The following is a 57,214-nucleotide window of genomic DNA, read 5'->3' on the forward strand; positions in this document are numbered from 1 at the left end:
AAACCGGGCCAGGCCGGTGACACACCGCCCGCCCGCGCCGGCCACGTCCGCCATGGCCGTGCCCAGGACCCGCCCGCCCTGGCCCAGCGCGTGCCGCAGATCCCGCAGCGGCTGCACCACGCCACCCTCCCAGTCGCTGGAAGCAGCGCCCGCAGCAGGGGCCAGTGTGGCCGGGGCCGCCGTCACACCGCTCCAGCGCAATGCCGCAGCATCGGCGTTGGCGCACGGCCCCCAGGCCTCCACCACGGCATGCTGACCGGCCGCGATGCACAGGCGCTCGCCCGCCTGGAGCACATGGTCGGCCACGGCGCCCGGCCGATCGCTCCAAGACCCGCGCAGGGTGAGCCAGACCCGGCCCTGGACCACCTCCAGCACCCCAGCGCAACGCGGGCGCAGCGACAGGGCCTGGCCGGCGGCCAGCACGGAGGGTTGCAATGGCAGAACATGGGGAGTGAACATGACAGGCTCCTTGACTCATGAAGAAGGGTTGCGCAGAAGGAATGGTGCGCCGCCCATGCCCCACAGTCCAATGAAAACGCGCTACGCTATTCATTCCATCCACGCATGAATCATCTGCCCATGGTTTCCGCCGAATACGCCCCCGCCGTGCTGCGCACCCGCCCCGTGGCCACGGGCCACTGGCGCGCCTTTCTGGCCGTGGCACGGCACCTGAACTTTCGCGCCGCCGCCGATGAGCTGGCGCTCACCCAGTCGGCCGTGAGTCGCCAGATCCAGGCGCTCGAAGACGAAGTGGGTGTTGCGCTGTTCCTGCGCCACACGCGGGCCGTGGAGCTGACCAGCGCGGGCGCCCAGCTGCAGCGCGCGGTGGCACCCGCGCTGGAGCGCATGGACGCCGCCGTGCGCCTGGTGCGCCAGACGGCGGGCCGGCGCAGCGTGGCCATCACCACCTGGGCGAGCTTTGCGTCGATGTGGCTGATCCCGCGCATGGAAGAATTTCAGCGCGACAACCCCGGCATCGACATCCGCATTGATGCCAGCGACGTGGCGGTGGACCTGGAAACCTCGGACGTGGACCTGGCCCTGCGCTGCAGCCTGCCGGGTGCGGGCACCCAGGGCGGGCAGCGCCTGTTTGGCGAGCAGCTGGCGGTGGTGGCCAGCCCCTGGCTGCTCAAAAGCGGCCAGCCCCTGCGCACCCCGGCCGATGTGGCCCGGTTCACCTTGATCGAGGCGAGCGACGCGCACCGCAGCCAGCACCTGGAATGGCTCAGCTGGCGCCGCTGGTTCGGTGCCCGCGACCTGGCCAAGCTGCAGCCCGAACGCTGGCTGTACTTCAACTACGCCCACCAGATCGTGCAGGCCGCCCTGGCCGGCCAGGGCCTGGCGCTGGCGCGCATGCCGCTGATTGCCGACGCGCTGGCTGCCGGCGACCTGGTGGAGGTGCTGCCCGGCCACCGCATCGATTCGCCCCTGGCTTACTGGCTGATGGTGGGGCCGCGCAGCAGCCAGCGGCCGGAAATCAAGGCCTTTTGCGCCTGGCTGCAGGTGCAAGCCGAGGCCACGCGCGCGGCGATTGGGGATGTGCCCGACCCGGACCTGAACGACACCCTGGACTGACCACCCAAAAAGTGCCGAGCCCCAGCGGACTCTGCACTTCCAAATTGAGAGCTTTCAGCGCTTATTGAACCAGTGCCTACAGCCATTTCCACCCACAATCAGGCCAGGGTCACCCGTGCAAACTTGCGCTTGCCCACCTGCACCACGTAGGTTCCTGCTTCGAGCTTGAGCCCCTTGTCGCTGACCACGCCGCCGTCGATGCGCACGCCGCCACCCTCGATCAGGCGGTTGGCCTCGCTGGTCGAGGGCGCCAGGTTGGCCTGCTTGAGCAGGGCGCCAATGCCCAGCGGGGCGCCCGACAGCGCCACCTCGGGAATCTCGTCGGGCACGCCGCCCTTGCTGCGGTGGATGAAGTCCTGCTCGGCCGCATCGGCCGCCGCCGCGCTGTGAAAGCGCGCGGTGATCTCCTTGGCCAGCGCCACCTTGGCGTCCTTGGGATTGCGGCCATTCGCCACCTCGGCCTTGAGGGCCTCGATCTGCGCAAGCGACTGGAATGACAGCAGCGTGTACCAGCGCCACATCAGCGTGTCGGAAATGCTCAGCACCTTGGCATACATGGTGTTGGCGTCTTCGCTGATGCCGATGTAGTTGTTCTTGGATTTGGACATCTTCTCGATGCCGTCCAGGCCTTCGAGCAGCGGCATGGTCAGGATGCACTGCGGCTCCTGGCCGTATTCCTGCTGCAGATGGCGCCCCATGAGCAGGTTGAACTTCTGGTCGGTGCCACCCAGCTCCAGGTCGCTCTTCAGGGCGACGGAGTCGTAGCCCTGCATCAGCGGGTAGAGAAACTCGTGCACCGCAATCGGGTTGCCCGCCTTGAAACGGTCGTGGAAATCGTTGCGCTCCATCATGCGCGCGACGGTGAACCGGGAGGCCAGCTGGATCATGCCCGTCGCGCCCAGCGGCTCGCTCCACTCGCTGTTGTAGCGGATCTCGGTGCGCGCCGGGTCCAGCACCATGCTGGCCTGGCGGTAGTACGTCTCGGCGTTGAACTGGATCTGCTCGGGCGTGAGCGGCGGGCGCGTGCTGTTGCGCCCCGAGGGGTCGCCGATCAGGCTGGTGAAATCGCCAATCAGGAAGATCACCTGGTGGCCCAGGTCCTGCAATTGCCGCATCTTGTTGAGCACCACGGTGTGGCCGATGTGGATGTCCGGCGCCGTCGGGTCCAGCCCCAGTTTGATGCGCAGCGGCTGGCCCGTGGTTTCGGAGCGCGCCAGCTTCTTGATCCACTCGTCCTGCGGCAGCAGCTCGTCCACGCCGCGCAACGAGATTTCAAGGGCCCGTCCTACACCATCGGATACCAGGTTCTTTGTAACAGCAGATTGATTCATAAGGGTTTTCTGGGATGTCTAGACAGCGTGCCCCGCTATACTTCAGCCCACATTGCAGTGGGCAGATTCTAGTGGTCTCGCCGTTTCGACACCTCGGCAGCCCTGTCGCATTCCTGCAACCTGACCGCCTGCACTCCCGGTTTTGCCCCGTTTTGCAGCGGGAACCATGCCGGCAGCACCTTCAACCTTGGGGACAGACCTTTGATCAACGGCTTCACCACCGCCACCACCGTATTGCTGGCCCGGCTGGTTCACTGTGTCCAGAAACACCCCCAACGCATCACCGCCGCCGTGGCAACCCTGCTGCTGACCGGCGGCGGCGGCGCATTTGCCGTGGCATCGTTGGCCCCCGATCCATCGGATCTTCCCGTGCGCCAGATCAGCTACGCCGTCGAGTCGCTGGCGGCCAACCCGGTGCTGGAGGCCCTGGAAGCACCCGGTTTCTCGCTGTACCGCTCGGAACAGACCCGCAGCAGCGACACCGCGGAGTCCTTGCTGCAGCGCATGGGCGTGGCCGATCCGGCCGCCTCGGCCTTCCTGCGCGACGACGCCCAGGTTCGCCAGAACCTGCTGGGCCGCGCAGGGCGCTCGGTCTCGGCCGAAACCACCGATGACCACCACCTTTTGCGCCTGACCGCCCGCTGGGCCCCGGACGACAGCGGCAACTTCCGCCGCCTGGTGGTCGAGCGTTCCGGCGAGCGGTTCACCTCGCGCATCGAGTCCGCCCCCCTCACCACGGGCAGCCGCCTGGCAGGCGGGGTGATACAGAGCTCGCTGTTTGCCGCCACCGACGCATCCAGCATCCCCGATGCCGTGGCCGTGCAGCTGGCCGAGGTGTTCTCGGGCAACATCGACTTTCACCGATCGCTGCGCAAGGGTGATCGCTTCTCGGTGGTCTATGAAACCCTGGAAGCCGACGGCGAACCGCTGCGCAGCGGTCGCGTGCTCAGCGCGGAGTTCCACAACAACGGCAAAACCCATGAGGCGGTGTGGTTTCAGGACCCTGGCACCGCCAAAGGCGCCTATTACACCCTGGATGGCGCCAGCATGCGCCGCGCCTACCTCACCTCGCCGGTGGAGTTTTCCCGCGTGAGCAGCACCTTCAAGATGCGTTTTCACCCCATCCTGCAGAAGTGGCGCGCCCATCTGGGCACCGACTATGCCGCGCCCACGGGCACGGCGGTGCGCACGGTGGGTGACGGTGTCATCGAATTTGCCGGCGTGCAGAACGGTTTCGGCAACGTGATCTACGTGAAGCACCGCAACCAGCACCAGACCGTGTACGCCCACCTGAGCCGGATGGACGTGAAAAAGGGCCAGACCGTCGAACAGGGCCAGACCATTGGCGCCGTGGGCGCGACGGGCTGGGCTACCGGCCCGCACCTGCATTTCGAATTCCGCGTGAACGGACAGCAGCAAGATCCACAAGCCATCGCCCAGCAAAGTGAATCCGCCGCCCCGGTGTCGGCCGCCGCCCGTCCCGCCTTCGACCGGTTGGCCGCGAACATGCGCGTGCAACTGTCGGCGGCCGCGCTGGTGCAGCAGGCCAGCGCCGAGTAAGCCGCAACCGGCACGCCGCTCGGGTTTGCAGGCGATGACCGGTTTGTACATCGGCCTCATGTCGGGCACCTCGCTCGACGGCGTGGATGGCGTTCTGGCCGATTTCTCACAAGAGAAAATGGCTGTTATCGGCCATGAATCAGCACCATTAGCTCCTGATTTAAGAGCAGAACTACTCGCACTCAACACCCCCGGCCCCAACGAACTGCACCGTGCGGCCCTGGCGGGCAATGCGCTGGCACGGGCCTACGCCGAGGTCGTGCGAAGGCTGCTGAAACACAGCGGCGTCCCCGCCAGCGCCGTACGGGCCATCGGCGCGCACGGACAGACCGTGCGCCACCGCCCTCAGGAATTCGACGGCACGGGCTATACCCTGCAACTGAACAATCCCTCCCTGCTAGCCGAGTGCACCGGCATCCCCGTGGTGGCGGATTTTCGCAGCCGGGATGTGGCTGCAGGCGGACAAGGCGCCCCGCTGGTCCCGGCCTTTCACCGGGGCGTGTTTGGCCGGACAGGCGAGACGGTGCTGGTGCTCAATATCGGCGGCATCTCCAACCTCAGCGTGCTGGGCGCCGACGGCAGCGTAGCGGGCTTCGACTGCGGGCCCGGCAACGCGCTCATGGACCACTGGTGCCAGTTGCACACCGGTCAGGCCTTTGACAAAAATGGAAACTGGGCCGCCCAGGGCCAGGTGCAACCCGACCTGCTTGCCACATTGCTGCAGGAGCCTTTTTTGCGGCAACCCCCGCCCAAAAGCACGGGGCGCGACCTGTTCAACCCGACCTGGCTGTCGGATGCGCTGGCGGCGCACTCCGGCGTCCGGCCCGTTGACGTGCAGGCTACCTTGACAGAATTGACCGCCAGCGCTTGCGCAATGAGCGCCATCGGCCATGGGAAAAATAGCAAAACACTGGCAGTGTGCGGTGGCGGCGCCTTGAACACCCAGCTGATGCGGCGCCTGCAGGCCTTGGCGCCCGGCATCTCGGTGGCGCCTACCGACACCCTGGGCCTGCCCGCGCTGCAAGTGGAGGCTGCTGCCTTTGCCTGGCTGGCCCGCCAGACGGCGCAGGGGCAAACCGGCAACCTCCAAAGCGTCACGGGCGCCCGAGGCGCCCGTGTGCTGGGGGCCGTCTACCCGGCCTGAAAAAAAGAGGGCTCCGCTCGACCCGTCAGGCCGAGAAGCTCGAACCGCAGCCGCAGGTGCTGGCGGCGTTCGGATTCTTGATCACGAACTGGGCGCCCTGCAGGTCTTCCTTGTAGTCGATCTCGGCACCCACCAGATACTGGTAGCTCATGGCATCGATCAGCAGCGAGACACCATTCTTGGTCATGGTGGTGTCGTCTTCATTGGTGATTTCGTCAAAGGTAAATCCGTACTGGAAGCCCGAACATCCGCCGCCCTGGACGAACACGCGCAGCTTCAGGTCGGGATTGCCCTCTTCGGCGATCAGGTCCGCCACCTTGGCCGCTGCGCTGTCGGTGAACAGGATGGGGGTGGGCATTTCGGTCTGGACGTTTTCGGCAACTGCGCTCATGGGGTACTCCAATTCAGGATCTGACTGGAATGCTACTGCAATCCAGTCGGGAATTCAGGCCACCGGCGTTTGACGCCAATTTCAGTGGGGGCATTGTGGCTGGCAACAAAAAACCGCCCGAAGGCGGCTTCTTGTTGCGACCCACCACCGCAAGGATGGCAGGCAGGCAGTACCAGCGCTTAACGCTTGGAGAACTGCTTGGCGCGGCGGGCGGAGTGCAGACCGACCTTCTTGCGTTCCACTTCGCGGGCGTCGCGCGTCACGAAGCCGGCTTGGCTCAGGACGGGCTTGAGCGTCGCGTCGTAGTCGATCAGGGCGCGGGTGATGCCGTGGCGGGCAGCGCCGGCCTGGCCGGATTCGCCACCACCGTGCACGTTGATCATCACGTCGAAGGTTTCGACATGGTTGGTCAGCGCCAGGGGTTGCTTGGCAATCATGATCGAGGTTTCGCGGCCGAAGTAGGACTGGATGTCCTTGCCGTTCACCGTGATCTTGCCGGAGCCTTTTTTCAGAAACACGCGGGCGACGCTGGATTTGCGACGGCCGGTGCCATTGTTCCATTCACCAATCATCTCAAGGCTCCTTAGATTTCCAGCGCTTTGGGCTGCTGGGCGGTGTGGGGATGCTCGGCACCACCGTACACCTTGAGTTTCTTGATCATCGCGTAGCCAAGGGGGCCCTTGGGCAGCATGCCCTTGACAGCCTTTTCCAGCGCGCGGCCGGGGTGCTTGGCTTGCATGTCGCGGAAGTTCGTGGCCGTGATACCGCCGGGATAACCCGAGTGGCGGTAGTACACCTTGTCCAGGGACTTGGTGCCGGTGACCTTGAGCTGGGCGGCATTGATGATGACGATGAAGTCACCGGTGTCGACGTGAGGCGTGTAAATGGCCTTGTGTTTGCCGCGCAAACGGAGAGCAACTTCGCTGGCTACTCGTCCGAGGACCTTGTCGGTCGCGTCAATCACAAACCACTCGTGCACGACCTCAGCGGGCTTTGCGCTGAAAGTAGTAGTCATGAGTTTTCTCTTGGAAAGAGGGTTTGGCGGGTCCTTTTCCACGGTCGGTGCTTCTCTGAAGGAAGCCTCTTAGGTGGGATGAAGCCTTCGCCGCGGGACCACAAAAGCGCTGCGAAGCCCGCCATTATACAAAGCAGCACCCTTTTCAGGCAAGGGCGGCCGCGAGAACGCACTGCAGCGTCAGTTTTGCATCTGCCGGCGCTGCTCGTCGGCCTCCTGCCGCCGGCGAACATCCACACACACCGGGTGTGTGGCCAGCCCCGGTTTTTTGCATTCATTGAAAATGCACAGGGGACGGGCCAGCATGCCGGCATCGGCACAAGCTTCCTCAGGCCCCATGGCGCGCGCCACCGGAGCCCTGGGCCTGGGCCCCACGACCGGCTCGGGCGCAGATATATCCTGCACCACCACCGCGGTGGTGGAAGAAGGCCCCGGCAGGGCGCGCCGCTGCGCCGGCATGCGCACGGCGGGGCCGGCAACGGCGGCTTCCGCGGCGGCGGGCGCTGCGGGCACTCCGCCCGGACCGCCCGCAACCGCAGCCGCACTCTGATCGCCCTCCCCCGCCAGGGGAATGTCGCTAATGGAATTCGCCGGCACCGCCAGTGGTTCCTTGAGCTCCGTGAGCATGTCGCCGGCCGGCCTCGGGGGGGTGGAGTGCCCCTGCGTCCACCACGATGCTCCGGCGGCGGCGCCCAGGGTCAGAAGGATGCCCGCCAGCCACACCGACGACGATGGCCACCGGGACCGGGTCCCTGCGGCGGCATGCCCCGTTCGTTGCGCTCCGCTACCTGGCGCTTTTGGCGTGCGTTTTTGCTTTTGCTCGGAGCGCTCCGCCCGCGAAGGCGGTTCTGCCGGCACCGTCCCCATCCTGGGTGAATCCTCGAAAACCGAGTCTCCCACATCGATGAAAACCGTGTCAGCCATGCCTGCCGCCACCGTGTCCGGCCCCGCGGCAGCAGGGTTGTCCCGCGCGCCCAGGCCAGCAGGCGGCAGTTCAGGCCGCGCCGAACGGTAGGTCAAGTCCTCCAGATCGGCCATTTGGGGGGGAGCAGAGACAGCGTCCACAATGGGCGCGGTCCCGCCAGGGCCTGGCCGATCTGCGGATTCGACCCAGATACCCCCCAGTTCGGCCCGGAAGTCGAAGTGCTCGACGCCCTCGGGCGGCGACGTCATTCCCATGGTTTGCAGGAATGCGTCGATGCTCCGGGGCCTGTCCTCGGGGCGCAGGGCCAGGGCCTGGGCGATGGCGGCCACAAATGGCGCCGAATACTGCACGCCGAACTGGCGCTGGACGGTCTTGGCCACGCGCGCGAACGGCACCATGCGGTCCCGGATCGAGCGCAGCGTGGCGGGCAGCGGGGTGTCGTTGCACAGGCAGCCATGCACCACGGCAGCCAGCGAATACAGGTCGCTCCAGGGGCCCTGGCGCAACTCGTCATCGCCCTCGGAATACTGCTCGATGGGCGCGTAATTCACCTTGAGCACGACCGTGTGCTTGTGGCCCTGGTCATTGATGGCATGGCGCGCGGCGCCCAGGTCGAGCAGCACCGGCGGCCCGTTGTCCTGCAGGAAGATGTTGTCGGGCGAGATGTCGCGGTGCAGCGTGTTGCCCTCGTGCAGCACACGCAGCGCACCCAGCACCGACCACAGCATCTTGCGCAGCCAGACCTCGGGCGGGGGCGTGCGCATCTGCGCGCGCGCCTGCTTGAAGGTCATGCCGGTGTACAGCGGCATGACCATGTAGGCGGTGTTGTTGGCCTCCCAGAAACGGAAAACCTTGACCAGGGACGGATGGTCGAACTGCGCCAGCAGGCGGGCCTCGCCCATGAAGGACGCCAGCCCGGTATGGTAGGTCTGCTGGTCGGATGACGATCGCACCCACAGCGATTGCCCCTGCGAACGGCCCGCAAGCGCCGAAGGCATGTACTCCTTGATGGCCACGGCGCGGTGCAGCGAATGGTCGAATGCCTTGTAGACCATGCCAAAACCGCCCACCCCGAGCAGTTGCAGTATTTCAAACTCGGCCAGACGCGTGCCCGGTGTCAGCGCGTCCACATGGTTCACACGGCTGACAGGGGTGGGGCTGGGGTTTTCGATCATCATGGGCGGGGGTAATGCGGGAACGCGTCCGGGGCAGCAACGGGAGAGATGCGCGGTGCCTCGACCATCACGGCTTCCATCATGCTGCATGCACCGTCGCCCCCGGAAACAAAAGGCATCCTGTCTGCCAAAAACGTCACCCGACGGCACGAACGCCGCCGATTGTGCCGTTTTTTCCAGTGCGCCAGCAGCGCGCCGGCCCCGCCCAACCATCACACCTGCCGAACAACCAGGAAAATAGCTTGAATTCCCCGCAGACAAAATACCAAAAGCTATTGCTTTTATAGCATTTCAAGACTCTATTCAGGCCCACGCTGTGCGTCCGATGCACGCTGCGCAGCAACGCACATCGGCCACCAGAGGCCGAATCGTTACCATTGCGCCATGTTCAGTTATCGCCACGCCTTCCATGCAGGCAACCACGCCGATGTGCTCAAGCACACCGTCCTGATTGCCGCCTTGCAACACCTCACCGAAAAAGACGCGGCCCTCACGGTTCTCGACACCCATGCGGGTGCGGGCCTGTACCGGCTCGATGGCGACTACGCCAGCACCAGCGGCGAGGCGGGGGACGGCATCTTGCGCCTCACCGCACCCGGCGTTGCCGCCCTCACACCCGCTCTGCAGGCTTATGTGGACCTGGTGAAAGCCTTCAACCAGGGCGCCACCACCAAGGTGTACCCCGGCTCGCCCTTCATCATCCAGCGGCTGCTGCGCGAGCACGACAAGCTCAAGCTGTTTGAGCTGCACCCCACCGATCTGCGCGCGCTGGCCGGCAACGTGGCCCAGCTGGAGGCGGGTCGGCAGGTAGCCGTGCTGCATGAAGACGGTTTCGAGGGCATCAAGAAATTTTTGCCTCCACCGGCCCGTCGCGCTTTGGTGCTGTGCGATCCCAGCTATGAAATGAAGAGCGACTATGCCAAGGTGCTGAACATGGCGGCCGACTCGCTCAAGCGCTTTGCCACGGGCACCTATGCCGTCTGGTACCCCATCATTCCGCGCCCCGAAGCGCACGACCTGCCGCGCCGCCTGAAAACCCTGGCCACCAAGGCGGGCAAGGGCTGGCTGCATGCCACGCTGACCGTCAAGTCCAGCAAGCTCACCGGGAAGGCGGATGGCGAAATCAAGCGTCCGGGCCTGCCTGCCAGCGGCATGTTCCTGATCAATCCCCCCTTCACCCTGAAGGCCGCCCTGAAGACCGCCCTGCCCCAGATGGTGGAATTGCTGGCCCAGGACCAGCATGCCACCCACACGCTCGAATCGGGCGGCTGAAAGCGGCGGGGCGATGGACCGCTTCCTGGCTCTACGGCCAGGCTCAAGGGGCCGATCCCGAAAGCGACTGGAAACAGTCGCTCTCGCCTTCCTCCAGCAGCCACAGTTCCACGGGCTTGATGCCCAGTCCCAGCATGCCCAGCTCCTGGGCGGCAGCCTGGCTTACATCGATCACGCGGTTCCCGGAGAAAGGGCCGCGGTCATTGATGCGCACCACCACGGCGCGGCCCGTGAGCTGGCTGCGCACACACACCCGGGTGCCGAATGGCAGGGAACGGTGTGCGGCGGTGAAATCGCGGCGGTTGAAGATCTCGCCACTGGCCGTGCGCCGGCCGTGAAAGCGCGGTCCGTACCAGGATGCCAGGCCCTGCTGGTCGCTTTCGCGCACGGGCTCGTCCGCGCTGTCCTGCGGCTCCGCGCTGTCGGCTCCGCGCCGGGCGGCTTCGTTGCGCGCCGGCTCCGGCACTGGCTTTGCCCGCGGCGGCGGTTCGACCTGTTTGCCGGCCGCCGGCGCGCAAAACCGCGATCGGGGCGCGCCACGTTGCTGCGCCAGCTCGCAGGCATTGCGGGGCTCGGTCGACATCCCGGCGGCCGCTTCGGGGAGCCCCGGGTCCGCCACCGGCAGGGGCGCACAGGCCACCAGCACCCATGAAAGCGCCGCCAGCCCCAGCAGCGGGCACCAGCGCACGCTCTTCACACTCTTGTCAGTCCGCTGCATCCATCACCACTTCCAGAAAAACGAAAGGCCCCACCGCGCGGCAGCGATCACGCCCGGCCCCGCCCCCCATTACAAACCGAGGCGCCGGCACAGTTCCAGCGTTGTTGCACTCTGATTCATGGTGTAGAAGTGCAGGCCCGGCACGCCGCGCTGGCGCAACTGCTCGCACAGCGAGGTCACCACATCCAGGCCAAACGCCCGGATCGACGCCGTATCGTCACCAAAACCCTGCAGGCGCAGACGGATCCAGCGCGGAATCTCGGCACCGCAGGCATCCGAAAAGCGCATGAGTTGCGAAGACCCCATGATGGGCATGATGCCGGGCACCACCGGCACATCCAGCCCCAGGCGGCGCACATCGTTCACAAAGCCCTCGTACGCATCGGCATTGAAGAAATACTGGGTGATGGCCGAATCAGCCCCTGCCTGCACCTTGGCGGCAAAGGCCTGGAGGTCGGCCTCGGGCGACTTGGACTGAGGATGCACCTCGGGGTAGGCGGCCACCTCGATGTGAAAATCACGCCCGGTCTCGGCGCGGATGAAGGCCACCAGGTCGCTGGCGTAGTGGAACTCGCCGCCCATGCCGTAGCCGCTGGGCAGGTCACCGCGCAAGGCCACCAGGCGCTTGACGCCCATGGCCTTGAGCGTGGCGAGCTGCTCGCGCACCGACTGGCGCGTGGCCCCCACGCACGAGAAATGCGAGGCCGCGCTCACGCCCTCGGCCAGGATCTCCTGCACGGTGCCGAAGGTACCCTCTTGCGTGGAGCCGCCTGCGCCATAGGTCACCGAGCAGAACTCGGGCTTGCGGGCATACAGCTGCTGGCGCACGGCGCGCAGCTTTTCGGCGCCCTCGGGCGTCTTGGGCGGAAAGAATTCGAAGCTCACCGGCAGACCGGTGGCTGGTGCGTTGGCCGCGGTCATGCGCCCCTCCTCGCAAAAACAAAAAATTCATGGTTGCCGTCACCGCCGCTGATGGGGCTGTCCAGCCACGCCTGCACCACCAGGCCCAGCCCGGCACAGCAGTCACGGATGCGTTGTTCCACCACGGCATACAGCGCGGCATCGCGCACGATGCCGCCCTTGCCCACCTGGCCGGGCTGCAGCTCGAACTGCGGCTTGACCAGCATCAGTAGGCTGCCGCCTGGCGCCAGCAGCGGCACCAGCGCGGGCAGCACCAGCGTGAGCGAGATGAACGACAGGTCCCCCGTCACCAGATCGAACACCGGTGTGATGTCGGTATCGGCGCATTCGGGCCGGCGGCGGCGCTCCACCGGCAGCGTGCCCTGTTCGCGGGCCTTGGCGCGGGCGGCGCGCTCGGACTTGAAGGCTTCGATGTCCTGGTCCTTGGCATCGTTGCTGTCGTCGTAGGCCTCGTCCACCTGCCCGCCATTGCGCATCCAGCTGTAGGGTGCCTCGGGCTGGGTCTCGTTGTCCTCTTCGGCCTCGATCACTTCCGACAGGGCCAGCTCACAGGCATCCTGCAAGGCCTGCGCCGTCAGCGAGCGCGCATTCACGCCCTCGACGCAGACCACGCGCAGATCAGCGCGCAGCCGCTCGTGCAGCTGGCCATGGCCCACATCCACGCCAATCACCTGGGCCGCGCCCTGCTGCAGCAGGCAGTCGGTAAAGCCGCCCGTGCTCTGCCCCACATCCAGGCAGCGCAACCCCGCCACCGACAGGCCGGTGGCCCGCAGCGCCCCTTCGAGCTTGAGGCCGCCACGCGAGATGTACTTGGCCTCGGCATCGTCGAGCAGCCGCACCTCGGCCACGGACGGAATTTCGTCCCCGTTCTTGGCCACCTTCTGCCAGGGCGCCAGCGGCGACAGGCGCCACTCCACGCCCGCGGCAATCAGCCGCTGCGCCTGCGAGCGCGTGGCCGCATGGCCACGTTCCACCAAAAACACATCTGCGCGCATCGCGCCCATCCTTTTTGAGTCAAGTCAGCTGGTAGCGTTAGTAAATCAAGCGCCAGCAGCTCATATAAAAATAGCATCATTGAGCCGCGCCACCCGCCAGCGCCACCGCGGAACCGGCTTTGCCGGGCCGCTGGTGGCGTCCCCCTCAGGGGGAAGGCGCAAGCGCCCGAGGGGGAATCAGTACCTGTAGGTGTCGGGCTTGTAGGGGCCCTGCTTGGGCACGCCGATGTAGGCGGCCTGCTCGTCGCTCAGCTCGGTCAGCATGGCGCCCACCTTCTTGAGGTGCAGGCGTGCCACCTTCTCGTCGAGGTGCTTGGGCAGCACGTAGACCTTGCCCACGTCGTAGCCTTCGGGGTGGGTGAACAGCTCGATCTGCGCGATGGTCTGGTTGGCGAACGAGTTCGACATCACGAAGCTCGGGTGGCCCGTGCCGCAGCCCAGGTTCACCAGGCGGCCCTTGGCCAGCAGGATGATGCGCTTGCCGTCGGCGAAGATCACATGGTCCACCTGGGGCTTGATCTCTTCCCACTGGCAGTGTTCTTCGAGCTTGGCGACCTGGATCTCATTGTCGAAGTGGCCGATGTTGCAGACGATGGCCTGGTCCTTCATGGCCTTCATGTGTTCGAAGGTGATCACGTCACGGTTGCCGGTGGTGGTGACGAAGATGTCGGCCAGTGGCGCGGCCCATTCCATGGTCACGACCTTGAAGCCTTCCATGGCGGCCTGCAGGGCGTTGATGGGGTCGATCTCGGTCACCCACACCTGGGCGCTCAGCGCGCGCAGCGCCTGGGCACTGCCCTTGCCCACGTCGCCGTAGCCGGCCACCACGGCCACCTTGCCGGCGATCATCACGTCGGTGGCGCGCTTGATGCCGTCCACCAGCGATTCGCGGCAGCCGTAGAGGTTGTCGAACTTCGATTTGGTCACCGAGTCGTTCACGTTGATGGCGCGGAACAGCAGCGTGCCCTTGGCCGACATTTCCTTGAGGCGGTGCACGCCGGTCGTCGTCTCTTCGGTCACGCCGAGGATCTGGGCGCTCTTGCGGCTGTACCAGGTGCTGTCTTCGGCCAGCTTGGCCTTGATGGCGGCATACAGGATGCGCTCTTCCTCGCTGCCGGGATTGGCCAGCACGGAGGCGTCCTGCTCGGCCTTCTTGCCCAGGTGCATCAGCAGCGTGGCGTCGCCGCCGTCGTCCAGGATCATGTTCGGGCCTTCGCCCTCCGTGCCCTTGGCGCCGAAGTCGAAGATGCGGTGGGTGTAGTCCCAGTAGTCCACCAGGGTCTCGCCCTTGATGGCGAACACCGGCGTGCCGGTGGCGGCAATCGCGGCGGCGGCGTGGTCCTGGGTGGAGAAGATGTTGCACGAGGCCCAGCGCACATCGGCGCCCAGGGCTTTCAGGGTCTCGATCAGCACGGCCGTCTGGATGGTCATGTGCAGCGAGCCGGTGATGCGCGCGCCCTTCAGGGGCTGCCTGGCGGCGAATTCCTCGCGGATGGCCATCAGGCCGGGCATCTCGGTCTCGGCGATGCGGATTTCCTTGCGGCCCCAGTTGGCCAGGCCGATGTCGGCAATGGCGCTGTCGGCCAGGGTAGGTGCGTTGACGCGTGCGTTCATGGTTTGCTCCAAAGCATGTTTGAAAAAACCACTCGCCGGGGGGGAAGGGAAAAAGCTCACCACGCGGAAAGTGGATGAGCGTCGTTGCGAAAGTGACTCCGAGCCTCACGCCCCGCCAATGCTGGGGACGCTGCAACGCTCCTCGGATGAGGTCGGGATTATACGGACGCGCGCACCCGGCGCCACGCCATCCCGGCCGCCAGCCAGGGCGCATTCCCCGGCCACATGGCTCGGCATGCGCGGGACCCACCGATGCAAGCGCCGCATCCGCCGGCAACGATGCGCCCAGTGCGCGGGGAGGCATCCGTCACCAGGCCCCGTTGCCATGCATGGTGGCTGCCCCCCCCAGGTACGGCAGCGCTCCTTCATTTCTCGCCATAAACCACGAGTGCGCTGGCGTCGATCCGGACATTGCCATCCGGGAATTTCTGCTCGATGGCCCGATACACCTCTTCCCGAATCTTCTCTCCCGTGGCTTCGTCGGCCTGGCCCAGTGCGGCAACCACCGGTGCGGCCACTTCGGTCATGGCCTGCCAGTACACATCGGCGGTCTGGCAGTCGAGCCGTCCCGCCACCTCCCTGACCGACACATTTTTCAGCCCGGCCTGCGCCAACAGCGCCTCGCCCCAGCCCGCCTGGGCACAGCGGAACATGCCCGGCGCGCCCGGCGCCGGTGCAGGCAAGGCCATGTTCCGGTTGATCGCGCCCATGATGGCCGTCACCCAGAAATTTTTCTCCGCCACATTCCAGACCGCAGTGGCCAGGCGCCCGCCGGGTTTCAGGACACGCGCCATCTCCCGGGCCGCCAGATCCATGTCGGGGAAAAACATGAAGCCAAAGCGGCAGCTGACGGCATCAAAACTCTGGTCCGCAAAAGGCAGCGCGCACACATCGCACACGCGGGTCTCCACATTGGCCAGCCCGCGGCGCTGCGCATTCTCCCTGGCGATCTCCAGCATGTTCGCCGCCAGGTCGGTGACGACCACCCGCCCCTGCGGAATGCGCGCCGCAATCGTCAACCCGGGCTCTCCCGTGCCGCCGGCGACATCGAGCACCACGTCCTGGCCCTTCGGGTCCAGCCAACGGATGATTTCGTCGCCCATGGGGCGCAGGAAGTCCATGAACAGCTCATCCCATTTCTTCCAGCCCGCGGAGAACCGGTTCCAGGACGCTTGCTGTTGTTCGCGAATGCTTTCTAGTTGCGAGTCCATTTGAGGTACCTCCATAGATGGTGTGCAACCCTCCGCCCCTGCGGCGCGACCGCGCCGGCAGGAGACCCGGTCATTCCGATTCCTGATCCTTGGTGTCTGGGCGCTCAACCGCAGCCCGTGCCTTGCAAGGCAATGCGCAGCAACAACGACACGGGTGATGGAAGAAGGGAATCAGACGCGGATGATGTGGCCCTTGAGCGCGTAGAGGATGCCGATCACCTCGTTCTTCGTGCCATCGTCCAGCTGGTGCTTGCCCATGGCACCAACAATGTCATCCATGACCGCCAGATACTCCTGTTCACTGATGTTCATCCCCTTGTGCACCGTGAGCATGTCTCTGCCGGTGTAAGGCTGCGGTCCCCCGGCACCCGCACAGAAGAACTCGGTCGCCATTTTCTTGGTGTGCTCCAGGTCCTCGGCGTTCTCGAAACGGGTTTTGACGAGGGGATTGCTCAGGTGGGCGGCAATGACATCGTCCACGAGGCGGGCGATGCCCGCCGATTCGCCCAGCCGTTGGTAAAGCGTGGTACCCATGGTGAACTCCTTTCGGTCAAGAAACTCCTGAATACGTTGCGCGGTCTGCCCGAGCCACGGTGGAAAAAGCTTACGCACAACCGCGCCAGATTCCTTGGCGCCACCATGGGGAAGGCGTGGAGATTGGCTGAAGATGGTGGTGCGCCATATGATTCCGGCTCTGCTTCCGTGAAGGAGTAGCCGGTGCTGCTGACTTTCAGAGACTGTGAGCTCGATACCCGTCTGTTCACCTTGCGCTGCCAGGGGCAGACACGCCAGGTCGAGCCGCAGGTGTTCGACCTGCTGGCCTACCTGCTGCAGCACCGCCACCGCATCGTGCCCCGGCAGGAACTGCTGGATGCGCTGTGGGCCGGCAAGGTGGTGAGCGAGTCGGCCCTGAGCAGTTGCATCAAGGCGGCACGCCAGGCCATCGGCGACAGTGGCATGGCCCAAGCTTGCATTGCCACCATTCCACGCCGCGGCTACCGCTTCGTGGCAACGGCCACGGAACACGAACCGCCCACCCCCCTGTGCCAGAGCGCGCCCGGCGCAGGCCCGGATCTGCCTCTCGACAAAGCCCGCGACGCGCATCCGCACCGCGCGTCCATCGCCGTCATGCCCTTCGCCGACCTCTCGCCCGTGGCCGGTGGGCGTGGGGGCACAGCCGACGCACTGGCCCACGACGTCATCACCCGGCTGGCCCAGCTGCGCAGCCTGTTCGTCATCGCACAAGGCACCGTGTTCGCGCTGCATGAACGCGACATCGGCCCGCAGGAGGCCGCGCGCCTTCTTGATGTCGACTATGTGGTGAGCGGCACCGTGCGCCGCCACGCACGGCGTCTGGTGGTGACGGCCGAACTGGTGGAGGTCCGCACCGCGCACGTCGTCTGGGCCGACATCTTCGACCGCCCCCTGGACGACGCTTTTTTCGTCCTCGACGACATTGGCAGCCAGATCGTCGCCATCGCCGCCAGCGAGATCGAGCTGGCCGAGCGCAACCGCGCCCTGCTGCGCCCGCCCAACACCCTCGATGCCTGGGAGGCCCACCACCGTGGCCTGTGGCATATGTACCGATTCAACCAGGCCGACAACGAGCGCGCCCGCCAATTCTTTGCCATGGCAGTGCACCTCGACCCCACTTTCGCGCGTGCCTACGCCGGGCTGTCGTTCACGCACTTCCAGAACGCCTTCCAGGGCTGGTCCGAGCGCGCAGCCGCTTGCGACCAGGCCATGGCCACGGCCCGCCAAAGCCTGGACGCCGACGACCGCAACCCGGCGGCCCACTGGGCCATGGGCCGGGCACTGTGGCTGCGCGCCCAGCAGGACTCGGCCGTGGTTGAGCTGGAGCAGGCCATCCACCTGAGTCCCAGCTTCGCGCTGGGTCATTACACGCTGGCGTTTGTCCAATCCCAGGCGGGCGACCCCCAGGCCGCCATCGCGGCGTCCGACCACTCGCGCCTGCTCAGCCCCTTCGACCCGCTGCTTTTCGGCATGCTGGGGGCCCGCGCCATGGCGCTGGTGCGCCTGGGCCGGTTCGACGAGGCGGCGGACTGGGCCGTCAAGGCCGCCGCCCGTCCCAACGCCCACACGCACATCCGCGCCATCGCGGCCTACAGCCTGGCATTGGCGGGTTCGCTCGACCTGGCACGCACCTATGCGGCAGAAATACGCCAGGCGCGACCAAACTACCAGGCCGACGACTTTTTCGCGGCTTTCCGCTTCGACCCCGAGGGCGCAGCCCTGTTTCGCCAGGGGGCCGCGCGCATCGGCATGGCATGACGCCCTACGAAGAGCGCATGTCCTGGGTGGAAAAGGTATTGCACCAGGCCCTGCGCTCGGGGCAGCACGGGCCACAGGCCGGCACCCGCAGGGTCGGCCTTCCTGCCGCCAGAACGTGGCGTTGCGTTTTCCATGGCGGCATGAGGCATCGGTCCCGGTGAGCGGTATTTGGTTTCGCTGTGCCAGAGAAAGCGCGCCCCGCCATGACAACCTGATGGCCATCCCCGTTGTCTCCCTGGGTGTCGCCGGCCTCGCCGCCTGCGACGTGAAAAAAACCAGGAAGGCAACGTGACGCTGCCCCAGCACGGCGTCAAAACCCCCGATGCCAGCGTGGCCACGGAGCAGAAAACCGCCACGGTGCCCACCATCAAGGCCAAGGAAAAGGCCATCGAGCGGCCCCGGGTCGAGATCACCCCGGCCAGCCGGCCCTGGCAGGCCATCCCGCCGGGTTGGCAGCGGCGCGGGATAATCACAGGTTGACCCACCCTTTTGACTTGGCCGCCGCCCCGGGGCGCGGCCACCGCCTGCATGTCCGCACCCTTTCTTGCCGAAACCCGGCGCCGCCGTACCTTTGCCATCATTTCCCACCCCGACGCCGGTAAAACGACGCTGACGGAAAAGCTGCTGCTGTTCTCGGGCGCAATCCAGATCGCCGGCGCCGTCAAGGGTCGCAAGGCCAGCCGCCACGCCACCTCGGACTGGATGGAGATCGAAAAGCAGCGCGGCATCTCGGTGGCCAGCTCGGTCATGCAGATGCTGTACCGCGACCACGTCATCAACCTGCTCGACACGCCCGGCCACAAGGACTTCTCGGAAGACACCTACCGCGTGCTCACCGCCGTGGACTCGGCCCTGATGGTGATCGACGCCGCCAACGGCGTGGAAGCGCAGACGCGCCGCCTGATCGAGGTCTGCCGCCAGCGCGACACGCCCATCATCACCTTCGTCAACAAGATGGACCGCGAGGTGCGCGACCCGCTGGACATCCTGGACGAGGTCGAGCGCGAGCTGGGCATGCCCTGCTGCCCCATCACCTGGCCGGTGGGCCAGGGCAAGAGCTTTGGCGGCATCATCAACCTGCGCACGCAGAGCATGACGGTGTTCACCCCCGGCAGCGACCGGGGTCCGAAAGACTTTGAAGTGATCCCGCTGGCCGAGGCCGACCGGCTGCGCCAGCGCTTTGGCCAGACCTTCGACGATGCGCTGGAGAGCATGGAACTGGCCGTCGGCGCCTCGGCCGCCTGGAACGACGAAGAGTTTCTGGCCGGCAAGCTCACGCCCGTGTTCTTCGGCTCCGGCGTGAACAACTTCGGTGTGATGGAGGTGCTGGACGCCGTGGTGGACATGTCTCCCCCGCCCGGCCCGCGCACCAGCACGCTGCAGGTGAACAAGCAGCCCGTGGTCAAAGTCATCCAGCCCGAAGACGAAGGCTTTGCCGGCGTGGTGTTCAAGGTGCAGGCCAACATGGACGCCAACCACCGCGACCGCATCGCCTTTGTGCGCGTGGCCTCGGGCAAGTACACCCCGGGCATGAAGCTCAAGGTGCAGCGCACCGCCAAGGAACTGCGCCCGACCAGTGTGGTGACCTTCATGAGCCAGCGCCGCGAGGCGGTCGAAGAGGCCTACGCGGGCGACATCATCGGCTTCACCACGCACGGCGGCGTGCAGCTGGGTGACACCATCACCGACGGCGCCAACCTGCAGTTCACGGGCCTGCCGTTCTTCGCCCCCGAGCTGTTCATGACCGTCATCCTGAAAAACCCGCTGCGCACCAAGCAGCTGCAGCAAGGCCTGGCGCAGCTGGGCGAGGAAGGCGCCATCCAGGTCTTCCGGCCCGACGTGGGCGGCCCCATGCTGCTGGGCGCCGTGGGCCAGCTGCAGTTTGAAGTGGTGCAGCACCGCCTGAAGGCCGAATACGACGCCGATGTGCGCCTGGAAGGTTGCCAGTACACCGGCGCGCGCTGGATCACCGCCGACAGCCCGGCCGACCTGCGTGCCTTCACCGACGCCTATCCCATGCGCCTGTCGCACGATGCGGCCAACGCATTGGCCTACCTGTGCACCTCGCCGTATGACGTGCGGCTGGCGCAGGAGCGGTTTCCGAAAATCCACTTCCATCCGCTGCGCGAGCACGCGGGCCTGGCGCTGGACAGCAACCACTGACAGCGGCGACCATGACGGCATGGATGCGCGCCCTGAGCGAATGGCCGGTGCCGGCGCCTGGGCAACTGCTGGGCGTGTTCACCGACATCGACGACACCCTGACCACCGACGGTGCCATCACGCCCGATGCGCTGCAGGCCCTGGCGGCGCTCCAGGCCGGCGGCCTGCATGTGATCCCCATCACCGGTCGGCCCGTGGGCTGGAGCGAGCCATTTGCCGCCACCTGGCCCGTGGACGCCATCGTGGCGGAAAACGGCGCCGTGGCGTTGCGGCGCGTTGCCAACGCTGCGAATGAAAATGGGCTGTTGCGCAATCAAGAAAGGCGTGAGCAGCTATCAAAAACATACCAACAGGACGCTGCCACGCGGGCGGCCAACTACGCGCGCATGCAGCAGGTTCTGGCGCAGGTCGAGCGCGAGGTGCCCGGTGCCCACCGCGCCACGGACTCGCCGGGCCGCGAGACCGACATCGCCATCGATCACAGCGAATTCACCCATCTGCCGCCGGATGCCATCGCCCACGCCGTGCGCATCATGCGCAGCGCGGACATGAACGCCACGGTGAGCAGCATCCACATCAACGGCTGGTTTGGCGCGCACAACAAGCTGGAGGGCGCCCGCTGGATCGTGCGCGAACTGTTCGGGCGCGACCTGGATGCCGAGATCGACCGCTGGGTGTATGTGGGCGACTCCACCAACGACCAGCTCATGTTCCAGCACTTTCCCCGCAGCGTGGGCGTGGCCAACATTGCGCGCTTTGTGCCGCAACTGGCGCATCTGCCGCGCTATGTGACGCAGGGCGAGCGCGGCGCGGGTTTTGCGGAGGTCGCGCGCGCGGTGCTGGCGACACGTTGATGCCATCCGGCAAGGCCGGCGGTGCTCCGGCACACCCAAGCTGCGCTAGAGTTCGGCATGGACTTGATCAACACTCTCCGACACTGGCAGGCCATCGACCGGACCAGGGCACGCCTGCCCAGTGAAAATCTCATGGTCGCCGGCCTGGGGCTGGCCCTGATCGCCGTCTCCCTGCGCTCGGAACGCCGCGGCACGGCCGCGCTGCAGGCCGCCGCCGGGGGCGCGCTGATCTTGCGGGCCGCCCGTGGCAGCAACTACCTGACGCGCGATCCGGACCCGCGCATCAGCGGGGCCTGGGATGCCCACCTGGAAGACGCCCGGGAACTCGGTCTGGATTGAGCGGCCGGACAAAAACTGGATGTCTTTTCCGGCCATTGTGCGCGCAACACCTGCACAAATAGCTATTGAATAAATAGCATTACTGCACCTTCGCCAGGCCCAGCTTTTCCACCAGCGCCTTCTCGCGCGCAAAAGTGTCCTGCGCGAACTTCTGGTACGCCGCCGTGCCCATGTAAATGGGCACCATGTCATAGCGCGCCAGCGCCGTGCGGTAGCTCTCTTGCTCCATGGCCTGCTTGAACGCGTCGTGCAGGCGCTTGACCACGGGCGCTGGCGTGCCCTTGGGCGCACCAATGCCGAACGGCGAGTTCTGGACGATGTCCAGGCCCAGTTCCTTGAGTGTGGGTGCATCAGGAAACTTGGCCAGACGTTCGGCCCCCCAGGTGTTGAGCACGCGCAGCTTGCCCGCTTCGACCTGCGGGGCAAAGCCCGTGGAGTCGGCCGCCGCCATGATGTTGCCACCCAGAATGGATTGCATCAGGTCGGCACTGCCCTTGTAGGGCACATGCAGCAGTTCGATGCCAAGCTTTTGCGCGATCAGTTCGGTCGTCAGGTGCGGGCTGGTCATGGTGCCGGTGGAGCCATAGCTGAGCTTGCCCGGATTGGCCTTGGCCCAGGCCACAAAGTGCGTCCAGGTCTTCAGCGGTGAATCGGCCGGCACCACGATGCCGAACGCATAGCCGGTGACGTTGAGCACGTAGCTGATGTCCTTGACCGGGTCCCAGTTGATCTTGGTGGTGTAGGGCATGCGGAACACGCCCAGGGGAATCTGGGCGATGGTGTACCCGTCAGCGGCAGCCCCTTGCAAGGCTTGCGCCGGCAGCGTGCCTCCGGCACCGGGCTTGTTTTCCACGATCACGGGCTGGCCCAGGATGCGGCCGGCGTTCTCAGCCAGCACGCGCATGGTGATGTCGGTGGGGCCGCCTGCGGGGAAGGCAATCACGAGCTTGATCGGTTTGACCGGAAAACTCTGGGCGCTGGCGGAGCCCAGGGTGGCGGCGGCCATGGCGGCTGCGCCCCATTGGATGATGTGTCGGCGTTGCATGTGGCGATCCTCAAGAGACGAAAAACCCCATTGGAACGCAATTTCCGCGCCACGGCACGGAGGAAAGCACCGAGCGGCTGTCGCCAAGGCGGCAGCGGATGGAGACCGCGCTCAGTACCGCTGGGGCACGTACATCTCGGCGGGCACCGGCTGGCGCAGGTATTCGGGGTTGCGCTCCCGCGCAGGCAGCTCCACCGGGGCGTGCGGCACTTCGTGGTACTGCAGCTGGTCCAGCAGGTGCGCAATGCAGTTCAGGCGCGCCTTTTTCTTGTCCACCGCCTGCACCACCCACCAAGGCGCCTCGGGGATGTGGGTGCGCTCCAGCATGGTTTCCTTGGCCTTGGTGTAGGCCTCCCAGCGCACGCGGCTTTCCAGGTCCATGGGGCTCAGTTTCCACTGTTTGAGCGGGTCGTGGATGCGGCCCAGAAAGCGCAGGTGCTGTTCGTCGTCGGTGATGGAGAACCAGTACTTGATGAGCGTGATGCCCGAGCGCACGAGCATCTTCTCGAACTCGGGCACGGTGCGGAAGAACTCTTCGTATTCGTCGTCGGTGCAAAAGTCCATCACGCGCTCGACGCCCGCGCGGTTGTACCAGCTGCGGTCAAACAGCACCATCTCGCCCGCAGCGGGCAGGTGCGCCACATAGCGTTGGAAGTACCACTGCGTGCGCTCGCGGTCGTTGGGCGCGGGCAGCGCGGCCACGCGCACCACACGCGGGTTCAGGCGCTGGGTGATGCGTTTGATGACACCGCCCTTGCCGGCGGCATCGCGCCCCTCGAACAGGATCACCACCTTCTTGCGCGTGTACTGCACCCAGTCCTGGAGCTTGACCAGCTCGCCCTGCAGGCGAAACAGCTCCCTGAAATAGGCCTGGCGCTCACCCCGGTCGGCGACATGGCGGCCTTCCAGTTCCAGCTCGATCTCTTCGTCGTAGCTGTCCACCAGATCGCTCGCGATGCGCCGCACCAGGTCGTCGTGGTCATTCAGTGCACTGGGCAGCGTCATGGGAATGGGGTTCCTGGAAAGAGCAGGCCATGCTGCCCACGCCCCATGACACCCCCATGTCAATGGAATGACGCCGTCAGTGGTCACCCCGCATCACTGCGCCTTTATGGCAAGCCGATCCAGTACGCCAGCACGATCAGCACCAGCACCAGCGCCAGCCAGCCCGCCACCAGCCAGCGCCACAAGGCGGGCGCATGCCGCAGTTCGAGAAAATCCAGGCACACCAGCAAGCCCTTGGCGAACGCCAGGGCAAACATGGCCAGCACAGGCCCCATGGAGCCATGGCCGGTCAGGCCCGCCTCGCCAATCCAGTAAGTGGCGGCGGTGATGGCCAGCAAGATCAACCAGATCCGGGTGAGAGAAAGAGCATGCATTTTCAAGGTCCTCAACGCATCACATAAACCAGCGGAAACAGCACGATCCACAGCAGATCGACCATGTGCCAGAACGCAGCACCCGTCTCGAGGGCGTGGCAATCCTGGCTGCCGTAGCGCCCCCGCCGCGTTTTCACCCACAGATAACCCAGCGCCAGCATGCCCACCACCACATGCAGAAAGTGGAAGCCGGTCAAGAGGAGGTAGAACATGTAGAAAGTATTGGTCGACAGATCCACACCAGAGGCCAGCTTCTGCGCGTATTCGCCCAGCTTGACCACCATAAAGCCGCCCCCGCAGACCAGCGCTCCCAGCAGCCAGCGCGCGCCCACCGCCGAGGCATCGCGCCGCACGGCGGCCACCGCGCTGGCCACGCACCAGCTGCCCGAGATCAGCAGCACGGTGTTGAGCGCACCGGCGTTCAGGTTGAGCGTGGCTTGCGAGGCATTGAACAGCGCCACCTCCCGCGTGCGGGCAAAGGCAAAGGACACAAAGAGGATGGCAAAGGTCAACAACTCCAACAGAATGACCAGCCAGACACCCAGGTCACCACGGAGCCTGGGCGCGGCACCCTGAAAGTGCGCACGGGTGCCAGCACCGCCGGCCGCACCCGACACCGGGCGCGCCGCCCGGCCTGCAGGTGAAAAAGTCGAGGAAATAGGGTCATGCATGAAACACATCCTGTCTGATGATCGGCCGCCGTTCGCGGGGAGTTGCACACAAGCAACTCTGGGTTTGCATTTTTTTCGCGCAATGCACTCAGAGGCATTGGATCAATGTAAGATTCATTTCGCATGAATCTTATTGATTCTAATCAACCTTTCGACCCGCTAAGTCATTACGATGCGGATTCATCACTGCATGAGGTACACCATGAGTCAAGGCTTCACGAGCCAGATGGCGCGCAACATTTTTTACGGGGGCACGGTTTTTTTCGTGCTCGTGTTTGCGAGTCTCATTTTCCACACCGAAACCAAGATCCCCGAGCGCTCCAAGTCGGGCGAAATCACGGAGGCTGTAGTCCGCGGCAAGCATCTCTGGGAGACGCGCAACTGCATCGGCTGCCATACGTTGCTGGGCGAAGGGGCGTATTTCGCGCCTGAGCTGGGTAACGTCTATGCACGTCGGGGCCCTGATTTCATCAAGGGCTGGATAAAAGCCATGCCCACGCACACGCCGGGGCGCCGGCAGATGCCGCAGTTCAACTTCACCGAAGCACAGCTGGACGATCTGGTCGAGTTCCTGCGGTGGACCAATGGCATCGATGCCGAGAAGTGGCCACCCAATATCGAAGGGTAAGCATCTCAGTGCACTGAGATCTCACATTCAAGGACACAAAAATGCAACCCGCAACCCTTAAATACCAATCGCAGTCAGTCGCCAAGCTGTACTTCATCGCGGCGCTGGGACTGTTCACCGGCCAGATCCTCTTCGGTCTGACGCTCGGCCTGCAATACGTGATCGGCGACCTGATGTTCCCGGCCATTCCCTTCAACATCGCCCGCATGGTTCACACCAACCTGCTGATCGTGTGGCTGCTGTTCGGCTTCATGGGCGCCGCCTACTACATGGTGCCCGAAGAGAGTGAAACCGAGCTCTGGAGCCCGCTCTTCGCCAAGATTCTGTTCTGGATCTTCCTGGCTGCCGGCGCCGCCACCATCCTGGGCTACCTGCTGGTGCCCTACGCCACGCTGGCGCAGATGACCGGCAACGACCTGCTGGCCACCATGGGGCGCGAATTCCTGGAGCAACCCCTGCCCACCAAGGTCGGCATCGTGGTCGTGGCGCTGGGCTTTTTGTTCAACATCAGCATGACCGTGCTCAAGGGCCGCAAGACCGCCATCACCCTGGTGCTGCTGCTCGGCCTGTGGGGCCTGGCGCTGCTGTTCCTGTTCAGCTTCGTCAACCCCAGCAACCTGGTGCGCGACAAGATGTACTGGTGGTTCGTGGTGCACCTGTGGGTGGAAGGCACCTGGGAGCTGATCATGGCCTCTCTGCTGGCCTTCGTGCTCATCAAGACCACCGGGGTTGACCGTGAAGTGATCGACAAGTGGATGTACATGATCGTCGCCTTCGCGCTGATCTCGGGCATTCTGGGCACGGGCCACCACTTCTACTTCATCGGCCTGCCAGGCTACTGGCACTGGGTGGGTGGCGTGTTCTCCGCACTGGAGCCCATTCCATTCTTCATGATGACGCTGTTTGCCTTCAACATGGTGCAGCGCCGCCGCCGTGAACACCCCAACCAGGCCGCCGTGCTGTGGGCCGTGGGTACCGCTGTCATCGCCTTCCTGGGCGCAGGCGTCTGGGGCTTCATCCACACGCTCAGCTGGGTCAACTTCTACACGCACGGCTCGCAAGTTACGGCGGCCCACGGCCACCTGGCCTTCTACGGCGCTTACGTGCTGGTCGTTCTGGCCATCATCAGCTACTCCATGCCCATCCTGCGCGGCCGCGAAGCCAACCCCAAGCACGCACAGCGCGTGGAAATGTGGAGCTTCTGGATCATGAGCATCGGCATGGCCGTCATGGTGCTGGCCCTCAGCGGCGCAGGCATCCTGCAAGTCTGGCTGCAGCGCATGCCCGCTTCGGGCGCAGCGATGTCCTTCATGGCCACGCAAGACCAGTTGGTGTTCTTCTACTGGACGCGTGTGGCGGGCGGCGTCATGTTCCTGATCGGTCTGCTGACCTACCTGTCGAGCTTCTTCATTGGCCCATCGGCTGACGAAGCAAGCAACTTCAGCGCCAGCGGCAGCCGTCTGCAACAGGCCTGAGCCATGCAATCCCACGCCCACGCAGCGGCCTCCCAAACCCCAGGCAACAGCAACGCGCTGGGCGCAGGCCCTGTTGCGGGCGATGCACCGTTTTACGCAGCCCAGGGGAGCGAATGTGCGCTCTTTGCCCATTGCTTTGATCAGCAGCTGCCGCTGCTGATCAAAGGCCCCACGGGTTGCGGCAAGACCCGTTTTGTCGAACACATGGCGGCGCGCCTGGCGCGCCCCCTGATCACTGTCTCGTGCCACGACGACCTGAGCGCGGCCGACCTCGTCGGTCGCCATCTGATCGGACAGGGCAACACCGTCTGGGCCGACGGGCCGCTCACCCGCGCCGTGCGCGAAGGCGCCATTTTGTACCTGGACGAAGTGGTGGAGGCCCGCAAGGACACCACCGTCGTGCTGCATCCGCTGGCCGACGACCGGCGCCTGCTGCCAATCGAGCGCACGGGCGAGCTGCTCAAGGCACCACCCGAGTTCATGCTCGTCATCTCCTACAACCCGGGCTACCAGAATCTGCTCAAGGGCCTCAAGCCCAGCACACGCCAACGCTTCACCGCCCTGGCGCTGGACTACCCGGCCCCGGCGATCGAGCGCGCCATCCTGGAGCGCGAAGGCCACGCCTCACCGGCACTGGCCGCGCGCCTGGTGCAACTCGCCCAGGCACTGCGCCGCCTCACCGACCACGACCTCGAAGAAACCGCCAGCACCCGCCTGCTGGTCATGGCGGCGCGCCTGGTCGCTTCGGGCCTGCCCCTGCGCGAAGCCTGCCGTGCCGCCGTGGTGGAGGCGCTGACCGACGACACCGAGACCCTGCTCGCACTCAACGAGGTGGTGCGCGCCGTGGTGGGCGATGACAACTGACTGTTCCAGCTGTGCCAGTGCCTCCGGTTGCTCCACCGGAGCCGCCAGGGCCGGCAGCACACAGGACGGCAGTGCATCCGCTGCGCAGCCCACCACCCAGCAGCTGCAGCGCCGCCGGCGCTGGTTCCAGTGGTCTTTCTTTGCCATCTTTTTGCTGGCCCCCGCGCTGAACCTGCTGCGCTTTGACCTCACCGAGACCCAGTTGTGGGTGCTGGGGTTTCGCTGGTCGCTGGGCATTGATGCGTTCATGCGCGGCGAGGCCAGCGCCATGCAAACGGCATGGTCCATCACCTGGCGCGGCATCATTCCCGTGCTCACCCTGGTGGTCGGTTTTCTGGCCGTGGCCTACCACTTTGGCCGTCTCTATTGCGGCTGGCTGTGCCCGCATTTTTCGCTGGTCGAAACCCTCAACGATCTGCTGCACCGCGCCACCGGCAAACTCAGTGTGTGGGACAAATCCCCCACGCCGCGCCCTGGCCGCACCGCCGACAAGCGCTGGTGGCCGGTGTTTCTGGCGGCCTGCCTGGTCTTTGGCTTCGTCTGGGCCATCACGCTGCTCACCTACCTGCTGCCGCCCGCCATGGTCTGGGGCAATCTGGTGCACGGCACCCTCACCCCCAACCAGGCGCGCTTTCTGGCCGTGGGCACGCTGGTCTTCACCCTCGAATTCACCCTCGCGCGGCACCTTTTTTGCCGCTACGGCTGTGCCGTGGGCCTGTTCCAGAGCGTCGCCTGGATGGCCAACCCCAAGGCGATGGTGGTGTCGTTCACGCGCAGCCGTGCACGCGAATGCAAGACCTGCGACGCGCCACGCGGCAGCGCCTGCGACAACGCCTGCCCCATGCGCCTGAACCCGCGCAACATCAAGCGCATGATGTTTGCCTGTGTGCAGTGCGGCCAGTGCCTGTCCGCATGCGATACCACGCAGACCGACCAGGGCCGCACCCCGACCCTCGAATGGAAGGTGGGCCTGGACGCCGTGCGCGAAACCCTGCGCCAGCGGCGCGAGGAGCAGCGCTGATGGAAGAATGGATTGGCCAGTGGTGGCACCGCGCCGTCACCCGCGCCGCGGAACCCGACCGCACCCATGCGCAGGTCACCCTGGAAGAAATGCGCCGCAGCATCGCGTTGCTCTACCGCGCCGGTGGCGGCGACGCCGCTGTGCGCGTGACCCCGGTGGCCGACAGCCGCCATGGCGGGCCGCGCGGCTGGCTGCAACGCCTGGCTGGCAGCGGCATCCGCGTGCCCCTGCCGGTGCTCGACTGGGAAACCCTGGCCTTGCCCGCCCAGCTGGCGGTGTTTGACCAGCGCGAACTCAACCGCGAGCTCTACCTCTGGCTGGCCGCGCTGGCCGCCGTGTTTGAACCCACGGGCGACTGGATTGCCGACAACCGCGCCGCCACGGCACGGGCGCTGCAGCGCTTTGCCGGCCTGCGCAGCTCCCACGCGCGCCTGGCGCAAGCGCACCTCGCCCAGCGCCCCCCCCTGGCCCGCCTGCGCGCCGACGCAGCACCCTTCGAAGCGGCCGTGCAGGCAGCCCTGCGCGGCGATGACCACGGCCCGCTCTTCGTGGAGCCGCAGCAGGTCGCCCCGGTCTGGCTGTGGCTGACGGCGGGCCTGGGCAACGCTGCGGCGGGCACATCCGGCCACACCGGCGACGGCACGGGCGAGCGTCCCGACGGCGCGCCCGATGCCGAAAGCAAGTCGCGCCGCCGCTCGCGCCGCGTAGAACAGAAAGAGGCGCGCAACCCGCTGCTGGTGGCCGCCAAGACCGAGTCCATCACCACCTGGAGCGAGCTGATCCGCCTGGACCGTGGCACCGACGATGAGGTCGATCCCAACGCCACCGCGGCCGCCAACGACATGGACACCTTGTCGCTGGCGCGCGGCGAGCAGACCACGGCCTCGCGCATCAAGTTCGACCTGGACCTGCCCAGCGCCTCGGCCGACGACCTGCCCCTGGGTCCCGGCCGCAAGACCCCCGAATGGGACTGGCGCCGCAGCGTGTTGCAGCCCGAGCACTGCTCGGTGCAGTGCTCGGTCGCGCGGCCCGGCACGCCTTATGTGCCACCGCAGGCCCTGCGCGCCACGGCGCGGCGCGTGCGCCGGCGCCTGGAAGTGCTGCGCGCCGCACCCCGCTGGCAGGGCGGCCAGACCACGGGCGACGAATTCGACATCGATGCCTGGGTGCGCTTTCAGACCGAATCGCAAGGTGGTGTTCAGCACAGTGACTCGCCCCCGGTGTACATCCGGCGCCAGCGCGCGGAACGCAGCCTGGCCACGCTGCTGCTGGCCGACCTGTCGCTCTCCACCGACGCCTACGCCACCGACCACGCCCGCGTGATCGACGTGATTCGCGACGCACTGTACGTGTTTGGCGAAGCGCTCTCCGGCACGGGCGATGCCTTTGAAATGCTGGGTTTCAGCTCGGTACGGCGCCAGCATGTGCGCATCCAGCACATCAAGGGCTTTGGCGAGCGCTGGAACGACACCGTGCGCTCCCGCGTGGGGGCACTCAAACCCGGTTTCTATACCCGCATGGGCGCTGCGGTGCGCGATGCCACCCGCCGCCTGGGTGCGCGCCCCGAGCGCCAGCGGCTGCTGCTGGTGCTGACCGACGGCAAGCCCAACGACCTCGACATCTACGAAGGCCGCTATGGCCTGGAAGATACCCGCCATGCGGTGCAGGAAGCGCGCGATGCGGGCCTGATCCCGTTTTGCGTCACCATCGACCAGGAAGCCCACGAATACCTGCCGATGCTGTTTGGCAGCCAGGGCTATGCGCTGGTGCGGCACCCCCAGGATCTGGTGCAGCGCCTGACACAGGCGTGGGCGACCCTGGCGCGCTGAGCGCCGCAACTCACCCGGCACGCAGCCTCATTTTGGGGGCTGGTGTGCTAGCACATCGGCATCACACCCTGCCCCCGCAGCAATCCAGCGCCGGGCCAGCCGCCCCAGCCAGCGCACAGCCCGGGGATGCATCCACCCGGTAACACCGCCCGGATCGACCACCATTCCGCACAGGTAGCGCCGGTCGGCATCGCTCCAGCGCAAGGCCAGGCAGGCCCCCGTGCGCCGCCGCGACATCAGCACACCCAACGGGCAAGGCTCCACCAGGCAACACAGGCCACAGCCGTTGCACGGCGCACCCTCAACGGGCTTGGCGGGCGCCTCGGGGTGCAACCATACAACCGTGGGTGCAGAGGGTGGAGGCGTTGGCATGGTCTGCAAAAGTCGCAAAAAATAGGGTTGTGCGAAGGCCGCGCCGATGCGCGAACGCCGGCATGCCTTGGCAACGCGACAGCGTCCAGATGGCACAGCGCGACATGGCGAGCCGGTGGGCCCCGTGGCACTTGCCTGGTGTCCCGCTGCTGAGCGCATGCTACGGCAAACACCCCCACCCCCGCACTGGCCAGGGTCGCCCGACCGGTTGACCCACGTCAAAGCCAGTAACAACCCTGCCCCCCGCGCCGCACCACCGCTGCAACAATGGCACTCCCTGTTGCCTGGTCCCGCCCGCCATGAACCTTGCCCCTCACACCCTCGCCACCCTTCAGGCGGCGCTGGCCAGCCACCGTGTATGGAGTCAACTGGACACGGCCACGCTGGACACACTGGCGCCGCAGTGGCGGCTGGAGGCATCGGATGTGGGCACCACGCTGCTGCCCCAGGGCCGCCTGCACAGCCGCACCGGGCTCATCGTGAGCGGCGCGGTGGACCTGCACGACCCCGACCTGGACATGGCCGTGCACTTGCAGCCCGGCGACATGTTCGGCTTTGGCGCCACCCCGGCACAACACCTCACCACCTGGCAGGCCACTGCCGCGGCCGACAGCCACATCGCCTGGCTGGCCCCCGACACCGTGACCGCACTGTGCCGCGACCATGGCGCCCTCGCGTATTTCTTTCCATCACTGCCCAGCATGGGGCAGCCTCCAGCTTCGGCGCAGGCACCCGGCGCGGGTGTGCACCTGAACCTGCTGGGCACGCCCGTGTGCGCGCTCATCAAGCGCGAGCCGATCACGCTGCCGCCCGACACCAGCATCCGCGCCGCTGCACTGCAAATGCGCGATCTGCGCGTGTCGTCGGTGCTGCTGGTCGAAAAAGGCCACCTGTTTGGCCTGGTCACAGACCGCGATCTGCGCAACCGCGTGGTCGCACTGGGGCTGGATATTGACCGGCCCGTGTCCGACATCGCCACCCTGGCACCCATGACACTGCAGGCACAAAGCCCTGCATTCGAGGCCCTGCTGCTGATGGCGCGGCACAACATCCACCATGTGCCGGTGATGGAAGGCACCCGCATCGTCGGCATGATCACCGCCACCGATCTGGCGGAACAACACAGCACATCGGCGGTTTACCTGGCAGGCGATGTATACAAACAGACCACGGTGGAGGGCCTGGCACAGGCCAGCACCAAAATCAAGGCGCTGCAGCAACACCTGGCCGCCGCCGACGCCAGCGCCTACAGCACGGGCCACATCATCACCACCATCACCGACGCGCTGACCACCCGCCTCATCCACCTGGCCGAGGTGAAGCTGGGCCCGCCGCCGGTGGACTATGTGTGGGTGGCCGCCGGCTCCCAGGCCCGCAGCGAACAGACCGCCAGGTCCGACCAGGACAACTGCATGGTGCTGGACGACCGGTATGACGAAGCACTGCATGGCGAGTACTTTCGTGCGTTCTCGCGATTCGTGTGCGATGGCCTGGCGGCTTGCGGCTACATCCACTGCCCTGGCGAGATAATGGCCATGACCGACAAGTGGCGCCAGCCGCGCCAGCGCTGGGCGCAGTACTTTCACCAGTGGGTGGACAAGCCCGAACCCATGGCGTTGATGCTCACCTGCGTGTTCTTCGACCTGCGCGCCATCCACGGCAAGGCCGCGCTGCTGGAGTCGCTGCGCAATGAGGTGCTGCAGCGCACGCGGGGCAACAGCCTTTTTCTGGCACACATGGTGAGCAACTCGCTCAAGCACCGCCCGCCGCTGGGCATGTTTGGCACCATCGCACGCATCCGTGGCGGCGAAAACGCGGGCACCATCGACCTCAAGCACAGCGGCATCGTGCCCATCGTGGACCTGGCGCGGGTGTATGCGCTGGCGGGCGGCATTGCGGCGGTCAACACGCACGACCGGCTGGAGGTGGCGTCACTGGCGGGTGAGGTGAGTGCACAAAGCGCACGCGATCTGCGCGATGCACTGGAGTTTTTGTCCCGGCTGCGCATCGACCACCAGGCGCGGCAGATCGCGCAGGGGCAGGCGCCCGACAATTTTCTGGCGCTGGAGGAGCTGTCCAACTTTGAGCGCAGCCACCTCAAGGAGGCGTTCTCGGTGGTGCAGACGCTGCAGGGGGTGTTGGGGCAGCGGTATCAGACGGGGCGATATTGAGTGTTTTGTGGTCTGGCGCTTATGGGGTAAGCGCTAGCAGCTATTGATTTGATAGTTGCTGCTGTGCTTTTTTTGAGAGCGGGTGCCGGGGGGTGCGCCCGGCGGCGCAGTAACTTTCTTTTGCTTCGCCAAAAGAAAGTCACCAAAGAAAAGGCGACCCTACTGTGCGTGTCCCTTCGCTGCGCTACGGGCAACCTGCGATGCTCGGTCAGGGGGTGCGCCGCAGAACTCACTGCGCGCTTGCAGCGCTCCGTTCAAACAACTGCGGCGAGTCAGTGCACGAAGTGCGTGTGTCCTTCGCGGCACACGCACGCACCCCCTGCCCTGCGCTTCTCGGCACGCACAGAAGGGAACCCGCAACCGGACATCCACACGGGCCATCGCCGCGTTTGTTCGAACGGAGCGCGTCAGCGCGCAGTGAGTTACGCGGCGCACCCCGCAAACGCCCCGACGCAGGTTTGCCCCGGAGCGCAGCGCAGGGGTCGCAGACTGAGGGTCGCCTTTCTTTTGGGTACTTTTCTTTGGCGAAGCAAAGAACAAGTACCTCGCCCGCCGGGGCGAGACCCGGCCTCCGCCCTCAAAAAAAGCACACCATAAACTACAAAAACAATAGCTACCAGCGCTTACCCCACAATATCAAAACCCCAAAAACACTCAATATTTCAACCGCGCATAATACGTCTTCTGCGCCGCCTCCCGCGCCTGCCGCAGCGTGTGGATGCCCTGCTCCTGCAGCAGCGGAATCAGCCGCAGCCAGATCTCCGCCGTTACCAGCGCATCGCCCAGCGCCGTGTGGCGCCCCAGCACGGTGACGTTGAAACGCTCGGCAATGGCTTCAAGCCGGTGCGACTCCTGGTTCGGGTGCACCACGGCCGACAGCAGCAGCGTGTCGAGCACGGGCTGGTGAAAGACCACGCCCGTGGCCTTCTCCTGCAGCTGCAGAAAGCGCATGTCGAACGCCGCGTTGTGCGCCACCAGCACCGTGTCTTGCGTGAACGCATGGAACACGGGCAGCACCTCGCCGATGCGCGGCTTGCCGGCCACCATGTCGTCGGTGATGCCGTGGATGGGGATGGAAGCCGCCGGGATGGCGCACCCCGGGTCCACCAGCTGCTCAAAGCACTCCTGCCGCAGCAGCTTGCCATTGACGATGCGGGCCGCACCGAGCTGGATGATGGCGTCGCCGCCGGCCGGGTTCAGGCCCGTGGTTTCGGTGTCGAACACGGTGTAGGCCAGCTCGGACAGCGGGCGGTCGTCCAGCGCGCTGCTCTGGTCGGCCTGCTTGAAAAGATCAAAGTCGTAATACTCGGGGCGGCTGTATTCGCTCTCGCCCAAAGCGGCATCCACCACGCCCTGCACGCTGGCCAGGGGCAGCATGAAGCGGAAGAACGCCTGGTGACGCACCCGCTCGCGCTCAAACCACATTTCACCGCCGTGGCGCTCGACCACTTCGCGCACGGTCAGGGGACTGCGTTCCGCGCCAAATCGCATGGCATCCATCTCCCAGTTCATCACCGTTTCATTGCTCATGGCCTGGCCGCTCCAGACCAGGTCGAGCTGAGCATGGGTGCCCGTGCCCTGCAGCCGCAGCTGCAAAAAGCGCACCTCAAACTCATCCACCAGCCGGTGCGCCAGATAGGTCAGTGCCTGCAGCAGGGTGTAGCTGTCCACCTTGAGCCACAGGCTGCCGTCGATCGCGTCGAGCGTCACCGGCCGGTCGCACTGCGCGGCAATGCGGCGCTGGGCGGCGGTGGCCAGGTCGGCGCCCAGCATGTCCTCCATGGGCCAGCGCGTCTTGAGGCGCTGCGTGGCGCGCTGCGCCAGGTCGGTGATGCGCCGCCCCATCGCGCCCACCTCTTCGCGCACCACGCCCAGAAAGCGCTCGCGCATGGCGGGCTCCAGGTCGGAATAGCCCAGCATGTCCACCGCCGCCTGGATGTTGGCCAGCGAGGCGCGGCTGCCTTCGGTCAGGCCGTGCAGGAGCTGGTCGCGCGCGGCTTCTTCCTCCACGCTGGCCGTCACGTTATCGAGCATCAGCACAAAGCCGCTCACCACGGACTCCAGCGTTTCTTCACCGCCCTCTTCGGCCAGCGCCGCGCGCACCGGCGCCACCTGCACGCGCAGCAACTGCCCGCCCTGCGTGGTGGTGACGAACTGCGCCGACGGGCTGGCCACGCCGCGCGCCATGCCCTGGTGGATGCGTTCAAGCGCATGGGCCAGCAACTGCTGGTCGAACACGGCATAAATCGACCGGCCGATACCGATCAGCTCGGCCCCGGCCGCCAGCCCCGGCCCCTGCGAGAGCTGCCGGAACTGCTGGCGCGCACGCTGGTTGTAGAGCAGGATGCGCCCGTCGCGGTTGCACACCACCACGCTCTGGTTCAGTTCGGCCATCAGGGCGGCCAGGCGGTTCTTTTCCTGCTGCACGCTGTGGCTGGCCTGGGCCACCTGGGCGGCCATGTCGCCGCGCAACTGGTCGCGCTGGGCGGCCAGCTCGTTCACGGCCCGGGCCATGGCCTGCATTTCGGCGGTGCCCCGGGGGGTGAGCTGCTGGGGCGTGGTGGCCGTCACCACCACCCGGATTTTTTCCAGCAGGCGGTGCGGATCGCCCACGTAACGGCGGTACAGCACATGCAGCGTGCCCGCCACCAGAAACAGGCCCAGCAGCCAGCCCATGGCCACCAGCACGGTGCGCGGCGCCAGCACCTCGCCCACCGCCAGGCGCTCCTGCGGGTCGAGCGTGGACCAGACGATCGCGGACATCAGCACCAGCCACAGCGCCATCACCAGGCCCGAGGCGGCCACGGCCAGCACCAGCCGGGGGTCGATCTTTCTCATGCGGGCGTCTCCCCGAGTAGCTCGGCCACCTTCTGCACCAGCTCGCGCGTGGAAAACGGCTTGGTCATGTAGGCATTGGCGCCCAGGGCCATGCCCTTGGCCACATCGGTCTCGCGGCCCTTGGCCGTGAGCATGAGGATTTTGGTGGCCTGCAGGGCCTCGTCGGCGCGCACGGCCTGGCAGACCTCGAAGCCCGTCTTGTGCGGCATCATCACGTCGAGCAACACCAGTGCGGGCTGCTCGCGCGCGATGGTGTCCAGTGCCTCCTGCCCGTCGCGGGCCACCAGCACGGCGTAGCCTTCGCGCTGCAGCAGGTATTCGAGCGAGATCACGATGTTGGGCTCGTCGTCGGCAATCAGAATCTTGTGCGTCATGGGTTCTTGTCTCCGGATGAGGGGGCCTGGCGGGGTAGCCAGAAGCAGAAGCAGGCGCCCGGCTGTGCGCTCGGCTCCAGCCACAGCCGCCCGCCAAAATGTTCTGCGATATGGCGGCTGATCGGCAGGCCCAGGCCTGTTCCGTGCGCCATCTGGACACCCAGGTCGGTCTGGTGAAAACGGTCGAAAATCATGGCTTCGTGGCCCGGCTGCACGCCTGGGCCATTGTCCTGCACGCACACCGTGACGCCCTGCGCATCGGGCACCAAGCGCACCTGCACCTGCCCCCCGGGCGAGGGCACGAACTTGGCGGCGTTGGACAGCAAGTTCAACAGCACCTGCAGAATGCGGTCGGGGTCGGCCTGGAGCACGGGCGCCTCGTCGGGCAGCTGCACCTGCACCTGGGCCGCGCGCTCGCGGAACACCTCGGCCGTGGTCGCCACCGCACGCTCCACCAGGGCGCGCATATCCACCGGCGCCACATCCCATTCGGCATGGCCCGACTCGATCTTGGCCATGTCCAGCACCTGGTTGACCAGGCGCGTCAGGCGCTCGGTTTCGGCCACGATGATGCCCACGAACTGCTGGCGCTGGGCCTGGGGCATGCCGGCGTCGTCCTGCATGAGTTCGGCCAGCGCGCGGATGGACGTGAGCGGCGTGCGCAGCTCGTGCGTGACGGACGACATGAAGTCGTCCTTGAGCCGGTCCAAGCTTTGCAACTGCTCGTTGGCCGCGCGCAGTTCGGCCGTGGCCTGCTCCAGCGAACGCGACTTGCCCTCCAGCGCACGCGAATAGGCGCGAATTTGCGAAGCCTCGTCCAGAATGCGCAGCACGTCTTCAGGCGAGAGCGTTTCTTCCTCGGCCACCGAAGCCACCAGCGCACGGGCCGACGCACTGCCTACGGCGCCGGCCAGCTGGGTTTCGACAAACTGCACCAGGCGGGCATCGGGCCGCAGTGCCTGCACCGTGCCGACACCCATGCGCTGCGCATAGGCATCGAACAGCGCCCGCGCCTTGCCCCCTCCCAGAAAACGCTCGCACAGGCGCAGCAGGTCTTGCGTGTTGGCCCGCCCGCGCCAGAACACCGGGCTGGAGCCGGCCGTGCGCTGAAACACATCGACAAACAGCAGGGCCTGGCTGGCCTCCCGGCCCGAGGGCGCGCGCCACAGCGACACCCCGACATAGGCCACCACATTGGCCAGCATGCTCCAGAACAGCGAATGGGTGAGGCCGTCAAACCCCTGCAGGCCGAGCAACTGCTCGGGCCGCAGCCAGGCCAGGCCCCAGGGCCCGTGGGCGATGAAGCCCATGTCGAGCCAGCCCGACTTGGCAATCGACGGCAGCATGAGGGTGTAGGCCCACATCAAAAAGCCTGCCAGCAGCCCGGCCAGCGCACCCAGGCGCGTTCCGCCCTTCCAGTACATGCCGCCCAGCACCACCGGGGCAAACTGCGCCACGGCAGCAAAGCTGATGAGCCCGATGCTGACCAGTGCATACGCCTCGCCCGCGAGGTGAAAGTACACATAGCCCAGCACCAGCACGCCGAGAATGGCCGCACGCCGGATGCCCAGCAGAAGGCGCGTGAAGTCTTGCCCGCCGCTGCTGCGCAGGTGGCGCCAGCGCAGCAGCAGGGGCAGCACCAGCTCGTTGCTGACCATGGTGGAGACCGCCACGGTTTCCACGATGACCATGCCCGTCGCCGCAGACAGCCCCCCAACAAACGCGAACAGCGCCAGCGCGTGCTGGCCGGCCGCCAGGGGCAGCGACAGCACGAAGTTCTCGGCGTTGGCCTGCCCCGGCCCGAAGTACAGCAGGCCGCCCAGCGCAATGGGCAGCACGAACAGGTTGATGAGCAGCATGTAGAGCGGAAACACCCAAACCGCGCGGCGCAGGTGGTCTTCGCGCACGTTCTCCACCACCATCACCTGGAACTGGCGGGGCAAAAACACCACCGAGAGCATCGACAGCAGCATCAACCCGAACCACTGCGCCCAGGCGAACTGACCGCCCTGCTCCAGGCGCAGCAACTGCTGCAACTGCGGCACCGCCTGCGCGCGGGCGAACAGGTCGCCCAGGCCATCGAACAGGCCATACACCACAAAGAAGCCGACCATCAGGAAGGCCACCAGCTTGACCACCGACTCGAACGCGATGGCGGCCACCATGCCCTCGTGCCGCTCGGTAGTGTCCAGATGCCGCGCACCAAACACCATGGCAAAGCCGGCCAGCACCAGCGCCACATAAAAGGCACTGTCGCGGCTCCAGTGTGCGGGGTCGGCCACGCCGCCGGGCACCGTCAGCAGGGCATAGCCCGCCGACACCGCCTTGAGCTGCAGCGCGATGTAGGGCACGATGCCGACCACCGCAATCAGCGTCACCAGCCCGGCCAGCAGCGGGCTTTTGCCATAGCGGCTGGCAATGAAGTCGGCAATGGAGGTGATGCGGTAGGCCTTGGCGATGCGGATCATCTTGCGCAGCACGATCCAGCCCAGCACCATGACCAGCGTGGGCCCCAGGTAGATGGGCAGAAACCACACCCCGCCCGAAGCGGCGCGCCCCACGCTGCCGAAATAGGTCCAGGCCGTGCAGTACACGCCCAGCGAAAGCGCGTAGGTCCAGGGGTTGGCGATGACCGAGCGCCTCGCCTGCGCACGGCGGTCGGCCCAGTACGCCACGGCAAACAGCAGCAGCAGATAGGCAAACGACGAGGCAATGACCAGTGCGGGCGAAAGCATGCCTACTCCTGGGGCGGTGCAGGCGGCGGGGGCGGCGCTCCCGCGCGGTCATCGGGACGCTCTTCGCCAGGGTCGGCGGGCCGACTGTCGGGCCGCTCCATCAACCAGGCCAGCACGGCAATCAACCCGCCCCACAGCAGGAACAGGGCCAGCGGGAACAGGGGAATGCCCCATACGGTGGCATCACGGTCCCACAGGCCGAGCAGCGGAAAATTGAACAGCACCCAGCCGCCGGCAAACAGCGCAACCAGGCGTTGGGAGCCGAGTCCTTTGAGCACAGCGGTCTCCTGGCGGGAGGTCTGGACGCCCCCCTGCCCTCCATTGTGCGCCCGGCACTTACCTTGTTCTTACGTACCGGGCGGCGCGATCAGGTTTTGGCCTTGGGCTTGGCCAGGGCGGCAGCGCCGTGTGCCTGGCGCGAGAGCGCGAAATCGAGAAAAAACTTGCACCAGATGGTGCTGCCCGCCATGGCGGTCCAGGTGTTGTAGTCGAGCTGGCCCAGCGCCACGCTGACGATCACCACGGCCGCCACCACGCCCGCGATGAGGTTGATGAGCATCGCATACGGGGCGTATTTTTCGGGGTTGGGAGGCGACTCGCCGCGCTTGATGGCCACCTCGGAAAAATCACGCTTGACCACGATGCGCCACGCACGGCGGAACCAGAAAAACGCCATCGGGAACAGCGCGAGATACAGAATCCAGGTCAAAGCGACGCTGACATCAAAAACCATGCAGGGCTCCCAGCTTCAGGGGCCGTACGCCGCGCGCACGCACCCCGGACATTTCAACTAAAAAGGCCCTGCCAGCGCAGCCGGCAGGGCCTCCATTGTCACTGCCGCAGCGCCAGAGCGCCACGGCACGGGGGCTTTACCCCCGGACAGACGCTTTAGTGAGCACCCGTCACCGTCTTGGAGCCGCGCGGAATACGCACGGCTTCCACCATGGCCTGAATGTGCTCTGGCGGCTCCTTGGTGACCTTGTCCACCAGGAAGGCAACCGCGAAGTTCACCATCGCACCGACTGCACCGATGGCTTCCGGCGTGATGCCGAAGAAGCTGTTGGCGCCGCCGATCAGACCCAGGTATTCCGTGCCCTTGATGAAGAAGATGCCCTTGTGCGCGAACACATAGAACAGGGTGAAGAACAGGCCTGCCAGCATGCCGGCCATGGCGCCTTCCTTGTTCATCTTCTTGCTGAAGATACCCATCATGATGGCGGGGAACAGCGAGCTGGCAGCAATACCGAAGGCCAGCGCCACCGTACCGGCCGCGAAGCCGGGCGGGTTCAGGCCCAGGTAACCGGCCACCACAATGGCCACGGCCATCGACACCTTGCCCGCCAGCAGCTCGTTCTTCTCGCTGATGTTGGGGTTGAACACGCCCTTGACCAGGTCATGCGACACGGCCGACGAAATAGCCATCAGCAGACCTGCCGCCGTCGACAGCGCCGCTGCCAGACCACCGGCCGCCACCAGCGCGATCACCCAGTTGGGCAGCAGCGCGATTTCGGGGTTGGCCATCACGATGATGTCGGCGTTCACGTCCAGTTCGTTGCCCTTCCAGCCGGCAGCTTCTGCCTTGCCCTTGGCGGCTTCGTTCTTGGTCTTGTCGTTGTAGTACTGGATGCGGCCGTCACCGTTCTTGTCGGTCCACTTCAGCAGGCCGGTCTTTTCCCAGCGCTTCATCCAGTCAGGACGCTGCTCGTTCACCAGGCTGGCCTCAGGTGCATAAAGGTCGCCACCGGCCTTGACGGCGGTGTTGACAGTGGCATGCAGGTTCAGCTTGGCCATGGCTGCCACAGCGGGAGCCGTGGTGTACAGGATGGCGATGAAGATCAGTGCCCAGCCAGCCGAGCTGCGTGCGTCCTTGACCGAAGGCACGGTAAAGAATCGCATGATGACGTGGGGCAGACCGGCGGTACCGATCATCAGCGACATCGTGTACATGAACATGTTCAGCGAACTGCCGGGCAGTTGCGTGGTGTACTTGCCAAAGCCCAGGTCGGTGACCACGGAATCGAGCTTGGCCAGCAGGGACATGTCGGTGCCCACATAGCCGCCACCCAGACCCAGTTGAGGGATCGGGTTGCCCGTGAGCTGCAGCGAGATGAACACGGCAGGCACGGTGTAGGCCAGGATCAGCACGATGTACTGCGCCACCTGGGTGTAGGTGATGCCCTTCATGCCGCCGAACACGGCGTAGGCGAACACGATGGCCATACCGACGTAAATGCCGGTGTCGCTGGACACGCCCAGGAAGCGCGAGAACGCAATACCCACACCGGTCATCTGACCAATGATGTAGGTGAGCGACGCTACCAGCAGGCAGATCACGGCGACGGTGCTCGCCGACTTCGAGTAGAAGCGGTCACCAATGAACTGCGGCACCGTGAACTTGCCGAACTTGCGCAGGTACGGAGCCAGCAGCATGGCCAGCAGCACGTAGCCGCCGGTCCAGCCCATCAGGAACAGGCCGCCGCCATAACCCATGTTGGCGATCAGGCCGGCCATGGAGATGAAGGAAGCCGCACTCATCCAGTCGGCGGCCGTGGCCATGCCGTTGGTGATGGGGTGCACGCTGCCGCCGGCCGCGTAGAACTCGCTGGTGGAACCCGCACGGGCCCACACGGCGATGCCGATGTAGAGCGCGAAGCTCAGACCGACAAAGATATAGATGGTTGTTTGAAGATCCATGATTTCAGCCCTCAGTCTTCATGCACGTCGAACTGACGATCGATGTCGCCCATCTTCTTGGCGTAATAAAAAATCAGCGCAATGAAGATGTAGATGGAGCCCTGGTGAGCAAACCAGAACCCGAGCGGATAACCACCCAACTTGATGTTATTGAGCACGTCCACAAACATGATGCCCGCGCCGAACGACACCACAAACCAGATGATCAGAATCTTGGTTAGCAGGCCGAGCGTGGCTTTCCAGTAGGCGTGACTGCTTTTGTCTTCCTTCATGAATTCCCCTCGTGTGTGAGTACAGAACACAGCACCTAGGCACTGCCCCGCGCATTCCGCAGGCTGGGCCATCGGATTGCGTAAGTGACTGTGTCCACGCTTGCTTACAGCTAACTGATGAAAACGCCCAAACGGCCGTGCGAAGGACGACTCAAGGGAAAACACCGATCACAGATGTTGCGTGCATCTGAAACGGCCTAGTGAAAGCCCCAATGGCATTCAAAGGGGATCGGGAAACACTCTGTCACCAATTCACACGCCCGCTGAAAGATTGCGCCCAACACCCCATGGCAGATGCGCCCTCCAACCTGACCACCGCCATTTATGCCAAGACTGCCCAGGGCCAACAAGAAATACAGTCCCGCTCACTGGGGCTGACACCGCTGGCCCGGCGCATTCTGGTGCTGGTGGACGGCAAGCGCAGCGGCCAGGACCTGAGCGCCTTTGCACCCGGCGGCGAGATCAGTGCACAGCTCACCGAATTGCTCAGCCGTGACTGCATCGAAGCGGTGGGCGTGGCGCAGCCAGCCCCCAGCCCTGCGGCCGCCCCCGCCAAGCCGCACGCCCCCGAGGAGATTGACCTGTCGGGCCTGCCCCCCGCCGAATCGCGCAGCGCCAAAGAGCTGGACATGGCACGCAATTTCATGACCAACACGGTCAACAACATCTTTGGCCACCACAACCGCATTTCGCTGTTAGAAGCCATCCACGGTTGCAAAAGCAGCAGCGAGTTGCGCCACGTTTATGTGGCCTGGGCCCAGGCGCTCGAAACCAATGCCACCGGCAAGAAGCGACTGCCCGAGTTGCGCGAAAAACTCTTCGCCGTACTCTGACGGCGCCCTGAGCCCTTTACTCCCTGGCCAGCACCGGCGCCAGCGCCACACCCGTGTGCGTACCCAGGAGCACCACCTCCTCAGGCGTGGCGGCGGCCACGATGCAGCCGCCCCCCGCGCCGCCCTCGGGCCCCAGGTCCAGGATCCAGTCGGCCTCGGCGATCACGTCCAGGTCATGCTCGATCACGATCACGCTGTGGCCGCCATCCACCAGGCGGTGCAGCACGCGGATGAGCTTGTCCACGTCGGCCATGTGCAGGCCCACGGTGGGTTCGTCCAGCACGTACAGCGTGTGCGGCGCCTTCTGGCCCCGGCGGCCGACCTCGTCGCGCACCTTGGTCAGTTCGGTCACGAGCTTGATGCGCTGCGCCTCGCCGCCCGAAAGCGTGGGCGACGGCTGGCCCAGCGTGAGGTAACCCAGGCCCACGTCCTGCAAGAGCTGCAGCGGGTGCGCGATGCTGGGCATGCTGGCGAAGAAACCCACGGCCTCGTCCACCTCCATCTGCAGCACGTCACCGATGCTCTTGCCGCGCCAGGTCACGGCCAGCGTTTCGGGGTTGAAGCGCGCGCCGTGGCAGGTCTCGCAGGGCACCTTCACATCGGGCAGAAAGCTCATCTCGATGGTGCGCACGCCCGCGCCTTCGCAGCTCGCGCAGCGGCCTTCGCCGGTGTTGAAGCTGAAGCGCCCCGCCGCGTAGCCACGCGCCTTGGCCTCCAGCGTCTCGGCAAACAGCTTGCGGATGGTGTCCCAGAAGCCGATGTAGGTGGCGGGGCAGCTGCGCGGGGTCTTGCCGATGGGCGTCTGGTCCACTTCGAGCACGCGGTCGATGCTCTCGAAGCCCGACAGGCCCGTGCAACCCACCAGTGGCGGCGCCTTGCCCGCATCCATCGCATCGCGCCCCGCCTTGGTACTGCGCTGCTGCACCCAGGCCTGCACGTTGGCCAGCAGCACGTCGCGCGCCAGGGTGGATTTGCCCGAGCCGCTCACGCCCGTCACCGCCACCAGGCGGTGCAGCGGCACGGTGGCCGTCACGTTCTGCAGGTTGTGCAGCTGCGCGCCGTGCACGGTGAGCCAGCGCATGGCGGTGCGTTCCTTCGCCTCGGTCAGCGCGTCAGCGGCCAGCGCAGCGGCCTGGGCTGCGCGCTTCTTCACTGCCGCGCTCTGCCGACCCGTGGGCGCTTCCGCCTCGGCCTGGGCGAAGGCGGCCGTGGCCTCGGCGCTGACCTCGCTGGCCACCATGCTGCGGCGCATTTGCAGCGGGTGCTTCATGGCGTGCAGCAGGTAGCGGCCGGTTTGCGAATCGGCCGCGCCGGTGATGTCGGCCACGCTGCCCTGCGCCACCAGCCGCCCGCCGCGTTTGCCGGCGCTCGGGCCGATGTCGATGATGTGGTCGGCGCGGCGGATCGTGTCTTCGTCGTGCTCCACCACCACCAGCGTGTTGCCCTTGTCGCCCAGCTTGTGCAGGGCGTTGAGCAGGATCTGGTTGTCGCGCGCATGCAGGCCGATGGTGGGCTCGTCGAGCACATAGCACACGCCCTGCAGGTTGCTGCCCAGCTGCGCGGCCAGGCGGATGCGCTGCGCCTCGCCACCGCTGAGCGTGGGCGCGCCCCGGTCCAGCGTGAGGTAGCCCAGGCCCACCTCTTCGAGGAACTCCAGGCGGCTCTGGATCTCGGGCACCAGGTCGCGGGCGATGTCGGCCTCGCGGGCCGTCATGCCGCCTTCGATGCGCAGGGTCTCGACCCAGCGGCGCACGTCCGTGACGGACAGCGCGGCGATGTCGGTGATGCCCACGCCCGCAAACCGCACGGCGCGGGCCGTGGCGTTCAGGCGTGTGCCGCTGCAGCTCGGGCAGGCGGTGTCGGCCAAATCTTCCACCTCGGGCTCGGCAAAGGTCTGCTCGCGGCCTTTCTCCTTGTCGTCCTGCACCGAGTCGTCAAACACCTTGCGCTGGTCCTTGGTGAGCTTGACGCCCGTGCCCACGCAGTCGGGGCACCAGCCGTGTTTGCTGTTGTAGCTGAACAGGCGCGGGTCCAGCTCGGCATAGCTGGTGGCGCACACGGGGCAGGCACGTTTGGTGGAAAACGCCTGCAGGTGGCCGATGCTCGCGGTGGGCGCGCCGCTCTCCATGGCGGCGGCCAGCGTCCCGATGCTGCTCAGCACATGCACCACGCCCTTGCCGTGGGTGAGCGCATCGGCCAGCGCGTTACGCAGCACGGCCTCGTTCTCGGGCGACACATCGAGGCTGGCCACAGGCAGTTCGATGGTGTGTTCCTTGAAGCGGTCGATGCGCGGGAAGTTGGTGGTGGGCAAGAAGTTGCCGTCCACGCGCAGGTGCGTGAAGCCCCGCGGACGCGCCCAGTCGGCCAGCTCGGTGTACACGCCCTTGCGGTTCATCACCAGCGGCGCCAGCAGCCCGATGTGCTGGCCCCGGAACTGGGTGAGCAGCTGGGCCGCGATGCTCTCGGGCGTCTGCGGCTGCACGGCGGCACCGTCCTTGGTGCAGTGCTGCGTGCCGAGCTTGACGTACAGCAGGCGCAGGAAGTGCCACACCTCGGTGGTCGTGCCCACGGTGGACTTGCGCCCGCCACGCGACAAGCGCTGCTCGATCGCCACGGTGGGAGGAATGCCGTACACCGCGTCCACCTCGGGCCGGCCGGCCGGTTGCACGATGGAACGCGCATAGGCATTGAGCGATTCAAGGTAGCGGCGCTGGCCCTCGTTGAACAGGATGTCGAACGCCAGCGTGGACTTGCCCGAGCCGCTCACACCCGTCACCACGTTGAATTGGCCGCGCGGAATGTCCACGCTCAGGTTTTGGAGGTTGTGCTCCTTGGCGTTGACGATTTCAATGGCGTTTTTGGCCGCAGGCGCTTTATCCATATGCGCGAGACGCTCTGATTTTCGTAGCGCAGCAGCCTTTTCATGCACCGAATGGCCGCCCACGCCCAGCGCCAGTTCGTAGTCGCGCAGCGCCTGCCCGGTGTGCGAGGTGGCATGGGCCCGCACGTCCTCGGGCGTGCCTTCGGCCACGATGAGGCCGCCCGCGTAGCCGCCCTCGGGCCCCAGGTCGATGAGCCAGTCGCTCGCGCGGATCACGTCCAGGTTGTGCTCGATGACGATGAGCGAGTGCCCCGCATCGATGAGCTTGCGCAGCGCGCGCATGAGCTTGGCGATGTCGTCAAAGTGCAGGCCGGTGGTAGGCTCGTCGAACAAAAACAGCGTGCCCTTGCGCGCCACGGCCTGGCGGGATTTGGAGGCTGACTTGGCGGCCTCGGCCAGAAAGCCGGCGAGCTTCAGGCGCTGCGCCTCACCGCCGCTGAGCGTCGGCACGGGCTGGCCCAGCGCCACGTATTCCAGTCCCACGTCCACGATGGGCTGCAGTGCGCGGATCACGTCGCGGTCATTGACGAACAGCGCGGCGGCTTCCGCCACGGTCAACGCCAGCACGTCGGCCACGTTCAGCGTCTTGCCGCCGCGCTCGATGGTGATCTCCAGGATCTCGGGCCGGTAGCGCTTGCCGTCGCAATCGGGGCAGCGCAGGTACACGTCGCTCAAGAACTGCATCTCCACATGCTCGAAGCCCGAGCCACCGCAGGTGGGGCAACGCCCGTCGCCGCTGTTGAAGCTGAACTTGGCGGCGGTGTAGCTGCGCTGCCTGGACAGCGGCGCCACGGCGAACAGCTCACGGATGCTGTCCCACGCACCCACATAGCTCACGGGGTTGGAGCGCGCCGTCTTGCCGATGGGCGACTGGTCCACGAACACCACGTCCGACAGGTGATCGGCGCCCAGCATGCGATCGTGCGTGCCCGGCGCATCGGTGGCCTTGCCGAAGTGGCGCAGCAGCGCGGGGGCCAGCACGTCCTGGATCAGGCTGGACTTGCCCGAGCCGCTGACGCCGGTGACGGTGACCAGGCGCTGCAGCGGAAACTCCACCGTCACATCGCGCAGGTTGTGCTCGCGCGCGCCTTCGAGGATGAGGCGCGGCGTGGCGTCGGTCACCATGCGCTTGAAGCCGAAGCCCACATGTTTTCGCCCGCCCAGGTAGGCACCCGTGAGCGTGTCGGCCTGGCGCAGGTCGGCCGTGGTGCCATCGAACACGATCTGCCCGCCCAGGCGGCCGGGGCCGGGGCCCATGTCGATCATGCGGTCGGCCGCGAGCATCACGGCCGGGTCGTGCTCCACCACCACCAGGGTGTTGCCCGCATCGCGCAGGCGCAGCATGGCCTCGGTGATGCGGTGCATGTCGCGCGGGTGCAGGCCGATGCTGGGCTCGTCCAGCACGAACAGCGTGTTGACCAGGCTGGTGCCCAGCGCCGTGGTCAGGTTGATGCGCTGCACCTCGCCGCCGCTGAGCGTGCGGCTTTGCCGGTCCAGCGTGAGGTAGCCGATGCCCACGTCGCACAGGTATTTCAGGCGCGTGGTGATTTCTTCGTGCAGGAGCTTCAGGGCTTGCGCATCGCCACCCTTGGCATCGTCACCCACCGGCAATTGCATGCGCGCAAAGAACGCGCGCAGGCGGTCGATGGGCAGCAGCATCAGGTCGTGCAGGCACAGGCCGGGCAGCGCTTCGAGCTGTTCGCGCGACCATTGCACGCCTTCTGGCATGAAGCGCTGAAACTGTTGGCCCCCACGCTCGACACTGTCGTGTCCTCGCTGCCCCCCAAGGGTGCTGCCGCTGCTTGGGGCGGCCCGGCGCAGCGGCGGCTCCAGCACCGCATCGGCGTCTTCCTTGCGGCCGATGCGCCAGAGCAGGCTCTCGGTCTTGAGGCGCGCGCCCGCGCAGGTGGGGCATGGCGTGTAGCTGCGGTACTTGGACAAGAGCACGCGGATGTGCATCTTGTAGGCCTTGCTTTCCAGGTACTCGAAGAAACGCTTGATGCCGTACCACTGCTGGTTCCACTTGCCGTTCCAATGCGGCGATCCCTGGATGACCCATTTCTTCTGGTCGTCGGTGAGCTTGTACCAAGGCGTGTCGCGCGGGATGCCGGCCGTCTCGGCATGGCGCATGAGGTCGTCCTGGGCCTCTTTCCATGCGGGGGTCTGGATGGTCTTGATGGCCCCGGCACGCAGCGTGAGCTTGTCGTTGGGGATGACGAGGCCGTAGTCCACGCCGATCACGCGGCCAAAACCCCGGCAGCTGTCGCACGCGCCCACGGCGGAATTGAACGAGAAGGCCGACGGAATGGGGTCGCTGTAGCGCAGGTCGCTGTCGGGGCAGTGCAGGCCCGTCGAGAACCTCCACAGCTCGGGCTCGCCCTCCTCCACCAGCCGGTACACGTTCAACCGCCCTGTGCCGCGCTTCAGCGCGACCTCGATGGCTTCGATGACGCGCGCCTTCTCGGCATGGCCCAGGCGGAAGCGGTCGGCCACCACATCCAGCACTTTGACCGCCCCCACGCTCCCCACTGCGTGTGGTTCGCTGCCCCCCGAGGGGGCGCTCGCTTGCTTGGGGCGGCCCGGCGCGGCGCTCGTGCGCGACCCGATGGGCCTGACCTCTTCACGCTCGGCCTGCACCTTGGTGAAGCCGCTGGCGGACAACCATTGCTCCACCTGTTCGACCGAGGTGTTGGCGGGAAGTTCGACCGGGAAGGTCAACACGATGCGTGGATCACTGGCGGCGGCGCAACGCGTGGCCAGCTCGGCATAGATGGTCTCGGGCGAATCGTGGCGCACGGGCTGGGCGGTCTGCTTGTCGAACAGCTGCCCCGCGCGTGCGAACAGCAGCTTCAGGTGGTCGTTCAGCTCCGTCATCGTGCCCACGGTGGAGCGGCTGGAGCGCACCGGGTTGGTCTGGTCGATGGCAATGGCCGGCGGCACGCCCTCGACCTTGTCCACGGCGGGCTTGTCCATGCGGTCCAGGAACTGGCGCGCATAGGCGCTGAAGGTTTCCACGTAGCGGCGCTGGCCCTCGGCATACAGCGTGTCGAATACCAGGCTCGACTTGCCCGAACCGCTGGGGCCCGTGACCACCGTCAGTTCACCCGTGCGGATGTCCAGATCGAGGTTCTTGAGGTTGTGCTGGCGTGCGCCGCGGATACGGATCAGTCCCTGGGTCATGGAGGCGGTCTTTCGGGGGTGAGGCGGGACATTCTAGGGATGCACTCAGTGTTTTCTCCTGCGTGCGCCGATTACCCCCGAGGCGCGCTGCGGTGCTTTTGACCGTGGACAAAGCAGGGGCCATCGAGCCGTTGCGGGCGGCAAGCAGGTGTTCTGGCCCGGCACATCGGTTTAGACTGCGGCCTCCCATACAACAAGAGGAGACCGTTATGACAAAACAATGGCAACTGCGAGCGGCTGGCATGGTCCTCGCGCTGGCGGCCAGTGCGGCCAGCCATGCACAGATCCTGATCGGCCAGACGGCCGGCTTCAGCGGCCAGGTGGCCGCCGGGGTGAGGGAGACCACCGACGGTGCATTGCTATACATCGACGCCGTCAATGCCAAGGGCGGCATCAATGGCCAGAAGATCGAACTGATCTCCCTGGATGACAAGTTCGACCCCAAGCTGGCGGCAGAAAATGCACGCACCCTGATCGAAGACAAAAACGTCTCGGCCCTGTTCCTCAACCGGGGCACACCCCACACCGAGGCCATCCTGCCGCTGCTGGACAAACATGGCGTGGCGCTGGTGGCGCCTTCCACCGGCGCCATGGTGCTGCACCAGCCGGTACGCAAATACATCTTCAATGTGCGCGCCACCTACCAGCGCGAGGCTGAAAAGGCGATCACCCACCTGGCCTCCATGGGCATCAGCCGTGTGGCCCTGGTGTATGCGGACGACAGCTTTGGCGCCGACGGCGTCCAGGGTGCGCAGAAGGGCCTGTCGGCCGCCAAGCTGACGGCCGCGGTGTCCGAAAAGTTCGACCGCGCCAAGCCCGACTTCACGCCCATCGCCACCAAGGTGGCCAAGGCCGACACGCAGGCGGTGCTGATGGTGGCCTCGGGATCGGCGGTGGTGGATGCCGCCAATGCGCTGCGCACGGCGGGTTCGACCGCGCAGATCGTGACGCTGTCCAACAACGCGTCCAGCGGCTTCATCAAGAGCCTGGGGGCCAATGCGCGGGGCGTGATCGTGACCCAGGTCTATCCCAATGAGCGCGCCATGACCTACGCCATGGTGAAGGAAGCCCAGGATCTGGCCAAAGCCAAGGGCCTCGGGGATATCAGCCCGGCCATGCTGGAAGGCTTCGCCGCCGCCAAGGTGCTGGTGGAAGGCCTCAAGCGCGCAGGCCCCAAGCCCACCCGCGAGAAAATCCAGACCGCACTGGAGAGCCTGCGCAAGTTCGATCTGGGCGGCCTTGACATCAGCTACGCACCCGACGACCACACGGGCCTGGACTTTGCCGATCTCGCCATCATCGGCACGGACGGCAAGTTCCGGCGCTGAAACCCGCCCACTGCCCAACCCTTGCAGTGAATGTTCGGGACAGGAGAGGGGCCTGGGTTTCTGCGGTTGCCCAGCTGTCAGGCTTTCCTCAGTGCCCGATCCCGGCCTCCGACCTAAACTCCTGCCGATCAGATGAAGGAAAACGCATGAAAAACTGGAAACCCTTGCTGGCGGCCTGCGCACTCGCCGCAGGATTGGCGGGCCACAGCATGGCTCAGATCGTCGTAGGACAAACGGTGGGTGTCACGGGCTCAGCCGCCATCACCGTCAAAGAGTCCATGCAGGGGGCATCGCTGTATCTGGATGCGGTCAATGCACAGGGCGGTGTGGGTGGTCAGAAAATCGAACTGGTGGTGCTGGACGACAAGTTCGACCCCAAGCTCACGCTGGAGAATGCCCGCACCCTTATCGAGAAACATGGCGCCATTGCGCTCTTCATGACACGCGGCACCCCGCACACGCAAGGGATTGTGCCGCTGCTTGACGCAGCCGGCGTGGTGCTGGTGGCCCCCTCCACCGGAGCGATGGCGTTGCACAAGCCGGTCAGCCGCCACGTGTTCAATGTACGGGCACCTTACCAGCAAGAGGTGGAAAAGGCCGTCAGACACCTGAACACACTGGGGGTTGAGCGCATCGGCGTCATCCATGTCGATGACAGCTTTGGTACCGATGCGCTGGACGGCGCACTGAATGGCTTCAAGGCCCACGGTAGCCAGGCCCTTTTCATTGAAAAATTCGATCGCAGCAAGCCTGATTTCAGCGCCATTGCACCCCGTGCCACCAAGCAGCTCCCACAGGCCGTGATCTTCATTGGCACAGGTGCAGCGGTGGTGGATGGCATCAAGGCCTTGCGCGCAGCCGGCATGGCCGGCCAGATCGTGACCCTGTCCAACAATGCCTCTGGCGGTTTCACCAAGGCCCTGGGCGATCAGGCACGGGGCGTTGTGGTCACCCAGGTGTTTCCATCGGAGCGATCCATCAATTACCCACTGATCAAAGAGGCCATGGGCCTGGCCAAGGCACGTGGCGTGGATGAACTGACACCGGCCATGGTCGAGGGTTTCGTCAATGCCAAGGTGTTGGTCGAGGGCCTGCGCAGGGCAAGTCCCAAGCCGGACCGCACCCGCCTGCTGGCCGCACTGGAAGGCATGCGCAAGTTTGACCTGGGCGGCCTGGAGTTGTCTTACAGCGCCACCGACCACAGCGGCCTGGCATTCACGGATCTGTCCATCATTGGAGCGGATGGGCGCTTCAAGCGCTGATCCACCGCCAGCCCAAGGGATCCTTGGTTCGCGATCCCCGGTGATCTCACCGGGGGGCGCTCGATGCCACCCCGATGGCTGCCTCTACCCCGTGCCGGCAGGTCGCCAGTCTTGCCGCCCACCCAGAACGTCCTGCATGAACGGCACGGGTTCAGCCAAAGCAGCTGCCCCGTCACTGGATTCCGCACCAGCCCCACCCTCAGAACGTGTTCACGATCTAACGCCCGTGCCTGGCGGCATGGCCTCCGGACCTCTTTCAGCAAGCCGCAACGGCCCGCTGACCGCCCTGCCCCACCGCGCATCCATTCCTGGCTCACGCCGCAGAGGTCCATCGGTATCGATCCCCCGCCGAGCAAAAATGGCGTGCCCATGAAAAAGGCCTTGCATCCGAAGATGCAAGGCCTTTACGGGTTCCATTCCACCAGTTGGCAAAGCCAACTGAGCATCGGGAATTAGAAGTTGTGGCGAACGCCCACTGCGACGGAGCTGAAATCGTCGCCGCTGTTGGTCACGTTGTAGTTGGCACCTGCACTGTTGTTCACACGGGTGTAGTAGCCGTACACCTTGGTGCGCTTGCTCAGGTTGTAGTTGTAGCCCACGGTGTACTGGGTCGCTGCCGAGTCGGCAATGTTGCTCCAGCTATTGGCGCGACCCACATTCAGGTGGAGTTCCGAAGCACCCATGGTGTACATACCGGCCAGGCGGAAGTTGTTGCGCGTACCGCGAACGTCCTCATCATTGCGCTGGTAGTAACCGCCCACTACAAATTGACCGAAGCTGTACAGAGCGCGCAGACCCAGCTGTTTGTCATCGCCCACCTGGCTGTAGCCAGCGCCCAGAGCCAGCTTGCCCATGTCGTAATTGGCAGCCAAATCGTAGCCATTCTTGTTGTTGGTACCTGCAACCTTCTCGTGGAAAGACACAGCACCCTCAAGCGTCAGGCCACCCAATTTGGGTGCGCGGTAGGCGATCTTGTTGGTCGTGCTCAGATTGCGTGCATAGCTGCCGCCGAACCACACGGGATCCTGGTACAGGGCGTCCGAAGACGAACCGGTGTCGTGGTTGTGCATGCCCACATAGTCAGCCGTCGCGTAGTACGACTCGGGGGTGAAGTTGCCCAGGCGCACCATGCCGAAACCGCCCGACAGGTTCACTTCCGACTGGCGTGCGAAGCTCATGCCGGTGGTAGGGTGGGTCCAACCCGAACCCGTGCCGGTATCGGAATTAAAGCCCGACTCCAGCTGGAAGCCAGCCTTCAGGCCGCCACCCAGGTCTTCCGTGCCCTTGAAGCCGAAACGGGAAGAGTTGTTGAACATGCCGGTCTTGGACACGTCGCCATCCTTCTGGCGTTCGACGGTGGTGTTAACGCGGCCATACAGCGTGACGCTGCTTTGGGCCATTGCAGCGGTGGTGCCGGCAACAGCCAGGACAGCCAGAACAACGCGGGTCATTTTTTGCATGAATATTCCTTCGATACAGATTGCCATCAGGGGCGCACAGGCAGCTTCAGTTTTTGACTGGGCCACCGAGAATGCTTGGGGTCTCGATCTTATGGTTCACCACGTTTTGATGCACTCTTTGCTGAAATTTTGATGACACAAGTGATGTGCCGCCACAACAGTTGGTACTCCCTCGGATTGACCACCCCCATGCGGGGCGCGAACCGCAGCCTGCGCACCAAACATAAATGGGTGTTAACCCTTACTGTGCGCTGGCCGCCGGCGCAGCGGGCACAGGGGCACTGGCGGGTGTTTCCGGCGCATTCAGGGAATCGGCACCGTGTTTTTCACCGGACATGTCCACCTTGTCACCTGCCTTCATGATGACGAACAGCGACAACGCCGCAAAAAGCACGAAACCTACAACGATCTTCCACATGGCTTCCATCTCCTGGTGATAGGGGTTGCTTGTTCAACAAAAGGGCTTCGCGCACTGCTATTCCGCGGTGCGAGGCCTTCTTCTGGAACACCGTGCCTGCCCCGCTGGCGGGGCAGGCACTGGGCACACTAGCGGTGCGTCCGTCAGTCGTTGGCGTAGATGTCCACGTCCTTGGTTTCACGCAGGAAAAGCGTGCCGACCACCAGGGTCATGCCCGCGATGATGATGGGGTACCACAGTCCGTTGTACATGTTGCCGGTCTGCGCCACGATGGCAAACGCCGTGGTGGGCAGCAGGCCGCCGAACCAGCCGTTGCCGATGTGGTAGGGCAGGCTCATCGAGGTGTAGCGGATGCGGGTCGGGAACATTTCCACCAGCATGGCGGCAATCGGCCCATACACCATGGTCACCAGCAGCACCAGCCAGAACAGCAGGGCCACCACCAGGCCCTTGTTGGTTTTGGCAGGATCCGCCTTCGTGGGATAGCCGGCGAGCTTGAGGTCGTCGGCCACTTCCTTCTTGAAGGCAGCGATGGCCTTGGCGGATGCTTCGTCGAACTTGAGGTTCACCACATTGCCGGTAGGCGCCTCGACCGTCTTGTCACCGATCTTGATCACGGCCGGTGAACCGGCGGGGCCTGCCACGTTGTCGTAGCTCACCGAGTTCTGCACCAGGTAGCGCTTGGCGATGTCACACGAGCTGCGGAAGTCGATCTCGCGGGCCACCGGGTTGCCCTGGAACGAGCACGATGCGGGGTCGGCCGTCACCACCACGCCTGCGGAGACCTGGGCCTTGGCGAGGTCGGGGTTGGCCGCTTCGGTCAGCATCTTGAAGACCGGGAAGTAGGTCACGCAGGCCAGCAGGCAGCCTGCCATGATGATGGGCTTGCGGCCAATCTTGTCCGACAGCGAACCGAACACCACGAAGAAGGGTGTGCCCAGCAGCAGGGCGGCGGCAATCAGCAGATTGGCAGTGGTGTTGTCCACCTTCAGTTGTTGCGTCAGGAAGAACAGCGCGTAGAACTGGCCCGAATACCAGACCACGGCCTGGCCGGCGGTCAGGCCCACCAGTGCCAGGATCACGATCTTCAGGTTCTTCCACTGGCCGAACGATTCGGAAATGGGTGCCTTGGAGGTTTTGCCTTCGGCCTTCATCTTCTGGAACGCAGGAGATTCCGACAGCGACAGGCGGATCCACACCGAGATACCCAGCAGCAGGATGGACACCAGGAACGGCACGCGCCAGCCCCAGTCCTGGAATACCGTTTCACCCAGGGTCAGGCGCACGCCCAGAATCACCAGCAGGCTCAGGAACAGGCCCAGCGTGGCCGTGGTCTGGATCCAGGAGGTGTACGCACCGCGCTTGCCGTGCGGTGCATGCTCGGCCACATAGGTGGCGGCACCGCCGTATTCACCGCCCAGTGCCAGGCCCTGCAGCATGCGCAGCGCGATCAGGATGACCGGGGCCGCGACGCCGATGGTGGCGTAGCTGGGCAGCAGGCCGACGATGAAGGTCGACAGGCCCATGATCAGGATGGTGACCAGGAAGGTGTACTTGCGACCGATCATGTCGCCCAGGCGGCCGAACACGATGGCGCCGAAGGGCCGCACCAGAAAACCTGCCGCGAAGGCCAGCAGCGCGAAGATGAAGGCCGCGCCTGCATCCAGGCCGCTGAAGAACTGCTTGGCAATGATGGCTGCGAGCGAGCCGTAGAGATAAAAGTCGTACCACTCAAATACGGTACCGAGCGACGAAGCGAAGATGACTTTCCTCTCTTCGGCGGACATCGGCCGCGGTGCGGGATGTTGCGTTGCCATGGTTGTCTCCTGTGATTATTTGAATTTACAGGCACATACAAATTGCCTGTGGGCCCACTATCCGTGGCGCTACTGACATCGCTCTGACGCATTCCTTGCGGAACTTGACGCGAAACTTCCGCAATTCTTACAACCCGGGTAGTAACCCTCGACTGGCATTTTTCGATGCGAAAAATCACCCGGCAATCAACCAGCATCCAGGGTTTCCCCTCGGCTGGCGCGCCACGACTTTTGTCCGCAGGAAACCGCGGCAATGCGCCTTCGCGTAAGCACTTGGTCAGTGCGCGTTTGCAGAATCCGGCCAGCTTGACGGCCTTTCGCCCCACACCGCGGGGTGCAACACAACCTTGAGGAGAGACATCCATGAGCGACCCCATGGTCCAAAAAATACAGAGCCATCCGAAGTACCGGGAGCTGCGCACCAAGCGCAACCGCCTGGGCATCTTCCTGACGGCACTGATGCTGATCGTTTACTACGGCTACATCGCGCTGATTGCCTTCGACAAGAAGTTCCTGGCACAGCCCATTGGCAGCGGCGTGACCTCGCTGGGCATTCCGATCGGCATGGGCGTGATCATCTTCACCATCGTCATCACCGGCATCTACGTGCGCCGCGCCAATGGCGAGTTCGACACCCTGACCAAAGACATCCTGAAGGACGCATCGAAATGAATGCAATGGAAAAACGCGGGAGCAGGCTGGCGCTCGTGCTGGCGCTGGCCCTGCTGGCGGCGGGCGGCGCGCACGCGGCCGGCGCCGACCTGGGCCAGGCCGCCAAGCAGGCCACCAACTGGACGGCCATCACCATGTTTGGCGCCTTCGTGGCCGGCACCTTGTGGATCACCAAATGGGCGGCGGCCAAGACCAAGTCGGCCGCGGACTTCTACACCGCCGGTGGCGGCATCACCGGCTTCCAGAATGGCCTGGCGATCGCGGGCGACTACATGTCGGCCGCCTCGTTCCTGGGCATCTCGGCGGCCGTGATGGCCACCGGCTACGACGGGCTGATCTACTCCATCGGCTTCCTGGTGGGCTGGCCCATCATCACCTTCCTGATGGCCGAGCGCCTGCGCAACCTGGGCAAGTTCACCTTTGCCGACGTGGCAGGCTACCGCTTCCAGCAGGGCCCCATCCGGGTCTTTGCCGCCTCGGGCACGCTGGTGGTGGTGGCGTTCTACCTGATCGCGCAGATGGTCGGTGCCGGCCAGCTCATCAAGCTGCTGTTCGGCCTGGAATACTGGATGGCCGTGGTCATCGTCGGCGCGCTGATGATGATCTACGTGCTGTTTGGCGGCATGACGGCCACCACCTGGGTGCAGATCATCAAGGCCTGCCTGCTGCTGGCGGGCGTGAGCTTCATGGCCTTCATGGTGCTGGCACAGTACGGCTTCAGCCCCGAGGCACTGTTCGCCAAGGGCGTGGAAGTGCGCGCCGCGATTGCCGCCAACACGGGCAAGACGCCCGAAGAGGCCGCCAAGGCGGGCCTGTCCATCATGGGCCCGGGCGGCTTCATCAAGGACCCGATCTCGGCCATCTCGTTCGGCATGGCGCTGATGTTCGGCACCGCCGGGCTGCCGCACATCCTGATGCGCTTCTTCACCGTGCCCGATGCCAAGGAAGCGCGCAAGTCCGTGCTGTGGGCCACGACCTGGATCGGCTACTTCTACATCCTGATTTTCATCATCGGTTTTGGCGCCATCACCCTGGTGCTGACCAACCCCGAGTTCGCGGACGTGATCAAGGGCGTCATCCACGGCGGCGCGGGCACGGCCAACATGGCGGCCGTGCTGGTGGCCAAGTCGGTGGGCGGCAACATCTTCTACGGCTTCATCTCGGCCGTGGCGTTCGCCACCATCCTGGCGGTGGTGGCCGGCCTGACGCTCTCGGGCGCCTCGGCCGTGTCGCATGACCTGTATGCCACGGTGTTCAAGAAGGGCAAGGCCGACAGCGCCTCGGAGCTGAAGGTCTCGCGCATGACCACGCTGGCCCTGGGCGTGATCGCCGTGGTGCTGGGCATCGCGTTCGAGAAGCAGAACATCGCCTTCATGGTGTCGCTGGCGTTTGCCATCGCGGCCTCGGCCAACTTCCCGGTACTGTTCCTGTCGGTGCTGTGGAAGGACTGCACCACGCGCGGCGCGGTGATCGGCGGCTTCCTGGGCCTGATCTCCTCGG

At 65.4% G+C, this 57,214-nt stretch carries 48 protein-coding genes and 1 riboswitch (2 of these 49 cut by a window edge); of the genes, 20 read left to right on the forward strand and 28 right to left on the reverse strand.

The window, feature by feature from the left end:
* Positions 1–459 carry the 5' portion of a DUF2917 domain-containing protein gene (locus AC1Q5S_RS02955; RefSeq protein ID WP_492238306.1) on the reverse strand. It extends 57 nt beyond the left edge of the window, so only the first 459 of its 516 coding nucleotides appear in the window; the start codon lies at positions 457–459; its stop codon lies beyond the left edge, outside the window.
* A gap of 120 nt (positions 460–579) precedes the next feature.
* Here AC1Q5S_RS02955 and AC1Q5S_RS02960 point away from each other — a divergent pair, with 120 nt between their 5' ends.
* Complete coding sequence (locus AC1Q5S_RS02960; RefSeq protein WP_303836952.1) at positions 580–1,575, forward strand: LysR substrate-binding domain-containing protein; 996 nt, start codon at positions 580–582, stop codon at positions 1,573–1,575.
* A gap of 98 nt (positions 1,576–1,673) precedes the next feature.
* Here AC1Q5S_RS02960 and tyrS read toward each other — a convergent pair whose 3' ends face one another.
* Entirely contained in the window at positions 1,674–2,906 is a 1,233-nt protein-coding gene (tyrS, locus tag AC1Q5S_RS02965) for a tyrosine--tRNA ligase (protein ID WP_348682471.1), read from the reverse strand.
* Between the two features lie 201 nt (positions 2,907–3,107).
* On the opposite strand from tyrS, the gene AC1Q5S_RS02970 reads away from it, so the two are divergent.
* A complete protein-coding gene (locus AC1Q5S_RS02970) occupies positions 3,108–4,466 on the forward strand; it encodes a M23 family metallopeptidase (protein WP_492238307.1) in 1,359 nt (452 codons plus the stop codon).
* A gap of 34 nt (positions 4,467–4,500) precedes the next feature.
* Positions 4,501–5,610, forward strand: coding sequence for an anhydro-N-acetylmuramic acid kinase (locus AC1Q5S_RS02975; protein ID WP_303836940.1), 1,110 nt, complete (start codon positions 4,501–4,503; stop codon positions 5,608–5,610).
* A gap of 25 nt (positions 5,611–5,635) precedes the next feature.
* Here AC1Q5S_RS02975 and erpA read toward each other — a convergent pair whose 3' ends face one another.
* The 4 genes from erpA to AC1Q5S_RS02995 form a co-directional block, all read right to left on the reverse strand.
* A complete protein-coding gene (gene erpA / locus AC1Q5S_RS02980) occupies positions 5,636–6,001 on the reverse strand; it encodes an iron-sulfur cluster insertion protein ErpA (RefSeq protein WP_092699568.1) in 366 nt (121 codons plus the stop codon).
* A gap of 179 nt (positions 6,002–6,180) precedes the next feature.
* Positions 6,181–6,573, reverse strand: a complete 393-nt coding sequence (gene rpsI / locus AC1Q5S_RS02985) for a 30S ribosomal protein S9 (RefSeq protein ID WP_026437699.1) — start codon at positions 6,571–6,573, stop codon at positions 6,181–6,183.
* Between the two features lie 11 nt (positions 6,574–6,584).
* The gene (gene rplM, locus AC1Q5S_RS02990) at positions 6,585–7,016 is read right to left on the reverse strand and encodes a 50S ribosomal protein L13 (protein WP_056414298.1); all 432 of its coding nucleotides are present in this window, start codon (positions 7,014–7,016) and stop codon (positions 6,585–6,587) included.
* A gap of 180 nt (positions 7,017–7,196) precedes the next feature.
* Positions 7,197–9,116: a serine/threonine protein kinase gene (locus AC1Q5S_RS02995; RefSeq protein ID WP_492238336.1), complete on the reverse strand. Its 1,920-nt coding sequence runs from the start codon at positions 9,114–9,116 to the stop codon at positions 7,197–7,199.
* A gap of 384 nt (positions 9,117–9,500) precedes the next feature.
* On the opposite strand from AC1Q5S_RS02995, the gene AC1Q5S_RS03000 reads away from it, so the two are divergent.
* Positions 9,501–10,388, forward strand: coding sequence for a 23S rRNA (adenine(2030)-N(6))-methyltransferase RlmJ (locus tag AC1Q5S_RS03000; RefSeq protein ID WP_492238308.1), 888 nt, complete (start codon positions 9,501–9,503; stop codon positions 10,386–10,388).
* Between the two features lie 43 nt (positions 10,389–10,431).
* Here the strand turns inward: AC1Q5S_RS03000 and AC1Q5S_RS03005 are convergent, their stop codons facing one another.
* The 6 genes from AC1Q5S_RS03005 to AC1Q5S_RS03030 form a co-directional block, all read right to left on the reverse strand.
* A complete protein-coding gene (locus tag AC1Q5S_RS03005) occupies positions 10,432–11,106 on the reverse strand; it encodes a septal ring lytic transglycosylase RlpA family protein (RefSeq protein WP_422204731.1) in 675 nt (224 codons plus the stop codon).
* Positions 11,107–11,175: 69 nt separating this feature from the next.
* Entirely contained in the window at positions 11,176–12,027 is an 852-nt protein-coding gene (gene metF, locus AC1Q5S_RS03010; RefSeq protein WP_303835729.1) for a methylenetetrahydrofolate reductase [NAD(P)H], read from the reverse strand.
* On the reverse strand, positions 12,024–13,022 hold the full coding sequence (locus AC1Q5S_RS03015; RefSeq protein WP_303835726.1) for a TlyA family RNA methyltransferase: 999 nt from the start codon (positions 13,020–13,022) through the stop codon (positions 12,024–12,026). Before AC1Q5S_RS03015 ends, metF begins: the two co-directional genes overlap by 4 nt.
* Positions 13,023–13,199: 177 nt before the next feature.
* Positions 13,200–14,636, reverse strand: coding sequence for an adenosylhomocysteinase (gene ahcY / locus AC1Q5S_RS03020; protein WP_303835724.1), 1,437 nt, complete (start codon positions 14,634–14,636; stop codon positions 13,200–13,202).
* A gap of 69 nt (positions 14,637–14,705) precedes the next feature.
* Positions 14,706–14,784: riboswitch (S-adenosyl-L-homocysteine riboswitch) on the reverse strand.
* A gap of 217 nt (positions 14,785–15,001) precedes the next feature.
* Positions 15,002–15,847, reverse strand: coding sequence for a class I SAM-dependent methyltransferase (locus tag AC1Q5S_RS03025; protein ID WP_303835723.1), 846 nt, complete (start codon positions 15,845–15,847; stop codon positions 15,002–15,004).
* 171 nt (positions 15,848–16,018) lie between these two features.
* A complete protein-coding gene (locus AC1Q5S_RS03030; RefSeq protein ID WP_303835722.1) occupies positions 16,019–16,381 on the reverse strand; it encodes a group I truncated hemoglobin in 363 nt (120 codons plus the stop codon).
* 183 nt (positions 16,382–16,564) lie between these two features.
* On the opposite strand from AC1Q5S_RS03030, the gene AC1Q5S_RS03035 reads away from it, so the two are divergent.
* The 5 genes from AC1Q5S_RS03035 to AC1Q5S_RS03055 all read left to right on the forward strand — a co-directional run bounded on the left by AC1Q5S_RS03035 (position 16,565) and on the right by AC1Q5S_RS03055 (position 21,495).
* Positions 16,565–18,139 carry a winged helix-turn-helix domain-containing protein gene (locus AC1Q5S_RS03035; protein WP_303835720.1) on the forward strand — a complete coding sequence of 525 codons (1,575 nt, stop codon included), beginning with the start codon at positions 16,565–16,567 and terminating at the stop codon, positions 18,137–18,139.
* A 288-nt stretch (positions 18,140–18,427) separates the two neighbouring features.
* Positions 18,428–18,619: a hypothetical protein gene (locus AC1Q5S_RS03040; RefSeq protein WP_492238309.1), complete on the forward strand. Its 192-nt coding sequence runs from the start codon at positions 18,428–18,430 to the stop codon at positions 18,617–18,619.
* A gap of 48 nt (positions 18,620–18,667) precedes the next feature.
* Positions 18,668–20,302: a peptide chain release factor 3 gene (locus AC1Q5S_RS03045; protein ID WP_303835716.1), complete on the forward strand. Its 1,635-nt coding sequence runs from the start codon at positions 18,668–18,670 to the stop codon at positions 20,300–20,302.
* A 23-nt stretch (positions 20,303–20,325) separates the two neighbouring features.
* Entirely contained in the window at positions 20,326–21,156 is an 831-nt protein-coding gene (locus AC1Q5S_RS03050) for an HAD-IIB family hydrolase (protein ID WP_303835732.1), read from the forward strand.
* A gap of 57 nt (positions 21,157–21,213) precedes the next feature.
* Entirely contained in the window at positions 21,214–21,495 is a 282-nt protein-coding gene (locus AC1Q5S_RS03055) for a hypothetical protein (RefSeq protein ID WP_092699552.1), read from the forward strand.
* Between the two features lie 79 nt (positions 21,496–21,574).
* On the opposite strand, the gene AC1Q5S_RS03060 is transcribed toward AC1Q5S_RS03055, so the two are convergent.
* The 4 genes from AC1Q5S_RS03060 to AC1Q5S_RS03075 form a co-directional block, all read right to left on the reverse strand.
* Entirely contained in the window at positions 21,575–22,540 is a 966-nt protein-coding gene (locus AC1Q5S_RS03060) for a tripartite tricarboxylate transporter substrate binding protein (protein WP_422204724.1), read from the reverse strand.
* A gap of 111 nt (positions 22,541–22,651) precedes the next feature.
* Positions 22,652–23,545 carry a polyphosphate kinase 2 gene (gene ppk2 / locus AC1Q5S_RS03065; protein ID WP_492238310.1) on the reverse strand — a complete coding sequence of 298 codons (894 nt, stop codon included), beginning with the start codon at positions 23,543–23,545 and terminating at the stop codon, positions 22,652–22,654.
* A gap of 104 nt (positions 23,546–23,649) precedes the next feature.
* The gene (locus tag AC1Q5S_RS03070) at positions 23,650–23,919 is read right to left on the reverse strand and encodes a cytochrome C oxidase subunit IV family protein (protein ID WP_422204720.1); all 270 of its coding nucleotides are present in this window, start codon (positions 23,917–23,919) and stop codon (positions 23,650–23,652) included.
* Between the two features lie 11 nt (positions 23,920–23,930).
* Positions 23,931–24,590, reverse strand: a complete 660-nt coding sequence (locus AC1Q5S_RS03075; protein ID WP_422204718.1) for a cytochrome c oxidase subunit 3 family protein — start codon at positions 24,588–24,590, stop codon at positions 23,931–23,933.
* Positions 24,591–24,792: 202 nt separating this feature from the next.
* Between AC1Q5S_RS03075 and AC1Q5S_RS03080 the strand changes: the two genes are divergently transcribed.
* From AC1Q5S_RS03080 to AC1Q5S_RS03100, 5 genes are read left to right on the forward strand one after another with little or no spacing between them, the layout of a single operon-like run.
* Complete coding sequence (locus tag AC1Q5S_RS03080; protein ID WP_092699546.1) at positions 24,793–25,218, forward strand: c-type cytochrome; 426 nt, start codon at positions 24,793–24,795, stop codon at positions 25,216–25,218.
* 41 nt (positions 25,219–25,259) lie between these two features.
* Complete coding sequence (locus tag AC1Q5S_RS03085) at positions 25,260–26,693, forward strand: cbb3-type cytochrome c oxidase subunit I (protein WP_303835706.1); 1,434 nt, start codon at positions 25,260–25,262, stop codon at positions 26,691–26,693.
* Between the two features lie 3 nt (positions 26,694–26,696).
* Positions 26,697–27,557: a CbbQ/NirQ/NorQ/GpvN family protein gene (locus tag AC1Q5S_RS03090; protein WP_303835704.1), complete on the forward strand. Its 861-nt coding sequence runs from the start codon at positions 26,697–26,699 to the stop codon at positions 27,555–27,557.
* Positions 27,547–28,578, forward strand: coding sequence for a 4Fe-4S binding protein (locus tag AC1Q5S_RS03095; RefSeq protein ID WP_492238311.1), 1,032 nt, complete (start codon positions 27,547–27,549; stop codon positions 28,576–28,578). Before AC1Q5S_RS03090 ends, AC1Q5S_RS03095 begins: the two co-directional genes overlap by 11 nt.
* Complete coding sequence (locus tag AC1Q5S_RS03100; protein WP_492238312.1) at positions 28,578–30,407, forward strand: nitric oxide reductase activation protein NorD; 1,830 nt, start codon at positions 28,578–28,580, stop codon at positions 30,405–30,407. The genes AC1Q5S_RS03095 and AC1Q5S_RS03100 overlap by 1 nt, the downstream gene beginning before the upstream one ends.
* Positions 30,408–30,434: 27 nt before the next feature.
* Here AC1Q5S_RS03100 and AC1Q5S_RS03105 read toward each other — a convergent pair whose 3' ends face one another.
* Positions 30,435–30,779, reverse strand: coding sequence for a hypothetical protein (locus AC1Q5S_RS03105; RefSeq protein ID WP_303835699.1), 345 nt, complete (start codon positions 30,777–30,779; stop codon positions 30,435–30,437).
* A 299-nt stretch (positions 30,780–31,078) separates the two neighbouring features.
* Between AC1Q5S_RS03105 and AC1Q5S_RS03110 the strand changes: the two genes are divergently transcribed.
* A complete protein-coding gene (locus AC1Q5S_RS03110; protein WP_492238313.1) occupies positions 31,079–32,950 on the forward strand; it encodes a putative nucleotidyltransferase substrate binding domain-containing protein in 1,872 nt (623 codons plus the stop codon).
* A 654-nt stretch (positions 32,951–33,604) separates the two neighbouring features.
* On the opposite strand, the gene AC1Q5S_RS03115 is transcribed toward AC1Q5S_RS03110, so the two are convergent.
* The 7 genes from AC1Q5S_RS03115 to AC1Q5S_RS03145 all read right to left on the reverse strand — a co-directional run bounded on the left by AC1Q5S_RS03115 (position 33,605) and on the right by AC1Q5S_RS03145 (position 41,863).
* The gene (locus AC1Q5S_RS03115; RefSeq protein WP_492238314.1) at positions 33,605–35,788 is read right to left on the reverse strand and encodes a 3'-5' exonuclease; all 2,184 of its coding nucleotides are present in this window, start codon (positions 35,786–35,788) and stop codon (positions 33,605–33,607) included.
* Positions 35,785–36,162 (reverse strand): response regulator transcription factor, encoded by a 378-nt coding sequence (locus AC1Q5S_RS03120; protein WP_303835693.1) that lies wholly within the window; start codon positions 36,160–36,162, stop codon positions 35,785–35,787. Before AC1Q5S_RS03120 ends, AC1Q5S_RS03115 begins: the two co-directional genes overlap by 4 nt.
* Positions 36,159–38,897, reverse strand: a complete 2,739-nt coding sequence (locus AC1Q5S_RS03125) for an ATP-binding protein (RefSeq protein WP_492238315.1) — start codon at positions 38,895–38,897, stop codon at positions 36,159–36,161. Before AC1Q5S_RS03125 ends, AC1Q5S_RS03120 begins: the two co-directional genes overlap by 4 nt.
* A gap of 2 nt (positions 38,898–38,899) precedes the next feature.
* Positions 38,900–39,175 carry a hypothetical protein gene (locus AC1Q5S_RS03130; RefSeq protein ID WP_303835689.1) on the reverse strand — a complete coding sequence of 92 codons (276 nt, stop codon included), beginning with the start codon at positions 39,173–39,175 and terminating at the stop codon, positions 38,900–38,902.
* Positions 39,176–39,264: 89 nt separating this feature from the next.
* Entirely contained in the window at positions 39,265–39,630 is a 366-nt protein-coding gene (locus AC1Q5S_RS03135; protein WP_492238316.1) for a hypothetical protein, read from the reverse strand.
* A 155-nt stretch (positions 39,631–39,785) separates the two neighbouring features.
* Positions 39,786–41,591 carry a sodium:solute symporter family protein gene (locus AC1Q5S_RS03140; protein ID WP_303835685.1) on the reverse strand — a complete coding sequence of 602 codons (1,806 nt, stop codon included), beginning with the start codon at positions 41,589–41,591 and terminating at the stop codon, positions 39,786–39,788.
* Positions 41,592–41,602: 11 nt separating this feature from the next.
* A complete protein-coding gene (locus AC1Q5S_RS03145; RefSeq protein ID WP_303835683.1) occupies positions 41,603–41,863 on the reverse strand; it encodes a DUF4212 domain-containing protein in 261 nt (86 codons plus the stop codon).
* A gap of 287 nt (positions 41,864–42,150) precedes the next feature.
* Here AC1Q5S_RS03145 and AC1Q5S_RS03150 point away from each other — a divergent pair, with 287 nt between their 5' ends.
* Positions 42,151–42,696 (forward strand): hypothetical protein, encoded by a 546-nt coding sequence (locus AC1Q5S_RS03150; protein ID WP_303835966.1) that lies wholly within the window; start codon positions 42,151–42,153, stop codon positions 42,694–42,696.
* A gap of 16 nt (positions 42,697–42,712) precedes the next feature.
* Here the strand turns inward: AC1Q5S_RS03150 and AC1Q5S_RS03155 are convergent, their stop codons facing one another.
* Positions 42,713–48,757 (reverse strand): excinuclease ABC subunit UvrA, encoded by a 6,045-nt coding sequence (locus AC1Q5S_RS03155; RefSeq protein WP_492238317.1) that lies wholly within the window; start codon positions 48,755–48,757, stop codon positions 42,713–42,715.
* 242 nt (positions 48,758–48,999) lie between these two features.
* On the opposite strand from AC1Q5S_RS03155, the gene AC1Q5S_RS03160 reads away from it, so the two are divergent.
* Complete coding sequence (locus tag AC1Q5S_RS03160; protein WP_303836001.1) at positions 49,000–50,085, forward strand: ABC transporter substrate-binding protein; 1,086 nt, start codon at positions 49,000–49,002, stop codon at positions 50,083–50,085.
* A gap of 146 nt (positions 50,086–50,231) precedes the next feature.
* Positions 50,232–51,347 carry an ABC transporter substrate-binding protein gene (locus AC1Q5S_RS03165; protein ID WP_303835969.1) on the forward strand — a complete coding sequence of 372 codons (1,116 nt, stop codon included), beginning with the start codon at positions 50,232–50,234 and terminating at the stop codon, positions 51,345–51,347.
* Positions 51,348–51,799: 452 nt separating this feature from the next.
* Here the strand turns inward: AC1Q5S_RS03165 and AC1Q5S_RS03170 are convergent, their stop codons facing one another.
* From AC1Q5S_RS03170 to AC1Q5S_RS03180, 3 genes are all read right to left on the reverse strand, one after another.
* Positions 51,800–52,807, reverse strand: coding sequence for a porin (locus AC1Q5S_RS03170; RefSeq protein ID WP_287952516.1), 1,008 nt, complete (start codon positions 52,805–52,807; stop codon positions 51,800–51,802).
* 241 nt (positions 52,808–53,048) lie between these two features.
* Positions 53,049–53,225, reverse strand: coding sequence for a hypothetical protein (locus AC1Q5S_RS03175; protein ID WP_303835972.1), 177 nt, complete (start codon positions 53,223–53,225; stop codon positions 53,049–53,051).
* A 143-nt stretch (positions 53,226–53,368) separates the two neighbouring features.
* Positions 53,369–55,042 (reverse strand): MFS transporter, encoded by a 1,674-nt coding sequence (locus AC1Q5S_RS03180; protein WP_303835974.1) that lies wholly within the window; start codon positions 55,040–55,042, stop codon positions 53,369–53,371.
* Between the two features lie 363 nt (positions 55,043–55,405).
* On the opposite strand from AC1Q5S_RS03180, the gene AC1Q5S_RS03185 reads away from it, so the two are divergent.
* Positions 55,406–55,714, forward strand: a complete 309-nt coding sequence (locus AC1Q5S_RS03185) for a DUF485 domain-containing protein (protein ID WP_026437035.1) — start codon at positions 55,406–55,408, stop codon at positions 55,712–55,714.
* Between the two features lie 5 nt (positions 55,715–55,719).
* Positions 55,720–57,214 carry the 5' portion of a cation acetate symporter gene (locus tag AC1Q5S_RS03190; RefSeq protein WP_492238337.1) on the forward strand. Its footprint extends 239 nt past the window's final position, so only the first 1,495 of its 1,734 coding nucleotides appear in the window; its start codon is at positions 55,720–55,722; its stop codon lies off the right edge, out of view.

The sequence above is a fragment of the Acidovorax sp. GW835-FHT14B10 genome (assembly GCF_058793725.1).

What these genes read in the sequence shown, in the direction of transcription:
- AC1Q5S_RS03095 (WP_492238311.1), top strand. Translation starts at nt 27,547, where the DNA reads ATGACAACTGACTGTTCCAGCTGTGCCAGTGCCTCCGGTTGCTCCACC.
- AC1Q5S_RS03070 (WP_422204720.1), bottom strand. Translation starts at nt 23,919, where the DNA reads ATGCATGCTCTTTCTCTCACCCGGATCTGGTTGATCTTGCTGGCCATC.
- AC1Q5S_RS02995 (WP_492238336.1), bottom strand. Translation starts at nt 9,116, where the DNA reads ATGATCGAAAACCCCAGCCCCACCCCTGTCAGCCGTGTGAACCATGTG.
- AC1Q5S_RS03175 (WP_303835972.1), bottom strand. Translation starts at nt 53,225, where the DNA reads ATGTGGAAGATCGTTGTAGGTTTCGTGCTTTTTGCGGCGTTGTCGCTG.
- AC1Q5S_RS02975 (WP_303836940.1), top strand. Translation starts at nt 4,501, where the DNA reads ATGACCGGTTTGTACATCGGCCTCATGTCGGGCACCTCGCTCGACGGC.
- AC1Q5S_RS03075 (WP_422204718.1), bottom strand. Translation starts at nt 24,590, where the DNA reads ATGCATGACCCTATTTCCTCGACTTTTTCACCTGCAGGCCGGGCGGCG.
- rplM (WP_056414298.1), bottom strand. Translation starts at nt 7,016, where the DNA reads ATGACTACTACTTTCAGCGCAAAGCCCGCTGAGGTCGTGCACGAGTGG.
- AC1Q5S_RS03045 (WP_303835716.1), top strand. Translation starts at nt 18,668, where the DNA reads ATGTCCGCACCCTTTCTTGCCGAAACCCGGCGCCGCCGTACCTTTGCC.
- AC1Q5S_RS03005 (WP_422204731.1), bottom strand. Translation starts at nt 11,106, where the DNA reads ATGCAGCGGACTGACAAGAGTGTGAAGAGCGTGCGCTGGTGCCCGCTG.
- AC1Q5S_RS03015 (WP_303835726.1), bottom strand. Translation starts at nt 13,022, where the DNA reads ATGCGCGCAGATGTGTTTTTGGTGGAACGTGGCCATGCGGCCACGCGC.
- AC1Q5S_RS03055 (WP_092699552.1), top strand. Translation starts at nt 21,214, where the DNA reads ATGGACTTGATCAACACTCTCCGACACTGGCAGGCCATCGACCGGACC.
- AC1Q5S_RS03000 (WP_492238308.1), top strand. Translation starts at nt 9,501, where the DNA reads ATGTTCAGTTATCGCCACGCCTTCCATGCAGGCAACCACGCCGATGTG.
- AC1Q5S_RS03145 (WP_303835683.1), bottom strand. Translation starts at nt 41,863, where the DNA reads ATGAAGGAAGACAAAAGCAGTCACGCCTACTGGAAAGCCACGCTCGGC.
- AC1Q5S_RS03115 (WP_492238314.1), bottom strand. Translation starts at nt 35,788, where the DNA reads ATGAGAAAGATCGACCCCCGGCTGGTGCTGGCCGTGGCCGCCTCGGGC.
- erpA (WP_092699568.1), bottom strand. Translation starts at nt 6,001, where the DNA reads ATGAGCGCAGTTGCCGAAAACGTCCAGACCGAAATGCCCACCCCCATC.
- AC1Q5S_RS03080 (WP_092699546.1), top strand. Translation starts at nt 24,793, where the DNA reads ATGAGTCAAGGCTTCACGAGCCAGATGGCGCGCAACATTTTTTACGGG.
- AC1Q5S_RS03155 (WP_492238317.1), bottom strand. Translation starts at nt 48,757, where the DNA reads ATGACCCAGGGACTGATCCGTATCCGCGGCGCACGCCAGCACAACCTC.
- tyrS (WP_348682471.1), bottom strand. Translation starts at nt 2,906, where the DNA reads ATGAATCAATCTGCTGTTACAAAGAACCTGGTATCCGATGGTGTAGGA.
- AC1Q5S_RS03050 (WP_303835732.1), top strand. Translation starts at nt 20,326, where the DNA reads ATGCGCGCCCTGAGCGAATGGCCGGTGCCGGCGCCTGGGCAACTGCTG.
- AC1Q5S_RS03060 (WP_422204724.1), bottom strand. Translation starts at nt 22,540, where the DNA reads ATGCAACGCCGACACATCATCCAATGGGGCGCAGCCGCCATGGCCGCC.
- AC1Q5S_RS03125 (WP_492238315.1), bottom strand. Translation starts at nt 38,897, where the DNA reads ATGCTTTCGCCCGCACTGGTCATTGCCTCGTCGTTTGCCTATCTGCTG.
- AC1Q5S_RS03170 (WP_287952516.1), bottom strand. Translation starts at nt 52,807, where the DNA reads ATGCAAAAAATGACCCGCGTTGTTCTGGCTGTCCTGGCTGTTGCCGGC.
- AC1Q5S_RS03100 (WP_492238312.1), top strand. Translation starts at nt 28,578, where the DNA reads ATGGAAGAATGGATTGGCCAGTGGTGGCACCGCGCCGTCACCCGCGCC.
- AC1Q5S_RS03085 (WP_303835706.1), top strand. Translation starts at nt 25,260, where the DNA reads ATGCAACCCGCAACCCTTAAATACCAATCGCAGTCAGTCGCCAAGCTG.
- AC1Q5S_RS03135 (WP_492238316.1), bottom strand. Translation starts at nt 39,630, where the DNA reads ATGGTTTTTGATGTCAGCGTCGCTTTGACCTGGATTCTGTATCTCGCG.
- rpsI (WP_026437699.1), bottom strand. Translation starts at nt 6,573, where the DNA reads ATGATTGGTGAATGGAACAATGGCACCGGCCGTCGCAAATCCAGCGTC.
- metF (WP_303835729.1), bottom strand. Translation starts at nt 12,027, where the DNA reads ATGACCGCGGCCAACGCACCAGCCACCGGTCTGCCGGTGAGCTTCGAA.
- ahcY (WP_303835724.1), bottom strand. Translation starts at nt 14,636, where the DNA reads ATGAACGCACGCGTCAACGCACCTACCCTGGCCGACAGCGCCATTGCC.
- AC1Q5S_RS03140 (WP_303835685.1), bottom strand. Translation starts at nt 41,591, where the DNA reads ATGGATCTTCAAACAACCATCTATATCTTTGTCGGTCTGAGCTTCGCG.
- AC1Q5S_RS03150 (WP_303835966.1), top strand. Translation starts at nt 42,151, where the DNA reads ATGGCAGATGCGCCCTCCAACCTGACCACCGCCATTTATGCCAAGACT.
- AC1Q5S_RS03110 (WP_492238313.1), top strand. Translation starts at nt 31,079, where the DNA reads ATGAACCTTGCCCCTCACACCCTCGCCACCCTTCAGGCGGCGCTGGCC.
- AC1Q5S_RS03090 (WP_303835704.1), top strand. Translation starts at nt 26,697, where the DNA reads ATGCAATCCCACGCCCACGCAGCGGCCTCCCAAACCCCAGGCAACAGC.
- AC1Q5S_RS02960 (WP_303836952.1), top strand. Translation starts at nt 580, where the DNA reads ATGGTTTCCGCCGAATACGCCCCCGCCGTGCTGCGCACCCGCCCCGTG.
- AC1Q5S_RS03185 (WP_026437035.1), top strand. Translation starts at nt 55,406, where the DNA reads ATGAGCGACCCCATGGTCCAAAAAATACAGAGCCATCCGAAGTACCGG.
- AC1Q5S_RS03165 (WP_303835969.1), top strand. Translation starts at nt 50,232, where the DNA reads ATGAAAAACTGGAAACCCTTGCTGGCGGCCTGCGCACTCGCCGCAGGA.
- AC1Q5S_RS03030 (WP_303835722.1), bottom strand. Translation starts at nt 16,381, where the DNA reads ATGGGTACCACGCTTTACCAACGGCTGGGCGAATCGGCGGGCATCGCC.
- AC1Q5S_RS03105 (WP_303835699.1), bottom strand. Translation starts at nt 30,779, where the DNA reads ATGCCAACGCCTCCACCCTCTGCACCCACGGTTGTATGGTTGCACCCC.
- AC1Q5S_RS03025 (WP_303835723.1), bottom strand. Translation starts at nt 15,847, where the DNA reads ATGGACTCGCAACTAGAAAGCATTCGCGAACAACAGCAAGCGTCCTGG.
- ppk2 (WP_492238310.1), bottom strand. Translation starts at nt 23,545, where the DNA reads ATGACGCTGCCCAGTGCACTGAATGACCACGACGACCTGGTGCGGCGC.
- AC1Q5S_RS03160 (WP_303836001.1), top strand. Translation starts at nt 49,000, where the DNA reads ATGGTCCTCGCGCTGGCGGCCAGTGCGGCCAGCCATGCACAGATCCTG.
- AC1Q5S_RS03120 (WP_303835693.1), bottom strand. Translation starts at nt 36,162, where the DNA reads ATGACGCACAAGATTCTGATTGCCGACGACGAGCCCAACATCGTGATC.
- AC1Q5S_RS03180 (WP_303835974.1), bottom strand. Translation starts at nt 55,042, where the DNA reads ATGGCAACGCAACATCCCGCACCGCGGCCGATGTCCGCCGAAGAGAGG.